This window comes from Nocardia sp. CNS-044, from assembly GCF_059570515.1.
The window spans coordinates 1,473,393-1,531,063 of record NZ_JCANSX010000005.1 but is presented as its reverse complement, the minus strand read 5'-3'; the positions used below and the strand labels follow the sequence as shown (position 1 = coordinate 1,531,063).

At 67.8% G+C, this 57,671-nt stretch carries 48 protein-coding genes (1 of these 48 only partly in view); 18 read left to right on the top strand and 30 right to left on the bottom strand.

The features are described from left to right. On the bottom strand, positions 1–1,445 hold the 5' portion of the coding sequence (gene guaB, locus T333_RS07625; RefSeq protein WP_355000059.1) for an IMP dehydrogenase. It extends 100 nt beyond the left edge of the window; 1,445 of the gene's 1,545 nt are visible here — the first part of the coding sequence; its start codon is at positions 1,443–1,445; the stop codon falls past the left edge of the window. A 280-nt stretch (positions 1,446–1,725) separates the two neighbouring features. Here guaB and T333_RS07620 point away from each other — a divergent pair, with 280 nt between their 5' ends. Further along, on the top strand, positions 1,726–2,139 hold the full coding sequence (locus tag T333_RS07620; protein ID WP_011207424.1) for a DUF5319 domain-containing protein: 414 nt from the start codon (positions 1,726–1,728) through the stop codon (positions 2,137–2,139). 217 nt (positions 2,140–2,356) lie between these two features. Here T333_RS07620 and T333_RS07615 read toward each other — a convergent pair whose 3' ends face one another. From T333_RS07615 to T333_RS07605, 3 genes are all read right to left on the bottom strand, one after another. Beyond that, the gene (locus T333_RS07615; RefSeq protein ID WP_355000060.1) at positions 2,357–3,358 is read right to left on the bottom strand and encodes an anti-sigma-D factor RsdA; all 1,002 of its coding nucleotides are present in this window, start codon (positions 3,356–3,358) and stop codon (positions 2,357–2,359) included. 91 nt (positions 3,359–3,449) lie between these two features. Next, positions 3,450–4,028 (bottom strand): sigma-70 family RNA polymerase sigma factor, encoded by a 579-nt coding sequence (locus T333_RS07610; RefSeq protein ID WP_067784912.1) that lies wholly within the window; start codon positions 4,026–4,028, stop codon positions 3,450–3,452. A 145-nt stretch (positions 4,029–4,173) separates the two neighbouring features. Continuing rightward, complete coding sequence (locus tag T333_RS07605) at positions 4,174–4,986, bottom strand: hypothetical protein (RefSeq protein WP_496423998.1); 813 nt, start codon at positions 4,984–4,986, stop codon at positions 4,174–4,176. A 668-nt stretch (positions 4,987–5,654) separates the two neighbouring features. On the opposite strand from T333_RS07605, the gene T333_RS07600 reads away from it, so the two are divergent. The 3 genes from T333_RS07600 (at position 5,655) to T333_RS07590 (ending at position 7,239) form a co-directional block, all read left to right on the top strand. Continuing rightward, positions 5,655–5,948: a WhiB family transcriptional regulator gene (locus T333_RS07600; RefSeq protein WP_067784918.1), complete on the top strand. Its 294-nt coding sequence runs from the start codon at positions 5,655–5,657 to the stop codon at positions 5,946–5,948. Positions 5,949–6,410: 462 nt separating this feature from the next. Further along, positions 6,411–6,986 (top strand): sigma-70 family RNA polymerase sigma factor, encoded by a 576-nt coding sequence (locus tag T333_RS07595; protein ID WP_253810709.1) that lies wholly within the window; start codon positions 6,411–6,413, stop codon positions 6,984–6,986. A 1-nt stretch (position 6,987) separates the two neighbouring features. Then, positions 6,988–7,239, top strand: a complete 252-nt coding sequence (locus T333_RS07590) for an RskA family anti-sigma factor (RefSeq protein WP_496423997.1) — start codon at positions 6,988–6,990, stop codon at positions 7,237–7,239. Between the two features lie 319 nt (positions 7,240–7,558). Here the strand turns inward: T333_RS07590 and groL are convergent, their stop codons facing one another. Continuing rightward, a complete protein-coding gene (gene groL / locus T333_RS07585; protein WP_355000063.1) occupies positions 7,559–9,169 on the bottom strand; it encodes a chaperonin GroEL in 1,611 nt (536 codons plus the stop codon). Between the two features lie 183 nt (positions 9,170–9,352). Beyond that, a complete protein-coding gene (groES, locus tag T333_RS07580) occupies positions 9,353–9,655 on the bottom strand; it encodes a co-chaperone GroES (protein WP_067784927.1) in 303 nt (100 codons plus the stop codon). Between the two features lie 711 nt (positions 9,656–10,366). Here groES and T333_RS07575 point away from each other — a divergent pair. Continuing rightward, on the top strand, positions 10,367–12,031 hold the full coding sequence (locus T333_RS07575; RefSeq protein WP_496423996.1) for a DUF7159 family protein: 1,665 nt from the start codon (positions 10,367–10,369) through the stop codon (positions 12,029–12,031). Between the two features lie 38 nt (positions 12,032–12,069). Here T333_RS07575 and tsaD read toward each other — a convergent pair whose 3' ends face one another. The 7 genes from tsaD to T333_RS07540 all read right to left on the bottom strand — a co-directional run bounded on the left by tsaD (position 12,070) and on the right by T333_RS07540 (position 19,150). After that, on the bottom strand, positions 12,070–13,113 hold the full coding sequence (tsaD, locus tag T333_RS07570) for a tRNA (adenosine(37)-N6)-threonylcarbamoyltransferase complex transferase subunit TsaD (RefSeq protein ID WP_355000065.1): 1,044 nt from the start codon (positions 13,111–13,113) through the stop codon (positions 12,070–12,072). Further along, positions 13,110–13,628 (bottom strand): ribosomal protein S18-alanine N-acetyltransferase, encoded by a 519-nt coding sequence (gene rimI, locus T333_RS07565; RefSeq protein ID WP_355000066.1) that lies wholly within the window; start codon positions 13,626–13,628, stop codon positions 13,110–13,112. Before rimI ends, tsaD begins: the two co-directional genes overlap by 4 nt. Beyond that, on the bottom strand, positions 13,628–14,329 hold the full coding sequence (tsaB, locus tag T333_RS07560) for a tRNA (adenosine(37)-N6)-threonylcarbamoyltransferase complex dimerization subunit type 1 TsaB (RefSeq protein WP_355000067.1): 702 nt from the start codon (positions 14,327–14,329) through the stop codon (positions 13,628–13,630). Before tsaB ends, rimI begins: the two co-directional genes overlap by 1 nt. 101 nt (positions 14,330–14,430) lie before the next feature. Next, positions 14,431–14,880, bottom strand: a complete 450-nt coding sequence (gene tsaE, locus T333_RS07555) for a tRNA (adenosine(37)-N6)-threonylcarbamoyltransferase complex ATPase subunit type 1 TsaE (protein WP_496423995.1) — start codon at positions 14,878–14,880, stop codon at positions 14,431–14,433. 199 nt (positions 14,881–15,079) lie between these two features. Next, on the bottom strand, positions 15,080–16,192 hold the full coding sequence (locus T333_RS07550; RefSeq protein WP_496423994.1) for an alpha/beta fold hydrolase: 1,113 nt from the start codon (positions 16,190–16,192) through the stop codon (positions 15,080–15,082). A gap of 54 nt (positions 16,193–16,246) precedes the next feature. Next, on the bottom strand, positions 16,247–17,395 hold the full coding sequence (alr, locus tag T333_RS07545) for an alanine racemase (protein WP_496423993.1): 1,149 nt from the start codon (positions 17,393–17,395) through the stop codon (positions 16,247–16,249). Positions 17,396–17,719: 324 nt separating this feature from the next. Beyond that, positions 17,720–19,150 (bottom strand): NAD(P)H-hydrate dehydratase, encoded by a 1,431-nt coding sequence (locus T333_RS07540; RefSeq protein ID WP_496424160.1) that lies wholly within the window; start codon positions 19,148–19,150, stop codon positions 17,720–17,722. Positions 19,151–19,319: 169 nt separating this feature from the next. Between T333_RS07540 and T333_RS07535 the strand changes: the two genes are divergently transcribed. Further along, the gene (locus T333_RS07535) at positions 19,320–19,739 is read left to right on the top strand and encodes a cupredoxin domain-containing protein (RefSeq protein ID WP_357245732.1); all 420 of its coding nucleotides are present in this window, start codon (positions 19,320–19,322) and stop codon (positions 19,737–19,739) included. Positions 19,740–19,745: 6 nt separating this feature from the next. Here T333_RS07535 and T333_RS07530 read toward each other — a convergent pair whose 3' ends face one another. Then, positions 19,746–19,904, bottom strand: a complete 159-nt coding sequence (locus T333_RS07530; protein WP_357245735.1) for a hypothetical protein — start codon at positions 19,902–19,904, stop codon at positions 19,746–19,748. Between the two features lie 9 nt (positions 19,905–19,913). Continuing rightward, positions 19,914–21,794, bottom strand: coding sequence for a glutamine--fructose-6-phosphate transaminase (isomerizing) (glmS, locus tag T333_RS07525; RefSeq protein ID WP_141807294.1), 1,881 nt, complete (start codon positions 21,792–21,794; stop codon positions 19,914–19,916). Positions 21,795–21,830: 36 nt separating this feature from the next. On the opposite strand from glmS, the gene T333_RS07520 reads away from it, so the two are divergent. Then, positions 21,831–22,688: an alpha/beta hydrolase gene (locus tag T333_RS07520; protein ID WP_496423992.1), complete on the top strand. Its 858-nt coding sequence runs from the start codon at positions 21,831–21,833 to the stop codon at positions 22,686–22,688. A gap of 5 nt (positions 22,689–22,693) precedes the next feature. Here the strand turns inward: T333_RS07520 and T333_RS07515 are convergent, their stop codons facing one another. The 6 genes from T333_RS07515 to T333_RS07490 all read right to left on the bottom strand — a co-directional run bounded on the left by T333_RS07515 (position 22,694) and on the right by T333_RS07490 (position 28,153). After that, entirely contained in the window at positions 22,694–24,352 is a 1,659-nt protein-coding gene (locus T333_RS07515; RefSeq protein ID WP_496423991.1) for a serine/threonine-protein kinase, read from the bottom strand. A 133-nt stretch (positions 24,353–24,485) separates the two neighbouring features. Further along, on the bottom strand, positions 24,486–24,824 hold the full coding sequence (locus T333_RS07510) for a hypothetical protein (protein WP_355000076.1): 339 nt from the start codon (positions 24,822–24,824) through the stop codon (positions 24,486–24,488). Further along, positions 24,821–26,398, bottom strand: coding sequence for a hypothetical protein (locus T333_RS07505; RefSeq protein WP_496423990.1), 1,578 nt, complete (start codon positions 26,396–26,398; stop codon positions 24,821–24,823). Before T333_RS07505 ends, T333_RS07510 begins: the two co-directional genes overlap by 4 nt. Positions 26,399–26,464: 66 nt before the next feature. Further along, positions 26,465–26,794 carry a hypothetical protein gene (locus T333_RS07500; RefSeq protein WP_355000078.1) on the bottom strand — a complete coding sequence of 110 codons (330 nt, stop codon included), beginning with the start codon at positions 26,792–26,794 and terminating at the stop codon, positions 26,465–26,467. A 747-nt stretch (positions 26,795–27,541) separates the two neighbouring features. Beyond that, positions 27,542–27,847 (bottom strand): DUF6802 family protein, encoded by a 306-nt coding sequence (locus T333_RS07495; RefSeq protein ID WP_355000079.1) that lies wholly within the window; start codon positions 27,845–27,847, stop codon positions 27,542–27,544. Between the two features lie 114 nt (positions 27,848–27,961). Then, positions 27,962–28,153: a PspC domain-containing protein gene (locus T333_RS07490; RefSeq protein WP_067784968.1), complete on the bottom strand. Its 192-nt coding sequence runs from the start codon at positions 28,151–28,153 to the stop codon at positions 27,962–27,964. 223 nt (positions 28,154–28,376) lie between these two features. Between T333_RS07490 and T333_RS07485 the strand changes: the two genes are divergently transcribed. Next, entirely contained in the window at positions 28,377–30,029 is a 1,653-nt protein-coding gene (locus T333_RS07485) for an ABC-F family ATP-binding cassette domain-containing protein (protein WP_496423989.1), read from the top strand. A 39-nt stretch (positions 30,030–30,068) separates the two neighbouring features. On the opposite strand, the gene T333_RS07480 is transcribed toward T333_RS07485, so the two are convergent. The 6 genes from T333_RS07480 to T333_RS07455 form a co-directional block, all read right to left on the bottom strand. Further along, the gene (locus tag T333_RS07480; protein WP_496423988.1) at positions 30,069–30,947 is read right to left on the bottom strand and encodes a type IV toxin-antitoxin system AbiEi family antitoxin; all 879 of its coding nucleotides are present in this window, start codon (positions 30,945–30,947) and stop codon (positions 30,069–30,071) included. Between the two features lie 454 nt (positions 30,948–31,401). Then, entirely contained in the window at positions 31,402–32,778 is a 1,377-nt protein-coding gene (glmM, locus tag T333_RS07475) for a phosphoglucosamine mutase (RefSeq protein ID WP_357245760.1), read from the bottom strand. A 210-nt stretch (positions 32,779–32,988) separates the two neighbouring features. Then, positions 32,989–33,489, bottom strand: coding sequence for a 30S ribosomal protein S9 (gene rpsI, locus T333_RS07470; protein ID WP_084482930.1), 501 nt, complete (start codon positions 33,487–33,489; stop codon positions 32,989–32,991). Then, complete coding sequence (gene rplM, locus T333_RS07465) at positions 33,486–33,929, bottom strand: 50S ribosomal protein L13 (protein WP_067833240.1); 444 nt, start codon at positions 33,927–33,929, stop codon at positions 33,486–33,488. Before rplM ends, rpsI begins: the two co-directional genes overlap by 4 nt. 177 nt (positions 33,930–34,106) lie before the next feature. Next, a complete protein-coding gene (locus T333_RS07460; RefSeq protein ID WP_357245764.1) occupies positions 34,107–35,819 on the bottom strand; it encodes a hypothetical protein in 1,713 nt (570 codons plus the stop codon). A 73-nt stretch (positions 35,820–35,892) separates the two neighbouring features. Beyond that, a complete protein-coding gene (locus T333_RS07455; RefSeq protein WP_496423987.1) occupies positions 35,893–38,439 on the bottom strand; it encodes an FHA domain-containing protein in 2,547 nt (848 codons plus the stop codon). Between the two features lie 155 nt (positions 38,440–38,594). On the opposite strand from T333_RS07455, the gene T333_RS07450 reads away from it, so the two are divergent. Further along, a complete protein-coding gene (locus T333_RS07450) occupies positions 38,595–39,986 on the top strand; it encodes a neutral zinc metallopeptidase (protein ID WP_496424159.1) in 1,392 nt (463 codons plus the stop codon). Between the two features lie 189 nt (positions 39,987–40,175). On the opposite strand, the gene T333_RS07445 is transcribed toward T333_RS07450, so the two are convergent. Further along, positions 40,176–41,486 carry an FHA domain-containing protein gene (locus tag T333_RS07445; protein ID WP_355000085.1) on the bottom strand — a complete coding sequence of 437 codons (1,311 nt, stop codon included), beginning with the start codon at positions 41,484–41,486 and terminating at the stop codon, positions 40,176–40,178. A 142-nt stretch (positions 41,487–41,628) separates the two neighbouring features. On the opposite strand from T333_RS07445, the gene T333_RS07440 reads away from it, so the two are divergent. The 9 genes from T333_RS07440 (at position 41,629) to T333_RS07400 (ending at position 51,953) form a co-directional block, all read left to right on the top strand. After that, on the top strand, positions 41,629–42,834 hold the full coding sequence (locus T333_RS07440) for a DUF7373 family lipoprotein (protein WP_496423986.1): 1,206 nt from the start codon (positions 41,629–41,631) through the stop codon (positions 42,832–42,834). Positions 42,835–43,004: 170 nt separating this feature from the next. Then, entirely contained in the window at positions 43,005–44,177 is a 1,173-nt protein-coding gene (locus tag T333_RS07435) for a DUF7373 family lipoprotein (protein ID WP_496423985.1), read from the top strand. 2 nt (positions 44,178–44,179) lie between these two features. Further along, positions 44,180–45,367 (top strand): DUF7373 family lipoprotein, encoded by a 1,188-nt coding sequence (locus tag T333_RS07430; protein WP_496423984.1) that lies wholly within the window; start codon positions 44,180–44,182, stop codon positions 45,365–45,367. A gap of 61 nt (positions 45,368–45,428) precedes the next feature. After that, entirely contained in the window at positions 45,429–46,634 is a 1,206-nt protein-coding gene (locus T333_RS07425; protein ID WP_355000089.1) for a DUF7373 family lipoprotein, read from the top strand. A gap of 44 nt (positions 46,635–46,678) precedes the next feature. Then, on the top strand, positions 46,679–47,827 hold the full coding sequence (locus T333_RS07420) for a DUF7373 family lipoprotein (RefSeq protein ID WP_496423983.1): 1,149 nt from the start codon (positions 46,679–46,681) through the stop codon (positions 47,825–47,827). After that, positions 47,719–49,080, top strand: coding sequence for a DUF7373 family lipoprotein (locus T333_RS07415; RefSeq protein WP_496423982.1), 1,362 nt, complete (start codon positions 47,719–47,721; stop codon positions 49,078–49,080). The genes T333_RS07420 and T333_RS07415 overlap by 109 nt, the downstream gene beginning before the upstream one ends. A gap of 208 nt (positions 49,081–49,288) precedes the next feature. After that, positions 49,289–50,875, top strand: a complete 1,587-nt coding sequence (locus tag T333_RS07410; RefSeq protein WP_496423981.1) for a serine/threonine-protein kinase — start codon at positions 49,289–49,291, stop codon at positions 50,873–50,875. A gap of 417 nt (positions 50,876–51,292) precedes the next feature. After that, complete coding sequence (locus tag T333_RS07405; protein WP_355000093.1) at positions 51,293–51,622, top strand: WXG100 family type VII secretion target; 330 nt, start codon at positions 51,293–51,295, stop codon at positions 51,620–51,622. Positions 51,623–51,662: 40 nt separating this feature from the next. Then, positions 51,663–51,953 carry a WXG100 family type VII secretion target gene (locus tag T333_RS07400; protein ID WP_355000094.1) on the top strand — a complete coding sequence of 97 codons (291 nt, stop codon included), beginning with the start codon at positions 51,663–51,665 and terminating at the stop codon, positions 51,951–51,953. Between the two features lie 84 nt (positions 51,954–52,037). On the opposite strand, the gene T333_RS07395 is transcribed toward T333_RS07400, so the two are convergent. Further along, a complete protein-coding gene (locus T333_RS07395) occupies positions 52,038–53,498 on the bottom strand; it encodes a type VII secretion-associated protein (protein WP_496423980.1) in 1,461 nt (486 codons plus the stop codon). Beyond that, complete coding sequence (gene eccCa / locus T333_RS07390) at positions 53,477–57,520, bottom strand: type VII secretion protein EccCa (RefSeq protein WP_355000096.1); 4,044 nt, start codon at positions 57,518–57,520, stop codon at positions 53,477–53,479. The genes T333_RS07395 and eccCa overlap by 22 nt, the downstream gene beginning before the upstream one ends. Between the last annotated feature and the right edge of the window lie 151 nt (positions 57,521–57,671).

Below are 57,671 nucleotides of genomic sequence, written 5' to 3'. Positions count from 1 at the left end.
TCCTGCAGCTCGGCGATGGACTGCGCGCCGGTGTATCCCATGCCCGCCCGCAGACCGCCGACGAGCTGGTGGATCACCTGGTTGACCGGACCGCGGAAGGGCACGCGGCCCTCGATGCCCTCGGGCACCAGCTTGTCCTCGGCGAGCACGTCGTCCTGGAAGTAGCGGTCCTTGGAGAAGGACTTGGCCTGGCCGCGGCCCTGCATGGCGCCCAGCGAGCCCATGCCTCGGTAGCTCTTGAACTGCTTGCCACCCACCAGGATCAGCTCACCGGGCGACTCGGCGGTGCCCGCGAGGAGCGAGCCGAGCATCACGGTGGACGCGCCCGCGGCGATGGCCTTGGCGATGTCGCCGGAGAACTGGATGCCGCCGTCGGCGATGACCGGAACGCCGTGCGGCTTGCACGCGGCCACGGCCTCCAGGATCGCGGTGATCTGCGGCGCGCCGACACCGGCGACCACGCGGGTGGTGCAGATCGAGCCGGGGCCCACGCCCACCTTGACCGCGTCCGCGCCCGCCTCGACCAGCGCGGCCGCGCCCGCACGGGTGGCGACGTTGCCGCCGACCACCTGGATGCGGTCGCCGACCTCGGCCTTGACCTTGGCGACCATCTGCAGCACCTGCACCTGGTGTCCGTGCGCGGTGTCGACGATCAGCACGTCGACGCCCGCGTCGGCCAGCGTCATGGCGCGCGACCAGGCGTCCTCGCCGACACCCACCGCGGCGCCCACGAGCAGGCGGCCGTCGCGGTCCTTGGTGGCGTTCGGGTACTGGTCGGTCTTGACGAAGTCCTTGACGGTGATGAGACCGCGCAGGCGGCCGTTGCCGTCCACGATCGGCAGCTTCTCCACCTTGTGGCGGCGCAGCAGGCCGAGCGCGGCCTCCGCGGTGACGCCCTCCTGAGCGGTGATCAGCGGGGCCTTGGTCATCACGTCGGCGACGCGGCGGTTCTGGTCGACCTCGAAACGCATGTCGCGGTTGGTGATGATGCCGACGAGCGAACCGGTCTCGTCCACCACCGGAAGACCGGAGATGCGGAAGCGGGCGCACATGGCGTCGACCTCGGCCAGCGTGTCGGACGGGCGACAGGTCACCGGATCGGTCACCATGCCCGCCTCGGAACGCTTGACCGTCTCCACTTGCGCGGCCTGATCGGCGGCCGAGAGATTGCGGTGCAGGACGCCCATGCCACCGGCGCGCGCCATCGCGATGGCCATCCGCGCCTCGGTGACGGTGTCCATGGCCGAGCTCACGAGCGGGGTGCGCAACCGGATCTCCCTTGTGAGCTGACTCGAGGTCTCCACCGAGCTGGGAATCAGATCCGATGCGGCGGGCAGCAGCAGCACGTCGTCGAACGTGAGGCCGAGCATGGCGATCTTGTTCGGGTCGTCGCCACCCGTAGGGGGGCGGACCGCGAGCCGTTCGCCCGGTACGGGATTACTCATTCGGATCGACCCCTCCTGGACGTCGAAAGCGAGAGACGCCGGACGGACCGGCGTCGCGCACAACTGATGGGATGGACGGTGGCGGCGAGGTCAGCGTGTCGAGAACTGTCCGGCGCCTGACACCCATGGTATCTGTCCCGCAAACTCGTCGATGAACTGCCCAATGGCGCCGCCGAAGCGAGTCCCTCGACGGACCGCACAGCCGGAGGTACGCCGCGATGGCGAAACTGGCACCCTACATAGCTGGCGAAGACCACCCTGTTCTGCGTACCGTGGGTGTGTGCGCGACCATCTACCACCTGGCTTGCCGCCGGATCCGTTCGCCGGAGACCCCTCCGACCCGTCCGCCGCGCTCGACGCCATCGAGCCCGGCGAACCGCTGGATCCCCACGAGCGCCTTGCGGTCGAGGAGGATCTCGCCGACCTCGCGGTCTACGAAGCGCTACTGGCCCACCGCGGAATCCGCGGGCTGGTCGTCAGCTGCGAGGACTGCCGACAGGACCATTACCACGACTGGGACATGTTGCGCGCCAACCTGCTTCAGTTGCTGGTCGACGGCACGGTGCGGCCGCACGAGCCGGCCTACGATCCGACGCCCGAGGCGTACGTCACCTGGGATTACTGCCGGGGCTACGCGGACGCGTCGATGAACGAAGCCTTCCACGGCGACGGGTTCGACGGCTTCGACAGCTGACCTCGGTTCCCACACACCCTGAAACGACGAAAGCCGACCCACCGGTCGGCAATCGTTCGACGCGCCAATATTCGCGTGGTTCATCGCGACACGCCCGAATGCGCGCGCGATCTTTTCAGGGTGTCGTTCGACACCTCGCCCACAAGTAATGACTACCGGCGATCCGTCCGACAACCGAGGGGTCGCCGTTCGATGGTGAATTCGCTTACGTTCGAGCTCAGTTGCTCGGGGTGATGCCCCCGGGCACGCTGGGAACGATGACCGTACCCGGCCCGTCTTCCAAGATCGGCGACCGCGTCGCAGGCTGAGTCGGTTCGCCGACATCCACGCTCGGCACGACAACCGTCGTCGGCACCTGCGTGGTGGGCGGCGCCTGCGTCGGCGGCTCCTCGACGGGCGTCGTGTTGTTCGGCACGGTGGTCACCGGCGGCTGCTGCGTCGTCGGCCTGGTGGGCTGTGTCGGCGGCAGGCTCGGCTCCACGGCCACGGTGGTCGGCGGAGTCGTCGCCGTGACCGGCGGCACCATCTGGTTGGTGATGGTGGTCTGCTGCTGCGCGGGCTGCGTCGTCGTGGGAGTGGAATCGGTGGTGCCGCTCGGCCGTGGCTGAGTCGACGTGACCGCCTCCTCGAGCGCGGCCGCCGCCTCCGGAGAGAGGCCGCGGAGCTGAGTGAGCAGCCGTTGCCACTCGGACTGCAGATCCTGCTTCTTGCCGGAATCGCTGACCTGGTCCACGTTCACCGACGCCCGCTCCAGCAGTGCCTTCGCCTGCGCCGGGTTGTTCTGGGCCAGTGCACGCTCGGCCTGGTCCAGCTCGTTGCCCGCGCGCTGCACCACGGTGGTCTGGGCCTGCTCGCTGAACACGACCTCCTTGACCCGCCAGAGCGGATCGCCGGGTTCGGCGCTGTAGGAGAACGCCGTCACACCGCCGAAGACCAGTGCCAATGCGGCCGCGGCACCCGTGATCGGACCGACAAGCCGAAGACGGCCACGGTTGACTGCGCCGACTCGAACCTTGCGCGCGCCGATCTCCTGGTTGACCGCGGCTACGACCGCGTCCAGATCCGGATCTCCCGGTAGCGGCGGCGAAACGAGTTCCGCGCGCCAATCCGCGAGCAGCGCGGCGAGCTGAAACTCCTCCGCACTATCGGTCTGTACCGGTCCATCGCTGGCGATGGCGTCGATCAGAGCATCGTCGCGGCGTACCGCTGCGATGTCCACCGGTCCGGTGTCACCAGTCCCCCCGGCGTAGGGACCGCTGTTTCGCGATCCACGTCGCGCCTTCCAGTCACCCCGACCGCGCTCGCCATCCCTAGCCATACATTTCACCTGCCCTCGCCACTTGTGACTTCAGTTTCGCGAGTGCCCTGTGCTGGGCCACCCGTATCGCGCCCGCCGTACTGCCCACGGCGACCGCGGTTTCTTCCGCTGACAAACCCATGACCAATCGCAGGATCAGGATCTCTCGATGCTTCTCCGGAAGCGTCGCGAGCAGACGGTTCATCTGCCTGCTGGTTTCCGATTCGAGAGCGCGCTGCTCCGGTCCTTGGTCGGTGGATATGACATCTGGTACTTCGGCCATCGCCTCCGCCTTGTTACGGGCGGCGTTGCGGTGTGCGTCGGCGACCTTGTGCGAAGCGATTCCGTATACGAAGGCCATGAAGGGCCTGCCCTGGTCTTGATATCTGGGCAAGGCTGTCATCACGGCCAGACATACCTCCTGCGCAACGTCGTCCGCGGAGAGCTGTCCACGCTCCGCCGCGCCGATACGCGCGCGGCAGTACCGGACAACCAGCGGGCGGATCAGCTCTAGTACCTGAGCTAAAGCGGATCTGTCGCCCTGCGCTGCGGCAGCGACGGCGAGGTCCAACTCTTCGCCCGTGTGCGTCATCGTCAGAGATATTCCTGGCGTTACAAGTGGCACCGGCCCGATGACCTGTGCTTCCGCTGAAGCGGCGGAACGGATCTAACAATAGCGATAGGCAGCGCGGAACCGAGCAACATGGTCACTTGTCTCGACAACGCCGCGCCGACAGCTACGCGGCGCCCGGTGGCCGAAAACGCCCGCCACGACGGACTATTCCGGCGGCACACCGTTCGGCCTCGCGCGTGGCATCCGGATCCGAGAGCCCGGAACGCAGCATCGCGCACGCCCAGCGCAACGGAAGCAGATCGTGCTCGCGGCACTCGGCCGCGACCGTGTCGGCCAGCGCGCGAGAGTGTTCCAAGTCACCCGAAGCGGCCGTCGCGGCGGCCACGAGGAGACGGGACTTGACGCGGTGCCGCACCGAGGGCGCGGCCTCGGCGAGAGCCAGAGCTTCGCGCGTGTGCGGCAGCGCCGCGCCGGCCGCGCCGGCCGCCAACGCCGTCTCGGCGCTGACCCAGTGCCAGCGGATCCAGGCCCGCCATCGCAGGCCGTCCGGATCGAGGGCGGCGCGGCTCCGGTCGAGCAGCCGCCGCGCCAGCGCGAGGCGGCCCGCCCCGAGCGCGTCGGCGGCCAAGCCGGTGAGCGCGTCGCAGACCGCGTCCGTTCGGTCCGGCGCGGAACCGATCGGCGGGGCGGGTTGGAGTGCGCCGCCGGGCAACGCCAGCGCGGCGGCTCTGCCATCCGGGCCCGAAGCCGCGACATGCCAGCCGAGTTGGCGCAGTAGCGAGCCCGCGGTGCTCGCGGCGAGTGAGAGCAAGACCGGATCGGTCGTCCGCCGCCGCACCGCGGCCAGTTCCGCGCGTGCCGCGGCATAGCGCCCCTGCCCCCCGAGAATCACCGCCCGGTGCCACGAACTCAGGGCATCCGGGGCATCCGGCAACTCGGCAGCGGCGAGGCCGGGACGAGGCCCGAAGGCTCCCATAGCGAGGACTTCATATCGGACATCCACCGTCGGAACTGGCGCGAACACGGGCGAACTCTATACCGGGCGCGACCGACGACGGCGCGTAGTAAAAGTGCGTCCGCACCCCTGGCAACTTGTCAGCATTTCTGGTACGTGGCCCATGTTTCCATCAGGTAAATCTCGCGTCGGCATTGCGCGATCATCCGCGACGCAAATTCACGCGCGTTTCGCGCAATTAACCTCTACGCCCCGTTTCCGCCATCTGAGCGACCCTCGGCAACCACCCGTACGGTGGCCACCATCACGGCAGTTATCTGTCCCCCATGGGACCAGTAACCTGTGAGTTTTCCCAAAAAAGACAGACTACCTGCGGAAACAGTCACATACCTCGGACAGCGGCGGGCCAGCCACGTACTGGCCAACCGAACAGTATCACCGGAACCCCCGTTAAAAGTAAACAGCGGGTAGGTTAAATCTCGCCATTGCGGATTTGGAAAACCGGTGCGTCGAACTATTGACGTAATTTCGCGGCTGCCCCTAACGTAGCTCATCGCCACGGACGGCGCCGCGCGAAATTGCAGCGACCGGCCGGGCGACCGCGGGACCCGCCGATCGCATGCGTTCCGCAACTGTTGCAGACAAACTGCTCGACAACGCCGACGAGCTCGCATTACGAGGAGTTCACCATGCCCATGCCGACCCACCTCCCCGGACCGAACGCCGACGTCTGGGACTGGCAGATGCGAGGTTCCTGCCGAGGCGTGGACTCCGCCGTGTTCTTCCATCCCGACGGCGAACGCGGGCGCGCCCGCACCGCACGCGAGATGCGAGCCAAGGAGATCTGCCGCGCCTGCCCGGTGCTCATGCAGTGCCGCAGCCACGCACTGAAAGTCAGCGAGCCGTATGGCATCTGGGGCGGCATGTCGGAGACCGAGCGCGAGATGCACGCGCGGCGCAACCGCCGCCGCATGGCCGTCTGAGCAGCGACCAGCCGTCGCCCGACAGCCACAACGCGAATCCGCGACCCATCCGCATCGCGCGGCGCGCCGAATGCCTAGCAAATAACCGGCCACTGAAACACCAGATGCACGATCACCGGCCGGACCGCGTCGGCACACCGTCGTCGCAGTTCGGGACCGACGCTGACGCGCGGCATCAGGCGGTCACCACCGCTGCACCCGCGGTCGCGGCGAGGCAGAAGCCGCACGGCTGTCGGCCCGGTGGCGAGCGGTAGCTGTTGGCGTGTCACATCTGAATTCGCCCGGCGTTTGGGAGTTCACCGCAAAGTAGCTGAGCTACTTGCGGTTTGCTGGCACCCCACTGGAAGGAGGCGATAGCGGCACGCTACGGTAGTGACCGATGACACAGAATGGAGCGTTGTGACAACGCGGCCGCCAGCCGCAGAGGGCGACTCGTTCCGAAGAGAAGCCTTCCCACCGAGTGTGGATTCTGCGGTGTCGGCACGCGCAGCCGAAAGCATCGAACTAGCCGCTCTCCTGCACCGTTGCGGTCAGTCCGATCAGGAAGCTTTCGCCGAACTGTACGACCGGACGTGCGCGCGCGTGTTCGGTCTGGTGCTCCGGGTGCTGCACGATCCGGGGTACGCGGAGGAGACCACGCAAGAGGTGTATCTCCAGCTCTGGCGTACCGCAGCCAGCTTCGACCCCGCGAAGGGGTCGGCGGTGACGTGGTTGATGACGCTCGCCCATCGGCGCGCGGTCGACCGGGTCCGCGCCGAGCAGGCCCATACCCAACGGGAAGTCGCCTACGGGATAAGGGTTCTCGGCAACGAGTTCGACGAGGTGATCGAAGAGGTCGAGCGCAGGCTCGAACAGCAGGCGGTCCTCGAAGGACTCACCGGCCTCACGGAAACTCAGCGAGAAGCCATCTCGCTGGCCTACTACGGCGGCCGGACGTACGCGGAGGTGGCCACCTATCTCGGCGTAGGGTTACCGACCGTTAAGTCCCGGATTCGGGATGGATTGACACGACTGAAGAAAAGTTTGGGGGTGACGTGAGATGAACGAAGCCCAGATCGATCTCGCGCACACCGTCGCGCTCGGATCGATCGACGACGAAGACCATCACGCGGTTCAGGAATTGCTCGACGGCGAGGACCCGGTGCTACGCGCCGAGTTCCTCGCAGAGGTGCAACAGGCCAAAGACGCTTTGACCGCGCTCGCGGCGGTAACGGTCACCGCGCCGCCCGCCGCGCTCCGGGGTCGGTTGCTCGCGGCCATCGCCGCTGAGCAACCCCCGGTCGCCTCCTGAGCGACGATTCACCACTGCGGCTCGCGCGTCCCACCGCGCGGCCGATTCTCGCTTCGGCGACCTCGCGCGCCGCACCGCAGGCTCGAGGTTGCGGTGCTATCGAGCCCTAGCCGATCACTCTCGGCGCGCCGCCCGGTACGGGCGTTGCCGCGCCCCCCTCGTCCTCGTTCGCCAGTCCCGGTTTCTCCGGGCGGTCCAACGCGAATCGTCCACTCGACTCCGGTCTCGCTATCACGCGTCCCGTCGAGCCGCATTATCCCCGAACGCCGAAAAGGCCCCCGGACGCTCGCATCCGGGGGCCTTTCGCACGCTCGTCGCGTCAGTGCGCGTGACCGTGGTGACCGTGGTCGTGCGCCTCTTCGGCGGGCTTGTCGACCACGGCGCTCTCGGTGGTGAGCACCATGCGCGCGACCGACGCCGCGTTGACGACCGCGGAACGGGTCACCTTCACCGGGTCGACGACACCGTCGGTGAGCAGATCACCGTAGGTGAGGGTGGCGGCGTTGAAGCCTTCCTTGCCCTCGGCGACCTTGCTGACCACCACGGCGCCGTCCAGGCCCGCGTTGGTGGCGATCCAGTACAGCGGCGCCTGCAGCGCCTTGCGCACCACCTCGACGCCGACAGCCTCGTCACCGGACAGCGAGTCGCGCAGCTCGACGAGCTTGGCGCCCGCCTGAACCAGCGCGGTGCCGCCGCCGGGGACGATGCCCTCCTCGACCGCGGCCTTGGCCGCGCTCACCGCGTCCTCGACGCGGTACTTGCGCTCCTTGAGCGCGGTCTCGGTGGCCGCGCCGACCTTGATCACCGCGACGCCGCCCGCCAGCTTGGCAAGGCGCTCCTCGAGCTTCTCGCGGTCCCAGTCGGAGTCGGTGGCCTCGATCTCGCGGCGCAGCTGCGCGCTGCGGGCCGCGATGTCCTCCGCGGTGCCCGCGCCGTCGATGATCGTGGTGTCGTCCTTGGTGACGACCACGCGCCGAGCCTTGCCGAGCAGTTCCAGACCCGCCTCGCGCAGGTTGACGCCCAGGTCCGGGTTGATGACCGTGCCCGCGGTGACCACGGCGAGGTCGTCCAGGAACGCCTTGCGACGGTCACCGAAGAACGGCGCCTTCACCGCGACGGCCTTGAGGGTCTTGCGGATGGAGTTGACCACCAGGGTGGACAGCGCCTCGCCCTCGACGTCCTCGGCGATGATCAGCACGGCCTTGCCGCTCTCGGCGATCTTCTCCAACAGCGGAAGGAAGTCCGGCAGCGAGCTGATCTTCTCGCGGTGCAGCAGCACCAGCGCGTCCTCCAGGACGGCCTGCTGGGTGTCGGCGTCGGTGACGAAGTAGGGCGAGAGGTAGCCCTTGTCGAACTGCACGCCCTCGGTGACGACGAGCTCGGTCTCCAGCGTCGAGGACTCCTCGACGGTGACGACGCCGTCCTTGCCGACGGTGGTGAGCGCCTTGCCGACCATCTCGCCGAGCTGCTCGTCGCGTGAGGACACGGTGGCGACCTGCGCGATGGCCTTCTCGCCGGAGACCGGGGTCGCCGCGGCGAGCAGCGCCTCGGAGACCGCGTCGGCGGCCTTGGCGATGCCCGCGCCGACGGCGATCGGGTTGGCGCCGGCGGCGACGTTCTTCAGGCCGGCGCGCACCAGCGCCTGGGCCAGCACGGTCGCGGTGGTGGTGCCGTCGCCCGCCACGTCGTTGGTCTTGGTCGCGACGCTCTTGACCAGCTGCGCGCCCAGGTTCTCGAACGGATCCTCGAGGTCGATGTCGCGCGCGATGGTGACGCCGTCGTTGGTGACGGTCGGGCCACCGAAGGCCTTCGCGAGCACCACGTGGCGACCGCGCGGACCGAGGGTGACCTTCACCGCGTCGGCGAGCTTGTCGACGCCGCGTTCCAGAGCCCGGCGAGCCTTCTCGTCGAACTCGATCTGCTTTGCCATAAGTCCTTTTCCTTGGATGCCTGGGCGACGGGCTCGGTCCGGTGGGGCCGTGCTGTCGCCGCCCGGTGGGCTGAAACGACGTTGCCCCGGCCCCGCTGGGAGGGGTACCGGGGCAACGTCGTTACGACTCGATCCCGGGCGTGGCCGGGAAGCGCGATCCGATCCGGATCACGCCGAGCGCGGTCACTTGCTGACGACAGCCAGCACGTCGCGCGCGGACAGGATCAGGTACTCCTCGCCCTGGTACTTGATCTCGGTGCCGCCGTACTTGCTGTAGATGACGACGTCACCCTCCTGGACATCCAGCGGGATGCGCTTCTCGCCCTCGTCGTCCCAGCGGCCGGGGCCGACGGCGACGACGGTGCCTTCCTGCGGCTTCTCCTTCGCCGTGTCCGGGATGACCAGGCCGGAGGCCGTCGTCGTCTCGGCCTCGTTGGCCTGGACGAGGATCTTGTCCTCGAGCGGCTTGATGTTCACGCTCGCCACGTTGAGCCCTCCACTTTCAGGGGATTTACGGTCGTCCGGAACTGTTGTCCCGGACCATCGGTTCGGTCACGGTGCTGACCCTGCGCATAGCCCCGTCGTCGCGGGTGCCGGGACCCCTGCTCAGTAGTCACAACTGCTGACATCCGGCGAACGCGTAGGGTGGACGCTTGCCCGGCCGACCGTGTTCACCAGTGCCACTAGCACTCTATACACGAGAGTGCCAGCGCTCAAGGCCGGGCGGTGCCAATGCGCGTCGGCGTTTCCGACACGCCCGGACGTTCGACTTTGCACTGACCAGGGTTCGCCACCCCACGGCCTCGGGACTTTCCATTGGTTCGCGAAATCTGTAACGTTCGGATAACGGATTGTGACAGTATTAGCGACGGTCGTTCCTCGGTCCGCCATGTTCATCACGAACCGGCGTCCGCGGGGGGCATCGAGCGTCACGAAAGAACCAGCACAGCGTCACAGGTAGTACTGCGTCACAGGTAGCACAGCTTCGCACGTAGCACAGCGTCACAGATTCCGTTGCGCCACAAAGCTTCACCAGAGGGCAAGTCCACACGTGATCCCAAGCCGGTTCCCGCGACCCACCCGGACGGCGGTCCGGCCGGATCCCGAGTCCGGATCGTTCGCCGACAAGGCGACGGTCCGGAAGTCCATTCGAGATGGTCGGCGACACGATGACCATCCGCTCGAAGGGAGGTGAACATGCGAACGTCCCTCGGCATCTCCGCCGGGAACGAGGTCGTGTGCTCGGCGCTGGTCGCCACGGCGTCGAACGGCGCCCAAAGTTTCGACTACCGAGTCGTTTCCGCCGACGCGGCCCATTCCGACATCGGCGATCTCGTCGCGTCCTCGATCGACCTGATGACAACCCAGCTGCCGACTCAGCAAGCGCCGCACGACATCGCGTGGCCCACGCAGCCGGTCGGCGTCCGCTTCGCGGGCACCGGCGCGACGGGTATGGAAGCGGCGGCGGGCAAGCCGCCGACCAGCGTCGCCGTCGCCTACCGCAGCAAGGAACAGGCGCAGGTGATCCGTTCGGCCACCGGCAAACAGCGCGAGCTGAAGCTGGTGCCGGAGGGCACCGCCGCGCTCACCTTCCTGCGCCACACCGGCCTGCTGGACCGCTACGAGACGGTCGCCATCGTCGATCTCGGCGCGACCGGTCTGAGCGTCACCGTCGCCGAGCAGGCCGACGGCAACGTCCTGAGCTCCGAACGCATTCACGCGATCAGCGGCAACGCGATCGACGACCTGATCTACCACCACCTGCTCGACGTGCACTACGCCCGGCGCGGCACCAGGCCGAACCGCGGCATGCTGACCAACCGGGGTCGTGCCGCGAAGGAACATCTCTCGGTGACGCCCGCGGTCACCATCGACCACGTCGCGGGCCGCCCGCTCAAGCTGACCAGGGCCGATTTCGAGGAACTCATCGGCGATCTGCTGCGCGACATCGCCCTGTTCACCGCGGCGGTGTTCGCGCGAGCGCCGAAGTCACCGCAGGCGGTGGCGGTCATCGGCGGCGGCGCGAACATCCCCGCGGTCCTGCAGACACTCGAACGCGAGCTGGACGTGCCGGTGCTCACCGTCGACGATCCGGAGGCGGTGATCGCCAAGGGCGCGGCGCTGGTGGCCGATGCCGCACAGCCGTCCGGCTTCCCGGTTGCCGCGCTCGGCGGCGACGCGCCGGCGGGCACCTTCACCAAGGTCATCGGCACGCTCGCCGGAGCCATCGTGGTGGTCGGCCTCGTAATCGGCTACGGCTTCAAGACCTTCGCGCCGACGTCGGACGAGGAGGTCTCCCCCGCGGGCACGACGAGCAGTGCCCTGTTGCCCACCGCGCCCGTCACGGTCGCGCCGCAGACCGGCGCGGGGACCGACACCTCCGGCGCCCGCGAGCCGGTCAGCCGGACCACCGGCGCGACGCCGCCGGTCACCGAGGACGCCGGTCTGTCGTCGACCCGCACCGGTGCCGTGTCCACGCCGTCGCCGACACCCACACCGACGGCGGCGCCGATCCCGTCGGTCCAGCCGACGCTGCGCCCGGACCCGAACCTGCCGCCCATCCCGTTCCCGGAACTGCTGGGCCCGCTGCTGAATCCGCCCGGCGGTTCCTCGGTGCCCACGCAGCAGAACCGCGAGGAATACGGGCCGTCGACCAGCCCACCGCCGCCCACGGGCGACCCGTCGCAGACGCCCGCGCAGACGCAAATCCCATTCCCCTCGCCGCCGGCGAGCGCCCCGCCCCAGGCGCCCGCACAGACCCGCATCCCGTACCCGATGCCCCGCTCCAATTCGGGCTCCGCCCGGCAGGGCACGGTGACCGCACTACCGCTGCTGGAACTCGAGTTCGCTCCGCGCAACTGAGACGGGGTAGGACAGCCGCCAGCGGAAGGCGATCGGCCTCAGGCGATCTGGCTGACCGAGACCGGCAGGCCCGGGTCGGTGGCGACCGTGAGCGACGAGGGTTTCGCTCCGCCCGCGATGACGTGCGCGCCGAGGGCGGCGATCATCACGCCGTTGTCGGTGCACAACCGCGGTTTCGGCACCCGCAGCGTCAAACCAGCCGCCGCGCAGCGCTCTTCGGCCAGCGAGCGGATTCGCGAGTTGGCGGTGGCCCCGCCGCCGAGCACCAGGGTGCCGACACCGACGTCCTCGGCCGCGCGGATGGCCTTCATGGTCAGCACGTCGGCGACCGCCTCCTGGAAGGACGCGGCGATATCCGGAATCGGCAGGTCCTCGGTCGCGACGCCGGCGCGCTGCGCGGACTCCACGTGGCGGGCGACGGCGGTCTTCAGACCGGAGAAGGAGAAGTCGTAGCGCGGGTCGCGCGGCCCGGTCATGCCGCGCGGGAACGCGATCGCCTTCGGATCGCCGCTCGCCGCGGCCGCGTCCAGCGCGGGTCCGCCGGGGAAGCCGAGACCGAGCAGCCTGGCCACCTTGTCGAAGGCCTCCCCCGCCGCGTCGTCGACCGTGCTGCCGAGTTCGACGATCGGCTCGGCCAGATCGGTGACGTGCAGCAGGTGGGTATGTCCGCCGGACACGAGCAGCGCGACGCACGGCGGCATCGGCCCGTGCTCCAGCGTGTCCACCGCGACGTGGCCGCCGAGGTGATTCAGCGCGTAGAACGGCACATCCCACGCCGCCGCATACGCTTTCGCGGCCGCGACGCCCACCAGCAGGGCACCCGCCAGGCCGGGGCCGATGGTGACCGCGATCGCGTCGGGCTTGGCGATGCCCGCCGCGGAAAGCGCCCGGCGCATGGCGGGCACGATCGCCTCCAGGTGCGCGCGCGAGGCGATCTCCGGTACCACGCCGCCGAAGCGCGCGTGCTGGTCGACGCTGGAGGCGACCTCGTCGGCGAGCAGCTCGCAGCTGCCGTCGGGAGCGCGGCGGACGATGCCGACTCCCGTTTCGTCGCAGGAGGACTCGATGCCCATGACGATCACGACAACACCTCGTCGGGAAGCGGGAGCGCGGTCAGTTCCGGCCTGCGCATGGTGTAGGCGTCGGCGCCGCTGGGGTGGTAGTAGTTCTTGCGCAGACCGATGATGTGAAAGCCGTGCTTGGCGTAGAGCGCGATGGCGGGCGCGTTGTCGGTGCGCACCTCGAGGAAGACCGGTCCGCCGCGCTTGCCCGCCTCCGCGAGCAGCGCCTCCAGCAGCAGCGTGCCGATGCCGGCCCGGTGATAGCTCGGGTCGACGCCGATGGTGTGCACCTCGGCCTCGGGGTGTTCGGCATCACCGAGCAGCGCCACGCCCGCGTAGCCCACCATCCGGCCGTCCTCGGCGCGGGCGGTGATGTAGCGGTTGTGCGACCCGGCCAGTTCCGAGCGGAAGGCGACCGCATGCCACGGATCGTCCTCCGGGAACAGCAGCTGCTCGAGCTCGACACAGCGCTCGATGTCGGCCGCGTTCATCGGCTCGATGTGGAAGGCGTGGGCGCGTACTTCGTCGTCCACCATCACGCTCCCGTCCGATCGAGGGTGCGATACGCGTTCTCGACCGCGTCCGGCCTGCGCAGGTAGAGCGGCACCAGCGGTTCCGGCACGGCGCGCGCGAGCAGCTCGGCGGCGGCGACGCGCACCAAGCCCGCGGGCGAGGGCGTCTCGACCGGAAGCACCGGCAGGTCGAACAGATCGACGTGCGAGGCGGAGCCCGCGATCACCGTGGCCGAGCCGTGGTCGAGCGCGGCGGGCTTGACCACATCCGGCCCCGCGACCCGGATGCCGGCGCGGTAGCGCGCCCAGTACACCTCGCGCCTGCGCGCGTCGGTCACCACGAGCAGCTCGCCGTCGGCGGCGAACTCGCCTTGGGCGAACGCGTCCGAGGCGATCGCGTCCAGACTGCACACGCCGTACACCGGGATGCCGAGCGCGTCACCGAAGGCGGCCGCGGTCGCCATGCCGACCCGCAAGCCGGTGAACGGACCGGGTCCGACGCCGGCGACGACCGCGGCGATATCTGTCCTGGAACGGCCTGCCTCGGAGAGGCATTCGAGGATCTGCGGGGTCAGCACCTCGGCGTGGGCGCGGGCATCGACCCGGACCCGCGAGGCGATGGTGCGCAGCTCGGTCGCGGTGACCGCATCGGGCGCGGCCTGCTCCAGTTCCACCAATCCCGCTGTAACGGCGGGTGTCGCGGTGTCGACAGCTAGTACAAGCATGATTGGCCCAACGATACCGGGTGGTACCTCGCCGCGGCGCGGAGCTACCGAGTAGCTAAATCCGCAGGCCGATCCGGTGGCAGCCCCACTGTGACCTGCGTCTACTCGACCCACTCCCAGACCGCGGTTCGCACATCGGATTCCGGTTCTCTGGTCAGCAGGACGCGCAGATGCCGCTCGGCGAGGTGCTCGACGACCCCGAGGCCCCACTCCACCACGACCACCGCCTCGTGCAGATCGGTGTCGAGGTCGAGCGCGTCGAGTTCGTCCAGATCGCCGCCGAGCCGGTAGGCGTCGACGTGCACCATCGGCACCGGCGCCGCACCTTCGCGCCGACCCGCCCGGTGCTGCCTGGCGATGATGAAGGTGGGCGAGCTCACTCGGCCCTGCACGCCGAGGCCCTCGGCGATGCCGCGCGTCAAGGCGGTCTTGCCCGCGCCGAGCGGACCGTCGAGCACCACGAGATCACCCGCGCCGAGTCCGGCGGCCAGTTCGCGGCCCAGCGCCTCGGTGTCCTCCACGGTCGGCAGCGTTCGCCGTTGCTGCGTCACCGCCGACCTCCTTCTCACCCTGCCGTTGATCGGGTCGAGCGTACCGGCGCGGTCGGGATCGGCCGCGAGCAGCTTCGCGATCGACGCTCACCCGCCGACGCTTCATCGCCCTCCTCGGCGAGCCAGGTTCGCGTCCGCCGATCGCCCCGCCGACGCCGCGACGGCCTCCCCCACACTGAAGAACCCGGCGCGGCAAGCTTCACCCAGCCGAAGCCTCGTCGCCCTCAGCGGCGCGGAAGAACCCGGCGCGCACCAGCAGCCGATGTAGCGCGTCGTTGACGGTGTCGGGGAATTGCATGTGCGGCATGTGGGCGGCCTCGGCGAGGCGGATCAGTTCGCTGTTCGGCAGTTCGCGGGCGAGGGCGCGCGAGTTGCGGAACGGGATCACCAGGTCGTGCACGCCGCCGAGCACCAGCGCGGGAAGCCCGGCCAGCGTCGGCAGGGCGGCCGACTCGTCGTGCAGTTCAATCGCTTTCAGGAACTTGACGATCGTCTCCACCGGGGTGTCGTCGATCATCAGCGTGGTGAATCTGGACAGCGTCGGGCTGACCGGACCGTGGAACGAGCTCACGTGCAGGATCGGCGTGATCAGATGCCGCACCGTCGAGCGACCGGCCTGCACCAGCGCGGGCGCGGTGTGTACGGCGAGCCGGAAGCCGTCGATCGCCGGATTGCGCAGCAGCTGGGTGATGCCCGCCGCGGTGACCTCGGCCGCCGCGGTGGAGAGCAGTGCGATCGCGACCACCCGTCGCGCGAACAGCTCGCGGAACTGCGCCGCCGCCGCGAGCACGGCCATGCCGCCGAGCGAATGCCCGACGAGCGCGACCGGTCCGGTGGGCGCGGTCGCCTCGATGACCGCGGCGACGTCGCGACCTAGCTGCGCGACGGTGCAGCTCTCGGTGGTCGGCGTGCCGGAGCGTCCGTGCCCGCGGAGGTCGAAGAAGACGAGTCGAACCTCTGCGCCCCAGCGCTTTTCCAGATCACGCCGCTGGAAGTGGAAGGACTCCATGCTGTTGCAGAAGCCGTGCACGAAGACGACTGTCAGTGGCGCGTCGACCGGACCGCACTCGCGGGTGGCGAGCCGGACGCCGTCTTCGGTGACGACCGCACCCGCCCGGTCTTCGGCAATGAGCGCGAAGTTCTCGTCGCGGTATTCGTCGCGCCGCGCGGGCCAGAGCACCCGTGCCCCCGCGCGGCGCAGCGCGTGCGCACCGGCGAGCGCGCCGACCATGCCGGCGGTCGCCATTCCGCCGCGCCAGATGTTCGTGTGATTGTTGTTGCCCCGCAGTGCTTTCGGTCGTCGCGCTCGCATCGAGAACCCCTCATCTGTCGGCGGAACGCACGCCGACGAGTCCAGCACACGGCATCAGCACGGGCAAGCTCCGATGTGCCGCCGCGCCACCCGTCCGCGCGGCGAGCAGACGATCTCGTAGTGGATCGTGCCGAGCACGTCGGCCCAGTCCTGGGCGACGGGCTGGTCCGGGTCTGCGCCGAACATGATCGCGGTGTCGCCCTCGGCCACGCCCGCGGCGTTGTCGCCCAGGTCGACGACGAACTGATCCATGCACACGCGCCCGACGTTGGGGCGCCGCGCGCCGCCGAGCCACACGTCGAAGCGGCCGCTCAGCGGACGGAATACGCCGTCGGCGTATCCGGCGGGGACGAGGGCGACGGTGGTGTCGCGCGGCGCGATCCACTGGTGCCCGTACGAGACGCCCTCGCCCGCCGCCACCCGTTTCACCAGAGCGACCCTGGCCTGGAACGTCATCGCGGGGCGCAGGCCGAAATCGCCCATCTCCGGGACCGGGCTCAGGCCGTACACCGCGATGCCGGGGCGCACCATGTCGAAGGCCAGGTCGGGGCGGGTGACCGCGGCGGCGGAGTTGGCCAGGTGCGTGATCTCGGGCGTCAGGCCGTGTCGCTCGGCGTCGGCGATGGCCTCGATGAACCGGTCGCGCTGCACGTCGAGGAACGGGTGGTCGGGCTCGTCGGCGTGCGCCAGGTGCGAGAAGATCGCGCGGAAGCGCACGACGCCTTCCGCGACCAGGTCCCGCAGTGCGGCGAGCACCTTCGGGTATTCGTCCGGGGCGATGCCGTTGCGGTTCAAGCCGGTGTCGACCTTGAGGGTGACCGTCGCGGTCTGGCCGATCCGCCGCGCCGCTGCCTCGACCGAACGCAGATGCGCGAGCGAGGAGACGCCGATCTCGATGTCGGCGGCGATCGCGGCGGCGTAGTCGGAGCCGGAGTTGTTCAGCCAGCAGAGAATCGGCGCGTCGATCCCGGCCGCGCGCAAGTCCAGCGCCTCCGGAATCGTGGTCGTCCCGAGCTCCCGAGCCCCCGCCGCCAACGCGGCCCGCGCGACCTCCACCGCGCCGTGGTTGTAGCCGTCGGCCTTCACCACCACCATCACCGCCGCGTCCCCCGCGTACTCCCGCAGGACCCGCACATTGTGGGCAATGGCATCGAGATCGACGACGGTCTCCACTTGCGCACTCACAACAGCCGATCCTGCCATTCCGGGTGTCGGCACTGTCAGGGAGTACCGACTCCGCAGGTCATCGCGGTTTGTCGGGGGGTGATCGGTGAGGACCGGACGTGGGATCGGGGGGCGTTGAGGTGGGGTGGAAGTGGTTGTCGAAGTGAAACGATGGCGTCCAAGGCGATGGGGTCGACCCTCGTCAACCCGGCTAACGCCGCCAGCCACTCCCCGGCAATCGGCGAGCGGTTCGGAGTTCCCGCGAGCTGGACGGATGAGCGAGATGCATGGCCGACGGGCGCCGGGTTCGGCGGCCGTTCGATTCGGCGCGAGCTGGATGACAGGACGCTGCCTCGAACAACTTCAGTCACTCAACGAACGCAACGTGCGAATCGCCGCGCGAAGGTGGCCGAGGAGTGGAGTCGCCGAGGTGGGGGCGGCGGTGGGGTGGTTCTCGTGGGCGGCGAGGTTGGCGGCCAAAGCGTGGGCGCGGGCGGCGGCAGCGGCGGACCAGGCGGGGTCGCGGCCCGCGGCGAGAAGGGCGCCGATGACACCGGAGAGGACGTCGCCCGCGCCCGCCGTGGCGGCCCAGGATCCGCCCGCCTCGTTGACGAGCACCGGGCGGCCCGGGGCGGCAACCAGGGTTGCTCGACCCTTGAGCAGCACGGTGACCTGCCATTTCTCGGCGAGCTCGCGCACCGCGCCGACCCGGTTCGGACCCACTTCCTGCCCGGTCAGCCGAGCGAATTCCCCCGCGTGCGGCGTCAGCACCGTCGGCGCGGTCCGGGCGCGCACCAGGTCGGGGGCGGCGGCGAGCAAGGTCAGCCCGTCGGCGTCCACCACCGTGGGCAGGTCGGTCGCGAGGATCTGCTCGAGCCGTTCGCGCGCGTCCGCGTCCGTGCCCGCACCCGGACCGAACACCCAGGACTGCACCCGGCCGGTGTCGGAAACGCTCTGCGCCGCAATCACTTCCGGGAAATGTGTAAGCACTTGCGATGCACCGGTACCCGCGTATCGCACCATGCCCGAGGTGGCCGCTACCGCACCGCCCGTGCACAAGACGGCCGCACCGGGATAGGTCGCGCTGCCCGCGCAGATACCGGTGACGCCCTGGGTGTACTTGTCGTCGGTCGACTCCGGCACTGGCCACCGCGCACCGATCTCCGCCGGTTCGAGCGCGGCGAGTTCAGGGACGTGAAGCTCTAAACCGATGGGCACCAATTCGATTCGTCCGCACCACGGCGCCGCCAGTGCGTGCACCGGCTTGTACGCACCGAACGCGACCGTCACCGCAGCACGCACCGCGGGCCCCGCCACCGCCCCGGTATCCGGATCGACGCCGCTCGGCAGATCCGCCGCCACGATGGGAACGCGCACCCCCGCGACGATTTCCGCGGCACGCGGCCGCAGCGGACCGCGCCCGGAGATACCGACGATGCCATCCACGACCAGATCGGGCACGCCGACTTCCTCGCGTACCCGCCCGCCCGACGCACGCAGCGCGGCAAGGCCTTTCGCGTGCGCGCGGGCCGGATCGAGCAGCACCGCCGTCACTTCCACGCCCCGTCGCCGCAATTTCGCACCCGCCCACAGGGCATCGCCGCCGTTGTCGCCGGAGCCAACCAGCAGCGTCACCGCCCGCCCCGCGATGCCCCCGGTCCGCGCGCGCAGCTCGCCCGCGACGATCGTCGCCAGGCCGTGCGCCGCACGCTGCATCGGGATCCCCTCGGGCACCCTGGTGAACAGTTCGGCCTCGGCCGCGCGCACTTCGTCGGCGGTGAAATAGCCGCGCAGAACGGACATCGGCGCCTCCACTGGTTGCTTCGGGCTGGCCACCCGCCCGGACACTACCTTCTCGCGCACCGAAATCCGCCGTGCCACAGTCCCGGCGGTTCTGCCCTGCCCGCCGGACAGGCGTTCCCGACCGCTCCGGCCTCCGGCTCTGCCACTAAGCTCGAACATCATGCCGATGGTTAGCCGCGCCAAGTCCGCTCCGATCGTCACCGCGTTCGCGGTGGCCGCGACGCTGTCGCTGGCCGGCTGCGGCTCCGACGAGTCCGCACCCGAGGGGAACGGCACCGCGCAGGCCACGTCGGCATCCGGGACACCGACCGGCGAGCGCAAGGCCGCCAGCGTCACCGTCGACGTGGACGACATGAAGTTCTCGCCCGAGAACGTCACGGTCGGCGTCGGCGACACCGTCAGGTGGAAGTTCTCCGACAAGGCGCCACACTCGGTGCAGGGCATCGGAGACAAGGCCATGGGCATCAACAGCCCGATCTTCGACAACGGCGAGTGGAGCTACACCTTCACCCAGCCCGGCACCTACCGCTACCTGTGCACCCTGCACCCGGAGATGCGCGGCACGGTCACCGTCCAGTAGGTCCGGTCACACCGGCCGGTACTCCCGCATCCGCGCACCGCGCGCGGACGTGTTCAACGCCTCGACTGCCGCGACGAGCGGCGCCAGTTCCGGTTCGGCCGCCGCCTGCCCGAGCGCGCTGGACAGCGCGGCGTCGTGGGTGGGTCGGGCCTGGCCGAGCAGCACTTTCGAGACCTACTCGACCGTCACCGATTTCGCCAGGTTCCGCGGCTTGTCGACGTCGTAACCGCGCTCCTGCGCCACCTCGGCGGCGAAGATCTGTAGCGGGACGGTCGAGAGCAGTGGCTGGAAAAGCGTTGGGGCCGAAGGGATTTCGATGAGATCGTCGGCGAACGGGCGCACCGTGTCGTCGCCCTCCTCCGCGATCACGATCGTCCGCGCGCCGCGCGCCTGGATCTCGCGGATATTGCTGAGCAGCTTGGAGTGCAGCACCGCGCGGCCCTTCGGCGAGGGCATCACCACGATCACCGGCAGTCCGTCCTCGATCAACGCGATCGGGCCGTGCTTGAGCTCACCCGCCGCGAAGCCCTCGGCGTGCATGTAGGCGAGCTCCTTGAGCTTGAGCGCACCCTCCAGCGCCACCGGGTATCCCACGTGGCGGCCGAGGAACAGCACGGTCGGAACGTGCGCCAGTTCCCTGGCGATCGCGCGCACCTGCGGCGCCGTCTCCAGCACCCGCTCGACCAGCTTCGGCATCGCCTCCAGCTCGCGGAATTCGCGCGCCACCTCGTCTGGGTACTTGGTGCCGCGGGCCTGCGCCAGCGCCAGACCCACCAGGTAGTTCGCGGCCACCTGCGCCAGGAACGCCTTGGTGGAGGCGACGCCGATCTCGGGTCCGGTGCGGGTGTAGAGCACCGCGTCGGACTCGCGCGGGATCTGCGCGCCGTTGGTGTTGCAGATCGCGAGCACGCGCGCCTTCTGCTCCTTGGCGTGCCGCACCGCCTCCAGCGTGTCGGCGGTCTCACCCGACTGCGAGATCGCCACGACCAACGTCGACCGGTCCAGGACGGGGTCGCGGTAGCGGAACTCGCTGGCCAGCTCCACCTCGACGGGCAGGCGCGTCCAATGCTCGATCGCGTACTTGGCCAGCAGACCCGCGTGATACGAGCTGCCGCACGCCACCACGAAGACCTTGTCGAACTCGCGCAGCTCCTGATCGGCGAGGCGCTGCTCGTCGAGCACGATCCGGCCGCCGGACTCGTCGGTGGTGAAGTGCCCGATCAAGGTGTCGGCGACCGCGGTCGGCTGCTCCTCGATTTCCTTGAGCATGAAGTAATCGTGGCCGCCTTTCTCGGCGGCCGCCAGATCCCAGTCGATGGTGAACGGGCGGGTGCGCACCCCGTCCTCGGCGCCGGAGAAGTCGGTGACCTTGTAGCTGTCCGAGGTGATCACCACGGCCTGGTCCTGACCGAGCTCTACCGCCTCGCGGGTGTGCTCGATGAACGCGGTGACGTCCGAGGCGATGAACATCTCGCCCTTGCCGACGCCGACGACCAGCGGGGTGCTACGGCGCGCCGCCACGATCACGTCCGGGTGGTCGGCGTGGGTGAAGACCAGCGTGAACGCGCCCTCCAGGCGGCGCAGCACGGCCAGCGCGCTGGCCGGGAAGTCACCGGCGGTCGGCCCGTCGGCGTAGGCGCGGGCCACCAGGTGCACCGCGACCTCGGTGTCGGTGTCGCTGAGCAGCTCGACGCCCGCGTTCTCCAGCTCGCGCCGCAACGGCGCGAAATTCTCGATGATGCCGTTGTGCACCACCGCGACCTTGCCGGAGATGTCGCGGTGCGGGTGCGCGTTGCGGTCGGTCGGCGCGCCGTGCGTCGCCCACCGGGTGTGTCCCATGCCGGTGGTGCCAGCGAAGCCGGCGACCCCGGTTTCGGCGAGCTCGGCCTCCAGATTGGCCAGCCTGCCCGCTTTGCGCTCGACAGCGAGAGCGCCCGCTCCGTCCAGGATTGCGACGCCCGCGGAGTCGTACCCGCGATATTCCATGCGGCGCAATGCGTCAACGACGACGCCGAGCGCGTCCCGGTACCCGACGTAGCCAACGATTCCGCACATGGCTCACCAGAGTACTTATCGGATAACGTTCACGTCGTGTCGGCGTCTGTGAAATCGCTACTGAGCACCCTGACCAGCCGCGGCCCGCACCGGGTGCTGCGGGGGAACCTGGCCATCGCGGGCCAGCCGGGGGTGGTCTATACGCCCGAAAGCGGGCTCGGCCTGCCCGCCGTCGCCTTCGGACACGGCTGGCTCACCGGCGTCGCCAACTACCGTGAACTGCTCCAACACCTCGCGTCCTGGGGTTACGTCGTCGCCGCCCCCGACACCGAGCGCGGGCCGATTCCGTCACATCTCGGCCTGGCGACCGACTTGCTCACCGCGCTCGACATCTGCACCGGCGTGCGCCTCGGCGACGGCGAGATCAGCGTGCACCCCGACAAGCTCGCCCTGGTCGGGCACGGCATGGGAGCGGGGGCCGCCGTCATCGCCGCCGCTCAGCGCCGGGTCGCCGCGCTCGCCGCCCTCTACCCCGCGCCGACCGCCCCCTCCGCGGAGACCCTCGCCCCCGACCTCGACATCCCCGCGCTCATCGTGGCCGGTGCCACCGACGTCTCCTCCGTCAGCTCCAACGCCTTCCCCCTCACCGCGGCCTGGGCTGGCGAAGCGCTCCTGCGCACCGTCGACGGCGCCTCCCACAACGGCATCATCGAGGGCCGGCGCGCCCTCGCCGCCCTCGGCGCGGGCAAGCACGAAGCCAAGACATCGCGCACCACCCGCGCCCTCCTCGTCGGCTACCTCAACTACCACGTCCTCGGCGACAAGACCTACAAGCCCTTCGCCGACCCGGAAGCCGCCATCCCCCACACCCAACTCGTCGACCCGAACGCCCCGCAGGAAGAGGAACGGCCGAAACTCTCTGTCGGCACCCTCGCCCAGCTGCTGCGCAAGTAGGCGCCTCACCCGCAGAGCGGCGCGTCCACCCACCAGTGGTCGAGGAGCTGCTGGGCGTTGTAGCCCGTCCGGTCGATACCGATCAAGTACCTGGACAGCCGCGGGTCGTCCGGGAAAGTAGTGAACACGTCGCCCTCGGTGATGGTCGACATGGACCCTGGCGGCGGCAGGAAAACCAGAGGATCCGATGCACACCCGGCATGCGGTTTCCGTGACCATTGAGCAGCCGCGGGCCCCTCACCGTCAGCGGCGAACGAGTCGAGCTTCTCGCGCACCGCGTCGGCAGTCTTGTAGTCGTAGAGAGTGAGGTCCGCGGCGTCGGCATCTCCGCCGAGGCACCGGAAACCCCTGCGATCGAGGCCATCCGAGAACGTGCACCACACGCCTCGCCACCCCGTCGCGGTAGTGCCTTTGCCGCCGGGGAGCAACTTCGGAAAATCGGCGACGATCTTTTGTTCTTTCTCCGGCCAGGCGACGGTCGTGAGGCCCGCCCACGATCGAGGCGATGAGTCGCTGGCCTTTGCGGCGAACGCGACGACACCAACAACCCCGACCAGCAGTACCGTGAGCCCGACGCCCAGCGCCGCGAGCAGTTTTCCGGATGGCCGACCAGTCCCGGCTGGACGACTCCCGGCGTTCGGACCGTACGGCGTCGGGATATGCGGAGGAGCGGGCGAGAATGGCGGCGCCGGATAAGGCGGGTTCGCCGGTGGCATCCCGCCCTGGCCCGCCGGGAATCCTTGTGCAATCGGCTGCAGGCGAGCCTGATTCGGCGGTTGCCACCCACCCCCGACTGGTGCGCTGACTTGATGTGGAGCGGTAACAGGCCGACCGGTCTGCAAAACACGCGCGACCGCTGCCGCGAACTCACCGCAGCTGGCGTATCGGGCTTCGGGCCGTTTCGCCAGCGCCTGCGCCAACACCGTGTCGAGCGCTGGTGGCAGCCCGTATCGCCGCGCGCTGATGGGTGGCGGCGGATCCGACAGATGCGACCGAATCACCGAGACGGGATTGGTCGAATCGTAGGGCGCCGTCCCCGTCAACAGTGCGAACAACGTGCAGGCCAATGAGTATTGGTCGCACCGGTGATCGAGCGGAGTTCCGGTCAGCTGCTCCGGCGAAGCGAAGGCAAGCGTTGCGGTGAAGGTCCCCGTTTGAGTCAACCCATGCTGCTCGTCGCGCAACCTCGCAATGCCGAAGTCCGCCAGGAAGACCCGCGGCGGTTGCCCAGGCTCGGGATCGCCGAGCAGGATGTTCGCCGGTTTGATGTCCCGATGCAGCACCCCTTGTCGATGCGCATAGTCCAGTGCCGCAGCGGCTTCGGTGATGACACGAACCGCAAGCGCCGGTTCGATCGCACCCAGCGTCGCCACATCGGTTCCGGCGATGAATTGCATCGAGATCCACAGATTGCGATCCTCGACGCCGCGGTCGTATACAGCGACGATGTTCGGATGCTCGAGCCGTGCGATCAGATCCGCCTCGCGCTCGAACCGTGCCCGAATCTCCTTGTCGCCGAACATTTCCGAGTTCAGCAGTTTCAACGCCGTCTTCCTCGGAAGACGCGGATGTTTGGCGAGATACACGGTGCCCATCCCGCCCTTGCCGAGCACCCGTTCGATCTCATACCCGGCGAACACCTCACCGGCCCGCAGGTCGGTCACGTGCCGCCCCCTTCGTCATTCTCACACCGCCGCGCCATGCTATCGGAACCACACGGCGATGTGGACCGCCCGGGACGGTTTCCGCCGCAGGAACTCGGCACGCGCGGAAACCCGTCCACCTCTACCTATTCGCTCAGATCAACCAGCTCTTGCGCCGGTAGTACTCGGACTCGGGGTCGTCATCCTCATCGATCGGCGTGACTACATCCTTGGCCTTGCGTGCCGCAATCGAGCGCGCGATCGCCTCCCGTTGCTCCCGCGCCTCGGCCGCGAGGCGTTCCTGCTCAGCCCTGGCTTCGGCGTCCGCCTCTTCCTTCTCTTCGACGTCGACGGCTTCACGCTCCCACCGTTCGACGAGTTCCCTACCGCGCTCCTCGATACTCCGGTTCCATTCGTCGAGTTCATCCTGCGTCGACTGCATTTCACGCCGGTACTGTTCGGCGATCTGCTCGATATCGTCGATCAGACTCACAGCGGACCTGCCTCTGCCAATTGCGCCCCGCTATCGAACGGCTCCTCTGGTGGATCAACCCGTGCGATCCCAGGATGATGCTCACCATCCTCTTCACGCTTGCCAGTTGGCGGTTTTCCTGGCGCAACCACCGGCTGGCCTGGTCCTTCTCCGGGTGCCGATCCGGGATCGGGGGCATGCGCTTGATCATCGACCGCACCTGTCGAAGGCTCAGCGTCGGGATCGCTTTCCTCGCCGCCCGACCGCTGGTCATCCTCTGGTCCGGACCCGTTCATCGAGATGACGGGGGCGCCGTTCTCATCAATTTTCACGGTGAACTCCTTCAGCGTCCCGTCGTCATCCGTCACGACAAGTTTGAGCTGACCGTCGGAGCCCATCTCGAACTTCAAATGCTTGCCAGCAAGATCGAATTCCGCTGCCTTGTCGCCGGGCTTTCCGTCGCCCTCCTCGGCGTCCTGCGGTTCCTCCTTGGCATCCTCCGCTTCCAGGATGTTTCCGAGCGCACCATCGATTCCCTCTTTGATCGGCTCGGCCAACGCACTGAGCCCTTCACTGATCGACTGCGCGGCGGTGCTCGCCAATGAAGTCAGTGTGCTGGCGAGTCCAGTAAGGCTCTCGAGCGACGTAGTGAATGGCGTTGTCGTAGTAGAGGGGTCAGTCGTCGTGGCGGGCGTAGTGGAAGGTCCTGGCGTGCTCGGCCCCGGTGTGCTCGGCCCCGGTGTGCTCGGCCCCGGCGTGCTAGGGCCAGGTGCCGGACCAGGGTTGTTTCCCGGACTCGTCGGAACGGCTGGGCGAGGATACGGGTCGTCATCCAATTTCGCGAGGGCGGTGGTTATCGCTCCGTACAGCGTCGCTATCGACTGGTGCGCCTTGTTGCACGCACCGTCGAAGAGATCGACCTTCTTCTTGACATCGGGGTAGAAGATCTCGCGTACCCATTCCCAGCATTTGCGAGGCATGTCGTCATCGGATACTCCGGGAAAGATTCGCCGGAGATGGTCGATCCGCTGATCGCTGTCGAATGGATTGGTCCCCCAGTCCTCACTAGCACCACTTCTCGCGGCTTGGACAATGTCGTATACGTCGCTCGGAGTCTTCCCGTCGATTCTCCCCTGGTTCGCATCATCCCAAAACGAGTCGACGGTCTTCGCCTTCGTCACGATGACCGACCTGATGCTGAGAACCGCCGCATCAATCGCACTGAGAGCGAAGCGAACCTGACCGCGGTCCTCGTCGGCCCGTTTCACCTGGTCGCTCATCATGGTTATCGCCGCATTAGCTGCGCCTCCCTGCCAGACGGAGGGAAGAATCTGCAACTGGGAATTCTGTAGTTCCCATTCCGAATCTGCGGCTTCGAGAGCATCCTTGAGTCCCGCCGATACACGGCGAAGCGCTTCGAGATCCATGCCGCGTTGCATGTCGTACTTCGCCGCCATTGCCTCATACGTCGGACCAGTCGTTTTCACGGCCTCCAGGCACAACTGAAGATATTTCTCGAAATACAGGAGCCCACTGGCACCATCATCGAGGATCTTGTTCACGTCGAAGCTGTCAACGCTGGTCGTGTAAACCACGAGTATCAGCCCCCTTCGCCACGATAATCACGCGAACCGATGTAAACGTTTCCAGATCAGAGGATATCATTTTGTAAACCTGGCCAACTCGGTGGCTCGCGCATCATCGGTAATCATATAGCTTACTGCACTCTGACCCATCGCATCCGCAGTGCCCTCGGCCGCTTGCTGCCAGTTGGCAAGCCATTTTGCAACTCGCACAAGGCCATCATGGATATCTGTGCCCTGCGTTCGGTATTCCCGACCAGCCTGATCGGGACCGAAGTCGTTCTTCGTTACTGCCTTGACGTTGTTACCTATCGTCGCTGCGGACAGTCGCAACTTACCCGCCATTGCTTGCAGTGCGCCTGGATCAACGACAACGCTGCCCGTTGCTGTCTGTGGAGTTGTAGTCAAAACGACTTCCCTTCGATCGTGCGTGAGCTAGCACGCCGCCCTATCACGGTTCGGCCGTGGCAGCGTCGGCAAGCTGGTGCATTCGATAGCGGACTGCACCGACAGAAACTCAGGTCCAGCAACGAAATCGCCCCGTTCACAAGGTATATCGAGTCGAGTCTCGTCGAGCCCCCTACCTGGCCATCGGTCGTCATCGAGACCCCCTTCCGTTGTCACCGGCCACCTAGGCGCGGATCGACACGGGCGACCGTACGCTGCCTCATCTCCTTGGACGCACGTACGTCCCACGTGGTTCCGTCAGGGCGGGTGTAGACGCAAAATCTAATGCCACTGGGCCTGACATCGCTACTGCACCGCGCTCCGCCTCGACCTCCCGGCTGCAGAGGAGATCAAGTCCCATGGTCGGATCCGCGACCGTGGGACGCAGGGCGGTCAGTCGGCTTTCGGCGCACGTCAGCAGGCTCGATGCCCTCGGCGCCGCCCGAGGGTGATCCGCTATCAACATCAGTTCGAAAGCAGCGTCGTTGAGCACTTGCTCCGCACCGCGTAGCGACTGCACTGTCTTGCCGAGGACCTCGACGTCCACCTGGAGAAACCCGCCACCGAACATCCTTCCGCGCAGGAATGCGCAACACCACCGACACCGCCGATCATCCGCGGGGGACTTGCGGATGACGGCAGGTCGATCGCCAAACTACTCGATCACGTAATTGGACGCGGCCGAGGCGGTTTCGGTTCCACCGGAAACTAACCGATCTTCCCCTGGTCGGTGCGGACCCATTCGGAGGAGCCGTCGGGGTGGCGGTGGAACTCCCAGGCGGCGTAGTCGCCGTCTTTTTCGACGACGGTGACGTGGTCGGCGAAGCCGTCGTGGTCGTAGTCGGTCCAGACCTGCATGGCGTCGTCGCCCTGTGTGGTGATCGAGTCCAGGATGCCGTCGGCGTTGATGTCCTGGGTGGGCTGGTTCAGTTCGACAGCCCCGAGGCCGTCCAAGGGGGTGGACGCGTCGATGTCGGGTAGATCCATGCCCGGGAACTCGCCGGACGTGATCATGGCTCCTCCTCGGACGGGACTCGTGCGATGGTGCGGAACTCCGGCAGGCGCGCGGAATCACTCCATCCTGTCATCCACGAGTCCCTGGCGCAGCCCCCGACCCGGTCGCGGTGGTCACTTTTTCGGAATCACCAGCCACAGAACGAGGTACAGGATGAACTGCGGGCCGGGCAGCAGGCAGGACAGGACGAACAGCAGCCGGACGATGCCGGCGTTCCAGCCGAAGTACTGTGCGATGCCGCCGCAGACTCCGGCGATCCACTTGTCGTGGGAGGTGCGGGTGAGGCGGCGGGCGGGTGCGGTCATCGGATTTCCCTCTCTGGTGTCGATCGCTGTGCCATCCACTCTCCGCGTGCGGGCGCTCGCGCACATCGGTCCGTCGACCCATCGGGACCCTGATTTCTTCGCGCGACGACTCAGGGTGAAACCCCGAGCGGGGGCGCGGATCCGGTTCGCCCGGTCTCCGGCGGCGCCCTTTCGAGTGCGCCCGCGTGCGGCGGGCCGACGGGAAGACGGCAGACTTCTCCCTGTGAGCACCACTTTGCATGCGCGCGGACTCTCCGCCGGACACGGCGAACGCACCCTGTTCGACGATCTCGACCTGACGCTCGCTCCGGGTGACGTGATCGGCTTGGTCGGAGTCAACGGCGCGGGCAAGTCGACGTTGCTGCGCATGCTCGCCGACCGGGCGACGCCCACCGGCTCGATCACGCTCAGCCCGCCGGACGCGACGGTCGGCTACCTCGCGCAGGAGCCGGAGCGGATCCCCGGCGAAACGGTCTTGGAGTTCCTCGGCCGCCGCACGGGGGTCACGGCGGCGCAGCATGCGATGGACTCCGCCGCGGAACGGCTGGCCGAGGGCGGTGCGGACGACTACACGCCCGCGCTGGAACGCTGGCTCGCGCTCGGCGGGGCGGATCTCGATCAGCGGGCGGAGGAGGTCGCCGCCGAGCTCGGCCTCACCGAGAGCCTCGCAACGGGGTTGGACACGCCGATGACGGGTCTTTCCGGTGGTCAGGCGGCCCGTGCCGGTCTGGCATCGGTCCTGTTGTCCCGCTTCGACATTCTGCTGCTCGACGAGCCGACCAACGATCTGGACCTGGACGGACTCGCTCGGCTCGAGCAGTTCGTCACGGGCGTGCGGGTGCCGCTGATGGTGATCAGCCACGATCGAGAGTTCCTGGCGCGCACGGTGAACCGGATCGTCGAACTCGATCTGGCGCAGCAGCAGGTGGGCGTCTACGACGGCAGCTACGAGTCGTACCTCGCCGAACGGGCGATCGCGCGGCAGCACGCCAGGGACGCGTACGAGGAGTACGCCGATACCAAAGCGGGACTGGAGGCGCGGGCGCAGATGCAGCGCAACTGGCTCGAGCACGGCGTGCGCAACGCCCGCCGCAAGGCCCGCGACCCGAAGAAGCTGGATTCCGACAAGGCAGGCCGCAAGATGCGTGCGGAATCGACCGAGAAGCAGGCGGCCAAAGCCCGCCAGACGCAGCGCCGCATCGAGCGGCTGGATGTCGTCGATGAGCCGCGCAAGGAGTGGGAGCTGCGAATGTCCATCGCCGCGGCGCCGCGCAGCGGGTCGGTGGTCGCCACGGTCTCCAACGCGACGGTCACCCGAGGCGATTTCACCCTCGGGCCGGTGACGACCCAGGTCGACTGGGCCGATCGGATCGTGCTGACCGGTGCGAACGGTTCCGGCAAGTCGACGCTGCTCGCGCTGCTGCTCGGCAAGATCCAGCCCGACTCCGGGACCGCGACGCTCGGCTCCGGTGTCGAGATCGGCGAGGTCGATCAAGCGCGCGGACTCTTCCGTGGGACCGCCTCCCTCGCGGACACTTTCGGCGAGCAGATGCCGGACTGGCCGGATGCCGAGGTGCGCACGCTGCTGGCGAAGTTCGGGCTGCGCGGGCCGCACGTGCTGCGTGCTTGTGACACGCTCTCGCCTGGCGAGCGCACGCGTGCGGCGCTGGCGCTTTTGCAGGCGCGCGGAGTGAATCTCCTGGTGCTGGACGAGCCGACGAACCACCTCGACCTGCCCGCGATCGAGCAGTTGGAGCAGGCCGTCGAATCCTTCACCGGCACAATGCTGCTGGTCACGCACGATCGACGGATGCTGGATTCGGTTCGTGCGACGCGGCGTTGGCATATGGACAACGGCAAACTCATCGAGGACTGACCGGCCTGTCCGCGCTGTGGGGAGTTGGATAGCCATCGCTCACCGCCCCCGCATCGCGCATCGGATGGGCTCGATGAAGTTCTCCGGTCGCAAGTACACGTCGGTCGCGGTCGCGTAGTAGACGGTCCAACCGTCCGCCGAGAGCCGGTTGTGCCGCAGGTCGTCGCGTGCTGCCGCGGCTTCGCCGGAATGCCGTGTGGCGCTGTCGTACTCCAGGCCGATGCGCCACTCGGGCCACCCGAGATCGAGTCGCCGTAGCCCATTCCTGGTAGACACCTGGACCTGCGGCTCGGGGCGCGGCAGTCCGGCGTCGATACAGCGCAGCCGTGTCCGCGACTCCATCGGCGACTCCGCGCGACCGTCCGCGATCTCGATCAGCTCCACTGCCTGCACGTAGCCGCGGCGGCCCCGGTGGCGTTCGCTCTCCGCGAGCAAGGCCGTACGGGAGAGTCCGAGGCGCAGTGCGGAGTCCAACGTCGCCAGTGTGTCGAGTCGGTCGGTGGTACGCGCGACGTCGACGGCGGTTCGGATCGCGTTCGTGGCCACGATGCCGTTGATCAGTTCCAAGTCCCCCGGCTCTGTCCGATCGCTGTGCACCACCAGGCGCGAGGTTCGGGATCGCTGGGCGCCGAGCACATGGGTTGCACTGCTCTCGGTCACGGCCAATCCATGCAGCTCCGCGGCTGTCTCGTACGCGGCGGCCAGCGACTGGGCTCCGATCGATAGTCGCGCGGCCTCTACTCGCAGTTGAGGGGTCGACGATGTCGCGGATTCGCGGTAGACGCCGTGGAACACGCGCACCCAGTCGCCGCGGTCGACGCGAGTGCGCATTTCGGCGCGGGTGTACTCGCACAAGGCCTGCCAGGCGGTGAAGGCGCCGAATTGCTTGTCTCGAACTTCCGTCAGTCCCGGTCGCATGGGACCACTTTGGGCTGACCGCGTGGGAGGCTGGATTTGGTGACCTGGGGAAATGGTTGGGCGGTGGACAACTCTGCGCCTGTGGACAACTCGCCGGTCAGTGCGTGCAGGGACTGCTACCGCGTCGAGGGTCGGTGGTATGACTCAGCTGTTCGTGGGGTCCGGGCTCGGGGTTGGTCGGGCATTCTCCCGACACCACGCGCCCAGCACCGCTCACGGTAACCATGGCAGACAGACCAATTCGAATCAACGAACCCCCGAGATCACGTCACCCAACGCAACCACGAAACCTAGCCCGCGCCACAGTCTTACCCGCCCTGGGGAGACCAGCTTGCGGCGGTCACTGCCAAGCCCCAAGCACGTGACCAGCCTGCGAAGCTCTCGGTACACCAGCCCGCAGCCGCCACGCCACTACTGGAAGGCCGAGCGATGCAAGCCAACCAACCAGCCGAACCTAAACCGAAGCAACCCGCTTCGCCAGATCATCCGCAAGCTGCTTCGCCTGCACCAAATCGGTCGCCTCCACCATCACCCGAACCAATTGCTCGGTACCGCTGGGACGCAACAGAACTCGCCCGGAATCCCCCAGCACACGCTCGGCTTCCGACACGGCATCGCGCACTTCCGGTGCGGCGGCGACCGCGGCCTTGTCGTTCACCGGCACGTTCACCAGCACCTGCGGCACCGTCTCGAGGACGCTGGCGAGGTCGGCGAGGGTGCGGCCGGTCTGGGCCATCCGCGCCATCAGGCGCAGGCCGGTGAGGATGCCGTCGCCGGTCGTGCCGAACTTCGGGAAGACCACGTGGCCGGACTGCTCGCCGCCGAGGCTGTAGCCGCCGCGGCGTAGTTCCTCCAGCACGTAGCGGTCGCCGACGGCGGTGGTACGCAAGGCGATTCCGGCCTCGCGCATGGCGATGTGCAGGCCGAGGTTGCTCATGACGGTGGCGACCAGCGTGTCCTTCGCGAGCTCGCCCGCGTCCTTCATGGCCAGGGCGAGGATCGCGAGGATCGCGTCACCGTCGACGATGTTGCCGTCGGCGTCCACGGCGAGGCAGCGGTCGGCGTCGCCGTCGTGGGCGAGTCCGAGGTCGGCGCCGTGCTCGCGCACCGCGCGCTGCACCTGCTCGAGGTGGGTCGAACCGCAGCCGTCGTTGATGTTGAGGCCGTCGGGTTCGGCGTTGATGGCGATCACCGTCGCGCCCGCCTCGCGGTACGCGGCAGGACCGACCTCGGCCGCGGCGCCGTGCGCGCAGTCGACCACCACGGTGAGTCCGCTCAGGTCCTGCCCGGTGCCCTCGACCAGATGCTCGACGTACCGCTCGTGGGTGCCTTCGAGGCTGTACTGATCCGGGATGACCAGGCCGTGGTCGCGCGCGCCGGAGGCGTTCAGCACTCGACCGATGTCCGCACCGGTCGGACGCTGCGTGGCGTCCTCGGCGAGCAGTGCCTCGATCCGGTCCTCGACGGCGTCGTCGAGCTTGTGACCGCCCGCGGCGAAGATCTTGATTCCATTGTCCGGCATGGGGTTGTGCGAGGCGGAGATCATCACGCCGAGGCACGCGTCGTAGAGACCGGTGAGGTAGGCGACGGCGGGCGTCGGCAGCACACCCACCGAGAGCACGTTCACGCCAGCCGCGGTCAGTCCGGCGGTCACGGCGGCCTCCAGCATCTCGCCGGATGCCCTCGGGTCGCGGCCTACCACCGCGAGCGCGCGCTTCTTGCCGCGGCCGAGCACCTGCGCCGCCGCTCCGGAAACTCGCAGTGCCAGTTCCGGACTCAGCGATCCGTTGGCAAGCCCGCGGACACCGTCGGTGCCGAACAAACGTCCCATACCTCGCCCCTCATCGGTGGTTTCGCGACATGCGCGTTGGCCCGCAGGCGTCGGCCTGAGCAACCGCAGGGCCCGCGAACGCCGCGACTCAATACAGCGAGAGCAGGCGACCAGCGGTGCTGGAAGCCTGCTCTCGTACAGCTGCCGCGCCGACCATACCGCCCCCGGCACCCCCAGGGTGCCGGATGGCGGTGATCGACGAAGCCAAAATCAGCGCTTCGAGTACTGAGGCGCCTTACGCGCCTTCTTCAGACCGTACTTCTTGCGCTCGGTGGCACGCGGGTCACGGGTCAGGAAGCCGGCACGCTTGAGGGCGGGACGGTCCTCGGGGGTGACCTCGATCAGCGCGCGGGCGATGGCGAGACGCAGGGCGCCTGCCTGACCCGACGGGCCGCCGCCGACCAGGCGGGCGTGCACGTCGAAGGACTCGGTGCGCTCGACGGTCACCAGCGGCGACTTGACCAGCTGCTGGTGCACCTTGTTCGGGAAGTAGTCCTCGATGGTGCGGCCGTTGAGCACGAAGTTGCCGGAGCCGGGCAGCAGACGGACGCGGACGACGGCTTCCTTGCGGCGGCCGACGGTCTGCACCGGGCGATCGATGACGACCGGGGCGTAGGCGGCGGGCTCGGCGTCGTAGCCGTAGTCCTCCTCCACGACCTCGACGGCGGCCTCTTCGGCGAAGTCCTCGTTGAATTCCTCGGGAGCGGTCACTGGGCCACCTGCTTGATCTCGAACGGAACGGGCTGCTGAGCGGCGTGCGGATGGGTCGGGCCCGCGTAGACCTTGAGCTTGCCCGCGATCGCGTTGCCCAGCTTGTTCTTCGGGATCATGCCCTTGACGGCCTTCTCCACGAGACGCTCCGGACGGGTCTCCAACACCTGACCGACAGTGCGCGACTTGAGGCCGCCCGGGTGCCCGGAGTGGTGGTGGATGAGCTTGTCGGTGCGCTTGTTGCCGGAGATGGCAATCTTGTCCGCGTTGATGATGATGACGAAATCGCCACCATCGAAGTTCGGCGCGTAGGTCGGCTTGTTCTTGCCACGCAGCAGATTCGCTGCCTGGACGGCAAGACGGCCGAGCACTACGTCAGTGGCGTCGATGACGTACCACTTACGGGTCACGTCACCCGCCTTGGGGCTGTACGTAGGCACAGTGCTTCCCTGTCTGTAGTCGGTGTTGCCAGCCAAAAGCGTGCGGTCGAGGTGACCCCGGCGGCCGGTTGAGACCCGGGCCTCGGTGCGCGAACCGGTGATCCACGAGGAATCTCCCGATCGCCCACACGCCAACGCAGAACGATACCAGGAAGGTATCGAGGTCCCCGAATCCGGTCAGATCTCGACCGGGGCCCCCGGGTCGATCGCGCCCGGCGGGCCGGGCACCACGTACCGCAGCGTGTCCATGCTCGGCGGCGCGCATTCCGAATCCACCGCGGCGGGCTCCCGGACAGAGGCGATTCCCTGCTTGCGCTCGCCCGGCGCGACGTGCGGCGTCAGACCGCAGGCCACGGGTACGACCTCGTCGACCACCGAACGGACCGGCTCGGCGGCGCCGGTGAGCTCGATCCGGTCACCCTCGGCGGGCATGGCGACCACGGCCAGCGCTACCGCGCCGGCGATGGCGTGCGCGCCGAACAGGTTGCCTTTCATCTTGCCCCAGATCTTGCCCTTGCGGCCCTTGCCGTCCTCGTCGTCGTCCTCGAGCTCGGACGAGGGCGCCTGCCAGGAACCCTGCTGGTTCGGCGGCGGATAAGGCGACCGCGGACCGGGCGGCAGCGAGTCGGGAGCCCGGTGACCAAGGGCGGCGTTCCGCTGATCGTCGCCGTGCTGGCCTGGCGGCCTGGTGAACCGGCTGCCCAACTCCGCGAGGTTCGGCGGAAGACCACGCGCCAGATCCTCGCGGGTTACGCGCGTGGTCGGCTCCTCGCTGGGCGCGGGTTCGGCGTTCGGCGGCACCGTCGGGTAACCGGGGCCGTAGGTGACCACGGGCGATCCCGACGGAGCCTGCGGACCGAGATCGGGCCGCTGAACCGTTTCCGGTGGACGTTGCGCCGATTCGACCGGCCGCTGAGCCGGTTGCACAGGTGGTTCGACAGGCCGCTGACCCGCATCGGCCTGCCACTGCCCAGGATGCTGAGCATGCGGCGGATACTCGCTCCGCGGCTCCGCATGCCGACCGCCCTGCTCCGGCTCCTCCTCCGCACTGTCCGTGACCAGCAGGTGAGTGGCACCCAGGACCAACGCGTGCATCGGATGATCGGCGACATGCAACCGGTGACCCAGGTGATTCTGGAATGCGAACCGCAACGCCTCGTTGAAGCAGACATTGCCGCTCAGCAGCACCGTCGACGTGTCCGCGCCGATGGATCGGGCCGCGGCCATGACCTCGATCACCACATTGTCGGCCGAGCGCGCGTCGCGCATGGCGTCGCTGGTGACCGGCACGTCGACCGATTCGGTGGGCTGCTCGTCGTCACCGTGCACCGCGACGACCAGCATCGTGCGGCCGTCGGAGTAGACGCCGGTCGCGCCGACACCACGCGGGTTGCGCTTGTCGGGCGCGCGCACCAAACCGAGCGCGCGCACGTACCCCGAGAGCGCGACACTCTCCGGCAGCGGTTCGACCACCACGTCGAGCGTCTCGACGAGCTCGGCGTAGACCTCGACCTTCTCGTCCGGCCAGCCGTCCGGAAAGGGCAGCGCCACCACGTCCGGCTTGCCGCGCAGGTACTTGCCGATGGCGGCGAGCGGGTTGTACATCCTGGCGCGGAAGACCATCTCCGCGGGCCAAGTCGCCCCGGCCACCACGATCTGCGGGTGACCGAGGATGTCGCGCACGTCGGCGATGGCCATCCCGAGGTCGGGACGCTGCCGGTCGACACCGGCGGTGTGCAACCGACCGGACGAATCGGCCAGCAGATACGCCGGCGGCGTGTACGTACCCTCCACCTGCACCGGCCGGATCGGAGTTCGCCCGCCGCCCGCTGCCACGGACACCACATCCCAACCGAGATGCACTGCCCCTACTCGCACCGTCACAGTCATAAGTGTGCCTGCTGCGCGAGCGAGATGCGCGCGATCCCAGCCGACCCCAGGTCGTGGCGGTTCGAGTAGGTGATCACGTCGCGGACTTCTTCAGTCGTAGCCGCTGCCAGGTGATGACCGCGAGAACACCGGTGATGACCAGCAACAGCGTCACGTCGAGGAACCAAATGCCTGCCGAATGCTTCCACAGGTTGTCTTGCTGGGCGTTGGCGAAGATCTCGAGGATGTCGACGGTCGACGCGCCCGCGGCGTAACCCCAACGCGAGGGGAACAACCATGAAACCTGCTCCAGCACCACACGGTCGGTGACCGGGATGAGTCCACCCGCCATCACGAGCTGCACCATGATCATCACGACCAGCATCGGCATGACCTGCTCGTTCGACTTCGCCAAGCTGGAGATCAGCAATCCGAAGACCACACAGCAGACCGCGGTCAGCGCGATATCGATGTACAGCTCGACGCTGCCCGAGGAGAACACCGAACCCTGGCCCGGCGGGTTCTTGCCCGCCAAGGTGATGCCGACGAGCACCGCCGCCTGCAAGAACGCGGTGACGCTGAACACCGCGATCTTCGCCATCAAATACGCCGAGGGCAGCAGGCCGACCGCCCGCTCGCGGTAGAAGATCGTCCGCTCGCCCACCAGATCACGCACGGTCAACGTGGCGCCCATGAAGCAGGCGCCGAGGATGAGCACGACAAGCAGCTGCTGGGTCTCGCCGCCGCCGACGCGCACGATCTCACCGGTGGGCAGGGTTGTCAGCCCGCCGGGCGCGAAACCGTTCTTGCCCGGCACCACGAGTGAAAGCACGCCGAGGATGACCGGCAGCAGCAGCAGGAAGATCAGGTAACCGCGATCCGCGAAGATCAACCGAATCTGCCTGCGCACCAACGTCGAGAACTGCTTGAACCCACTCGACTGCGGCGGGCTGCCCGCGGGTCCGTAGCGCGGCGGCGGTGGCGGCGGCGGAGCGAACGCCTGTCTGGATCGGTAGGCGGCGAAGGCCTGGTCCGGATTGGCCGCCACATTGGCGAAGATCTCCGCCCAGTCGCTGGTGCCCAAGGCCCCGCCCACCCCGGCCGGATGTCCGCAGAACGCGGTCTTGCCGCCCGGAGCCAGCAGCAGCACCTGATCGCACATGTCCAGGCAGGCCACCGAGTGGGTGACGACGATGACCACACGCCCGGCGTCGGCCAGCTCGCGCAGCATCACCATGACCTGCCGGTCCAGCGCCGGGTCCAGACCCGAGGTCGGCTCGTCCAAGATCAGCAGCGACGGGCCGGTGAGCAGTTCGAGCGCCACCGAGGCGCGCTTGCGCTGACCGCCGGAGAGCCGGTCGACCCTGGTGTCGGCGTGCTCGGTGAGCGAAAGTTCCTTCAGCACACCGTCGATCACCTGCTGGCGGTCGGCCTTGGTGGTGTCGGGCGGCAGCCGCAGTTCTGCGGCGTAGCCGAGCGCCTGGCGCACCGTGAGCTGACGGTGCAGCACGTCGTCCTGCGGGACCATGCCGATACGGGAACGCAGCGCCTCGTACTCGGCGTGCAGGTTGCGTCCCTCGAAAGTCACCACGCCGCCGGACGGTTGGGTGGTGCCCGCGATCAACTTCGACAGTGTCGACTTGCCCGCGCCCGACGGACCGATGAGCGCGGTCAGCGTGCCGCGGCCCGCCTGCATGTTCACGTCGACGAGCAGCTGCTTGTTGCCCTCGACGGTGAATCCGACGCCGTGCACGTGCAAACCCTGTTCGGCGACCGGCTTCTGCCGATGCACCAGAGTGCCCTGCTGGACGACGAAGTCGACGTTGCCGATGGTGACGATGTCGCGCTCGCGCAGCACGGTGCGCTGCTGACGAGTGCCGTTGACGAAGGTGCCGTTCGCCGAGCCGAGATCCTCGATGGTGAGGCCCTCGTTGGCCGCGATCAGGCGAGCGTGCTTGCGGGAGGCCAGCGGATCGTTGACGACGATCTGGTTGTCGGTGGTGCGGCCGATCGCGAGACCGGCGGACGGAATCCGGTCGGCCCTGGCGATCGGCGAGGTCGACGCTCTGGCGCGCAGCGGCGGCAGCGCGGAGGTGTCGGCCTTGGTCGTCATGCTGAAGTTGGGCTGCTGCGGCGTCGGCTGCGGAGGCGGGTGATGCGCCCCGACTGGTTGATGCGAAGGCGTCGGTTGATGTGACGGGGCGGGCTGATGCGCTTGCTGCCCGACCGGCGGACGGTTCGGATGCTGATAGCTAGGCCGTTGCCGAACAGCCTGCTGCGGTTGCGAAGACGGCGGCGGCGTCTGTGCCCGCGCGTGCCGGACCGGCGCCGCGGCGGGCAGCAGATGCAGCAGCGGACCGCTGATCGCGTCGCCGAGCCTGACCTGCGTCGGGCGGTCGATCGACACCGGCTGACTCAGCCGGCGCGCGTCGACGAAAACGCCATTGGTACTGCCGTTGTCGGTGAGAACCCAGCCGCTCCCCTGCCAGGTCAGCGTCGCGTGCACTCGCGACACCAGCGGGCTGTCGACGAACAGCGTCACCTCGGGCGCACGGCCCATGGTGATTTGCTGGTTCGAATCGAAGACCCGTTCAGTTCCATCATGGCGCACGGTGATGGTCTGCGCCCCCGGTAAAGACATGCAGCGGATACTATGCCATCAACCGGACATCGGCGGTGCCCCCGACGCGCCTATCGTCCCGATCCGGCGACCGATGAGAACGATATACCGGCCGACTAGGGGGAGCTTTGCCGAAACTCCAAGCGACCGCTGTCATTACGGCTGTGCTGTGCGCGATGGCCCTGCTCGCGGGCTGTACTCGCGAGGTGGACGGCCGTGCGGTCTCGGTCTACGACGACCCGTTCCGGGTCGCCGGACTCCCTACCACGAGCGGCCCGAGCGGACCACGTCCCGGCGTCCCCGACACCGACCTCACCGCGTCCGGCGGCGACGGCGGCGAGATCGACACCCTGGCGCTCAACGCCATCGATGACATCCAGACCTACTGGGGCGCCGAGTACGGCAAGGAGTTCGACGGCGAGTTCGCGCCCGTCGATCGGCTCATCTCCTGGAGCGCCAAGGCGCCGCGCAACAACGCGCCCGAGTTCTGCAAGGAGACGACCTACCGTCTGGTGAACGCCGCCTTCTGCCGACTGGACAACTCCATCGGCTGGGACCGCTCGGTGCTGTTGCCCACCATGGCGGAAACTTTCGGCAAGATGGCCGTTGTGATGGTGCTCGCGCACGAGTACGGGCACGCCGTGCAGTCGCAGGCCAAGATCGTCGATCCGAAGGATCCGGTGATCGTCAAGGAGCAGCAGGCCGACTGCTTCGCGGGCGCGTTCATCCGTCACGTGGCGGAGGGCAAGTCGAAGCACTTCACCATCAATACCTCCGACGGTCTCAACACGGTGCTCGCCGCGACCGTCGCGATCCGCGACTCCGACCCCGACGATCCGGAGAGCGTGCACGGCTCGGCCTTCGAGCGGGTCACCGCGGTGCAGATCGGATTCACCGACGGCCCGAAGGCGTGCAAGGGCATCGACATCGACGAGATCAACCAGCGCCGCGGCGGCCTGCCGCAGACGCTGGGCGGCAGCACCGGCGAATACCCGATCGACAAGGAAAGCCTGATCGAGCTCACCAAGGCGCTCGCCGCGATCCTGCCCATCCAGGACAGCCCGACCTACAACTACAACGGCGCGCGGATCGACTGCCGCGACGGCACCACCACCGCGCCCGTCTCCTACTGTCCCGCCGAGAATCTCATCGCCACCGACATACCCGAGCTGGCCAAACGCGGCACGGCCGATATCGATGAGGACGACCCGCTGCCGCTGAAAGTCACCGGCGACTACAACGGCTACGTCGTCTTCATCGCGCGCTATACCCTCGCGGTCCAGCAGAGTCACGGCCAATCGCTGGTCGGCGCCAAGACCGGGCTGCGCGCCGCGTGTCTGGCGGGCGTGGTCACCGGCAAGCTCGCCGACCCGAATCGCCAACGCACTCAGGGCGATATCTCCCTCGCCGCGGGTGACCTGGACGAGGCGGTGTCGGGCCTGCTCACCGACGGTCTCGCGGCCAGCGACGCGCAAGGCAAGACGGTGCCGAGCGGGTTCGCCAGGGTCGACGCCTTCCGCGCTGGTGTGCTCAACGGCGAGAACACCTGCATGTCGCGGTACTCGTAGTGCCGCGTCCAGAATGGTCGGCGCCAATCGACCGAAGGCCACCTTCACCCCGCCAGACCGACTGACCTTCGTTCACCCGACCTGGGTGCCCAGGGTGGGCCGATCGAGGGTGACCTTGATCGCGGTGGGGCGACTGACGGTGACCTTTGGCCGGATTGGGTGTCCAACATGGTGGACCGGCACTGGGCGTCAGCCTCCGAACGGCGGCGGCGCGGCCGGTTCGAAACGCAGCACGCGGTTGCCGATCATCACCTCGGTGCCGGGCACCAGGATCATCGGCTGGTTGGGATTGAGGCGGACCCAGTCGCGGTAACCGGGCAACCGGGTGCGGGTGCCGTTGGTCGAGCCGCGGTCCACCACGGTCACGTCCCAGTTGATCAGCCGAATCTCCGCGTGCGCGCGGGACATTCCGCCGGAGTTGTCCTCGACCTTCAGCGGGATGAGACCGCGCTGCGCGGCCTCGGAGTGTTCGGGGTCGCGGCCGAGCACCGCGTCGGCGGCCAGCATGTAGGTCATGCCGTCGTCGAGGATCAGCATGCCCAGCGGCGGACGGACCACCTCGATCAGCGCCTGGGTCTGGTCCACCGGCATGCCGCAAACGGTGCAGAACGCCGCGCGCGGATCGCTGGGATGGGCTCGCGCGCACTTGAATCCCATCACCTTCACGGTCAGCGCGGTCGCCTTCGCGGTGGCCTCGAGGCGGCGTTGCAGATCGGGATCGGGCTGCGGGGCCGGGTTGGTGCCGCCGACCTGGGTGTCGGCCTCGTGCGGGTCGGAAACCGAGTCCAGCATCGAGGTCGACGCCTGCGTCGCCGTGAGTTGCGGCTCCCGATGCGGTTCGGGCCGGGGTTGCTGACGTGGCTCCGGATCGATCCGTGCCGTCGGCAGCGGCGCGACGGGCGTGCGGTGCTGCGGCGCTCGGTGTTCGGCTGGCTCGGGTCGGGCGACCGCGCGCGAACGAGCGCCGTCCGACCAGACGACCGCTCCTCCGGCCTGCGCGATTCCCTCTACCAGCCAGCCGATTCCGCGCTCGTGCGGCATTTCCGGAATCCGGCCGTTGGCGTCATCGATGAACAACGCGACACCGCGCGCCGGAACAGGCGCGACCCGGTCGACGGTGAACGCCGCGTCGCTGCCCCGGTACCGCTCGTCCCTGCCGTCCCCGGCGAGCACCGCGGTCACCGCGCCGTGCAAAAAGATCGCGACCCCGCCGTTCTCCGCCGCGGAAAGGATGCCGAAATCGATCGGCACGCCCGGGCTGATCTGCTCGGCGTGCTTCATGAGCCAGCGCGTCGCTTGCCGCGCGACCAGCGCGCCCGGGCCGTCCGGCTGTTGTTCGATGGCTGCCCTGACCAGTTCCGCGAGCGATTCGAGCGCGATGACGGCGGGCGAGTCCTCGGTCGGTTTGTCCCGTCCCCGATGCGCGACCACCAGCACCGCGCCCGCGACCCGGGCGACAGCGTGGTTTCCCGCGACGACCTCGACCTGCCGATCCTTCACCGGTATCGGCCTCCACCGGTGCTCTGGTCCAAGGGCGTCGCCATGGCACCCAGCGTATTGCAATCGGTGTCTGATCGGTCGCTCTGCCCGGCGTTCGTCGGTTATCTTCAAGGGCACGTACGGGAGGAACGAGGGGCCTGTCATGGTTCGGACTTCGCGCATCGCGATCTTGGCGGCGTGTGTGGCGGTAGCCGGTGCGTTGACCGGTTGCAGCAGCGTGGCGGGCACCGCGCTACCCGGTGAACTCGACGTCCGGAACCTGGAGGTCGGCACCTATCCGGTGGACAAGCATGCGTACGACCAGGATTCGAACGGCGACGGCGCGCTGCTGGAGGGTATGCGCATGTCCGAAGCCGTGGTGCCGACCGTGCGGATCGATCCGTCGCTCGTCTTCGGCCGCGGCAGCACCGTGCTCACCGACACCGAGGCGGCCCTCGACTTCGTCGCCAACGTCTCCAAGCCGGTGCTGGACAACCGGAAGATGGTGACCGGCTTCGCCGCAAGCGGTTCCGACAAGGCCGATCCGCCCGGCCAGACCCGACCCGCCGCCGACGCCACCGCGATCACCAACGTCGTGTTCCGCTTTCCGGACGAGGCCAGCGCCAAGCTCGCCGCCCGCGAACTCGAGGACGCCGACATCGGCGTCTCCGATCAGAACCGCAGGCTCGGCTCCACCAAATATCCCGACGCCTACCTCCATTGGCGCCCAGGCGTTCCCAGCATCGGCGCCTTCCTCGCCCACCGCGAATTCGTCATCTCGCTGTACGTGCAGCGGCCCCGCGCCGACAGCACCGACCTGGTGAACTGGGCGGACAAGACGTTCGCCGCCCAGGTGCCCGCGCTGGACAAGTTCCAGCCGACCCCGGTCGCCCAGCTCGACACCCTGAAGGTCGACCCGGACGGTCTACTCGCCCGCGTCGCCGTCGCCGACCGCGGCGGGCACTCCCCCGATCCGGTCTCCTTCGCCATCTACAGCGGCAACCACGGCATCCACTCCTCCGACGACCAGGCTGTCACCGAGCGCCTCATCCAGGACACCGGCGTCGACAAGATCGCCATCGTGGACGCCAGTTCGGTGACCCGCACCCGTGACGGCGACGCCGCCCAAAAACTCGTCACCGGCCTGATCGAGACCGCGGGCGATCAGTTCGACCCGGCCAACGCCCCCAACGACGTCCCCGGCGCGAAATGCCTGCAGCTCAACAGCAAAGGCGACCCGGAGCGGGAGTACAAGTACCGCTGCTACGTGCCGTACAAGCGCTACGTCGGCGTGGTGACCAGCGACAAGGAGCCCGACGTGCGTCAGAAGGTCGCTGCGCAGTACGCGTTGCTGGCCAACAGTTTGTGATCGCGGCTGCGGACCGCATCCGACGTGGACGACGCCACGCCGACTCGACATTTCCGTGTGAAACCGACTGCCGCCGCAGGTATTCGATCGAAGGCAGAACTGTGCCGCGCCCCGCTTCGGGATTCCGGACACTGCCTTGCGCGGCCGCGGCTCTCGTCGTCCTCGCCAGCATGACCTCCGGCTGCGGCGCGCAGACGGTCGAAGGGCGCGGCGTGCCAGGCATGACTCCGGTCGACGTGGCAAGCCTCGCCGTCGGCCCGTTCCCTTCCGCGCCCGTCGACTACGAGCCGAAGTTGGAGACCAAGAGCGACGTCTTCGCGATCGAGTCGCGGCGGTTGTTCGGCTATCTGATCGCGCCCTACGAAGTCGACCGCGAGATGGCCGCACTCGACACCACGCGTATCGTCGCCGCTCCCGGTTCGGCGTTCAGCGATTCTCTCGGCGTGCTGCCCGCCCAGTTCGAGCCGATCGCCGAACGCCACCGGCTGATCGCGGGCGTCGTCACCGTCCGCTCGAATCAGCAGCTGCGGGCCATGCGCAACCTGTCGATCGCGCTGCTGCGGTTTCCCTCCGACGAAGCGGCCCGCACCGCCGCAACCGAATTCGACCGCACGCTCGGTGAACTCATACCGAATCGGCATGCCCTCGCGATTCCGGGTCACCCGGATGCCGTGGCGTCGACCGCGAACGACCAGAAGGGCTACCTGTTCGCCACACGCGGGCCGATGGTGGTCATGGCCATGACCACGGTCCCCCAGCCCGACCCGAATGCCCTTGTGACACAGCTGCGAACGATGCTCGATCTACAGCTCGAACGATTGACCCGGTTCGTTCCGACACCGGTCGATCAGATCCTCGACTTACCCGCCAACCCGGATGGCATCATGCGACTCGCGCTACCGCCGCTACCGGTGAGCGGCGACGACACCGCCCGGCGCGTCCAGCCCGCTGGAATCTACGACGTCGCTGGACAACTGCATTTCGAGCCGCGCGCCGCCGAGTTGCAGGCCGTACTGGCGAGTGCGGGCGTCGATGTCGTCGCGCGCAACGACGCGACCGTCTACCGCACGCGCGATCTCGACTCGGCGTTCCGCCTCCAGCGCGCCCTCACCGAGCCGCGCGAAGACGAGCAACCCGTCGACAGTCCGCCCGGCATCGCCGATGCCCAGTGCTTGCAGCGCGACACGGACACCTTCGACCAGTACTACGAATACGTCTGCGTCCTCGTCCACGGCCGCTACGTCGCTGTCGTCGGCGCCGACGGCCTGCCCGGCGGACTGTTCGATCCGAGCCTGTATCAGCGTGCGGCCGCTCAGTATTCGATCCTGGCGCGGGGTGCGTGATCGTGGCACGTTCCCGCATCGCACTCGCCTGTCTCACCGTCCTGCTCGCCCTTTCCACAGGATGCGGGTCCGAGCCCGCCGCGAGCGTAGACACGGCCGCCTTGAATCCGGGCAACTATCCGACGACGCCCAGGGACCTGTCCGCGCTGCGCACCGCCGACGACGGAGCCGTCCGAGAATCCATCCGACTCGGCGGCATCGTCCCGCTGCCCATGGACCTCGACAGTCGACTCGTCCACGGCCGCACCAACTTCGCGGGACATCACTACACCTCCCGCAACCCACCGTTCCGAGGCAGCGGGATCAGCTATCTGGAGAACTTCTCCGAGCAGGTGCCCGGACTTGTCGCCGGATGGCACACCGGCGGTTCCCGCCGCGAGAATCGCAACTTCGGACTCGACATCAGCATCGCGCTACTGCGCTTCACCACGCCCGAACAGGCAACGCACGCCATGCACGTGCTGGCGGACAAGGGAATCGAGAAATACCCGCCCAAGCAGACACTCGAAATCCCCGGATACCCCACCGGCCGCACCTACCTCAGCACCCACGATTCGGTGCAGTCCTGGACCGCTCGCGGCGACTACCTGCTGTGGGCCTTCGTCTCCGACGGTCTCGCCACCCCGCCCGACCCGGCGCCGCTGCTCGAGATCACCAAGAAACTCTTCGACCGCCAGTTCGAGCTGTTGGACGGCTTCACCCCGACCCCGGTCGAAAAGCTCGCCGACACACCCGTCGACGACCTGCTCGCCCGCACCCTCGCGGCGGAACGCCCCGGCACCCTCGAGGACGTGACCGGCGTATACACGGTGCCCGCCGCTCTACACCTGGAAAACCGCCCCGACCTCACCCGCCGCGCCTTCGAGGACGCGGGCGTCGACCTGATCGCCTACGCGGACACCCGCGTCTACCGCACGAGCGACTCCGCCGCCGCGGCCCGTCTCACCGCAGCCATCGCCGCACAGGTCCCGCCCGGCTACGACCCCGTCGACAGCCCACCCGGCCTACCCAACGCCCGCTGCTTCCGCGAAGACCCTGGCCCACCGCAGAGCGCCCGCATCATCCTGGAACACCGCTGCTACTTCTCCCACGACCGCTACGTCGCCGAAGTCACCGCGAACCAACCGCAAGACCTCGCGCAGCGGGCGAGCGCCCAATACCTGCTGCTGGCACACGGTTCGGTGAGTTGACGTAGGATCCGGCGGGAAGTAACGCGGTGGCATCGGTATCGATGCCCGGATTGGGGGAGGCATGAAAGTCCGTCGTGGCCTATTGGGGCTGCTCGCCGTGACAGCGACGGCGGCCATCGGCTGTTCATCGAGCATTACGGGCACACCGCAACCGGGTTTGGCCCCGGTGGACGTCGGCTCACTCAACACCGGCTCGTATGCGAAAGAACCGACCGCGTACGAGCCGAGAGTGAGCGGCCCTGGGGATGTGAAGGCCATCGAAGCCAGGCGGATGCTCAACTATCTGGTCCTCCCGACCGATATCGACAGTGCGCTGACGGTGATCGGCGATGTCGAACTGTTCTCGTATCCCGAGGATCCGTTCGTCACCAAGATCCTCCCCGAGAAGTATCAGCCGGTCACGATCGACAACAAACTGATCGCCGGAGCTTATGTCTCACGGATCAATCCCGATCTGCGCCAACGCAAGAAACTCATTGTCTCGATTCTCCGCTTTCCGACCGAACAGGACAGTAGGAAGGCCGCGGACGATTTCGATCGGATCACCAACGCCGATTCGGTCCGTCATCCCATTGCTGTCGAGGGGCATCCCGATGCGAGGGCCACGTCGGCGGACGACGTGACCGCGGTATCATTCCTCGCCAAGGGGCCCTTCGTAATCCTGACGAATGTCGGTGTGCCGCAACCTGACCAAGCCGCGCTAGCGGGTGTCTTCAAGAAGACCATCGACAAGCAGATCGAACTACTCGGCCAGCTGCGCCTGACGCCGCTCGACGACATCCTCGACGCTCCGCTGGATCCTGAGGGCATCATGCGGCGTGCGCTCCCCAAGGCGACGGACGGCACCGACCCGTTCTTCGTCGAGTACGACTTCGGTGCGCTGGAGCCTGCGGGTGAGCTGCATTACGAGCGCAATGTGGTGGAGATGCAGGCGGCCTTCAGGGAAAACGGCGTCGATCTCGTCGGGCGACGAGGCGGAATAACTTATCGTGCAAGAGATCTGCCCGCTGCTATCCGACTGCAATCGGCACTGGTCCGCCTGGGTAGGAACGACGAAGAACTGGCTCCGCCACCGGGCTTGCCCGACGCGCGTTGCGTGAAGCTCGATACCACCGACACGATCAGGGACTACGACCTGTTCTGCGCGGTGGTGTACGGCCGCTACGTCGCGATCGTGGTCTCGAAGGCGCGTTTGTCGGGCGCCATCGATCCGGCCCTGTACCAACGCGCGGCCGCCCAGTACGCGATTCTGGCGAAGAGCGAGTGATATCTATGCGATACCGACACACTTTGTGCCTCGTCATTGCCGCCGTGGTCATTGCCGCTACCGGCTGCGGGCAAGACGATGGGTCAGCCTCGCCCGCCATCGATGTCTCGGCACTGGATTCCGGGAACTACCTGTCGGTCCCCCGAGATGCGGAAGCGATACGGTCGGATCAGACGGGCGCGGCATTGGAGGCCGTGCGAATCGGCGAGCACGTTCCGTTGCCGGTCGAGATCGACGGCAAGTACGCCTTCCAACGTCTCGTGAACACCGATCGGAGACTGACTCCGGACACCAACTCGACGCCCTATTCGATCGACCGCGAGGAGCTTCCTGCGCTCTTGCAGGGTTATGTCACCGGGTGGGAGGCGTCCGCCGAACGTCGCGCCGTACCGGCGCCCGGTCGGTCCGTCGAGATGCGAGTGCTTCGTTTTACCGACGCGAGCCACGCGGAGGAGTCGGCGCAGAGACTCGCCGAACGCCAAGCGACGAACCTCCCTGGTGAGGCGGTCACCATCCCGGGGTTCCCCAAGGCCAGGGCCAAGTGGTCGCCCAGCAAGAAGTTTCTCGATGCTTGGCTGACGCAAGACGCACTGCTGATGTATGTACACATGGACGATCCGCTGACGGAGCCTCCGGAGGCTGCGCCGCTCGTGTCCTTCGCGCAGAAGGCTTTCACGGACATCCTCGACGCTCTGAAGTCATACAGCCCCTCGCCGCTCGACCGCCTCGGCACTCTGCCGCTGGACCCGGAAGGGCTGCTCGGGCGCACCCTCCCGCTCGAGGACAACCAGAAGCGGAAGTACGACCAATCCGTTGCGATGCCTGCGCAGGCGGCGCTGCATTTCGAACGTCATCCTGGATCGCTCAGGCCCGCGTTCGCGGACGCGGAAGTGGATCTCGTCACGTACTCCGGCGGCCGGGTGTATCGCACCGCGAACGCCGATGCCGCCGAGCGTCTGCTCGCGGCATTCGCGGGACTCGACGAGAGCGGATATACACCGATGGACAGTCCGCCGAAGCTGCCCACCGCGAAATGCTTCGACACCAAGGACAAGAAGAGCAACCCGCCGCAGTATCCGCCGGTTTGCTTCGTGATCTACGACCGCTACGTGGCGCGGGTAACTGGAACGAACGCCCAGCAGCTGCACCAAAAGGCAGCGGCACAGTACAAGTTGCTGGCTTATCAGCAGTAGCCAAGAGGCAGAAGATGAAGCTCGCAAAGAATTCGGTATTGCCGCGCACCGGCGGTGCACTGTTGATGGCCGTCGCTGTGGCGATAGGGCTCGGCGCATGTGGCTCGGTGATATCGGGAACAGCCCAGCAGGTTCAGCCAGACGTCTCCGAACTCGACGTCGGCAATTACTCGACCCAGCCACGCATCGTCGGAAATGCCAAGAACGACAAGCAGGCTCGCTCACGCGAATCGCAGCGGCTGGCCGATTTCGTGGCACTGCCCTACGAGGCGGACCCCTCTTATGTCGAGGACGTGTGGTTTCTCCGACCGCACATCGTGCTGAATCGCAAGACGCTGGGCAACCTGGTTATCAACGACACCTTCGACGATGTCGCCAAGGACCTGGTCGCGGGCTGGGTGAACGCGTGGGCCACCGGTGGACCACGCGACGCGCCGCGGCGCACGATGAACGTCGCGGTCTTGATGTTCCCCGACGCGAACAGCGCGAAGACGGTCGGGCCGACGCTGGAACACGACGACTTCACCTACAACCGCGACAACGAGCCGGTCGCGATCACCAAACATCCCAACACGACCGCACATTGGCGCCCCGGCATCTCCTCGATCGGATCGTGGACGGTACACGACCGCTACGTCATCTTCATCAAGGTCGTCGACGACACCTCGGGGCCCGATCTTCCCGCGTTGGTCTCGCAAGTCGAGCGGATGCTCGACGTGCAGATTCCGCTTCTGGACAAGTTCCAGCCGACACCGAGCGCCGAACTCGCCCGGATACCGCTCGATCCCAGCGGCCTGCTCGGGCGCACACTGCCAAGCAACCCCACCGCACCGTTCCGACCGGAGCCCGACAGTGTCTACACGGGTCGCGGCGCGCTCTCGCTGTTCCAACAGCCCACGCCGGAGATGCTGCCGTTGTTGCAACGAAGCGAAGTCGACCTCGTCAGCTACGGCGACGCGGTGGTGTTCCGAAGCAAGTCCGCGAAGGGTGCCGAAGCACTGTGGCGCGAGTGGCAACCGTCGAAAGACATGCCCGCCAACCAAAAACTGATCGGACCGCCGTCCGGCCTGGACGCGAACGTCGAGTGCTTCACCGAGTATTTCGAGAACACCGTCGACCAGCAGGAGCCGAAGGTCTCGGCGAACCTCTGCATCCTTCAGGTCGGCCGCTACGTCGTGCAGGCGCGAAGCATGCAGCCCCAGGACCTTTTCCAACGGATTTCCGCGCAGTACGCCCTGTTGAAGACCGGATGATGGAGTACGCGCCGCGGGCGGCGGGCATCCCTGGTACGGAAGCGATCACTCGCGACGCGAGTCGATCGGACGAGCGGTGCTTGCTAGATTCTTCCGGAAAGCTCGTGGATCCGGGCGTTCGAGATCTTTGAGGGAGGACCGAATGGCCTTGCGGCCCGGTGCAGTGGTGGGAGGATACCGGGTTCTTCAGGTTCTCGGCAGCGGCGGGATGGGGACTGTCTACCTGGCGCAGAACCCGATCTTGCCCCGCCGCGACGCGTTGAAGGTACTCAGCGCCGATCTGTCGACCGACGCGGAGTTCCGCGCGCGTTTCGAACGCGAGGCCAATCTCGCCGCTGGACTGGACCATCCGAACATCGTCGCGGTCTACAACCGTGGCGAGGAGAGCGGCCAACTGTGGATCGCCATGCAGTACGTCGATGGCACCGACGCGGCCGAGGAGGCGAAGAAGGGGCCGTCGGTCATGACGCCGCAGCGCGCGCTGCGCATCATTTCCGAAGTCGGCAAGGGTCTCGACTACGCGCATCGGCGCGACCTTCTGCACCGCGACGTCAAGCCTGCCAACTTCCTGCTCTCCGCCGCCGATGAGGGGGACGAGGAGCGCGTGCTGCTGACCGACTTCGGCGTGGCGAAATCCGCCGAGGACGGGCAGGATCTGACGGCGACCGGAAATTTCATGGCGACCGTCGCCTACGCCTCGCCGGAACAGCTGATCGGCGATCGACTCGACCATCGCTCCGACATCTACAGCCTCGGCTGCGCCTTCTACCGCCTGCTGACAGGTCAGAACCCGTACCCGTCGACCATGCCCGCGGTGGTCATGATGGGGCACATGCACGAGCCGCCGCCGAAACTGAGCGCGGCGCGAGCGGGCCTTCCTCCCGCGCTCGACGCCGTTATCGAGAAGGTCCTCGCGAAGAGCCCTGACAATCGGTACAACTCGTGCCGAGAGTTCGTGCAGGACGCCGAGGCCGCGCTGTACGGCGCCCAAATGTTCCGCGCGCCCGGACCGGCCTATGTCACCGATTCCCGCGCGCAGGTGCGGACTCCTTTCACCGACCCGCACGCCGAGGTGTCGACGCCTTTCACCGACCCGCACGCCGAGGTACGGACGCATTTCACCGATCCGAGACACTCGGTGACCGCACCCGGCGACAGCCCGTACCCGCAGCAGGGCGGTTATTCCTCGTCGCACGAGGCGACGGATCAGCAGCTCGTCTCGACGCTGCGTAACGGTAGCGGCGCGAAAAACTCTCGTGCGCGCAAGATCTTGCTGCCCGCCATCGTCTCCGTGGTGATCGCGATCGCCGTCGCCGCGGGCACTTACTTCTTCACCAGCGGATCCGACTCGAGCGGGGGCGGCGGAACCCAGCTCGCCGACGTCCGCAACAACAATCCGCAGTTCGACGGAAAGACGATCACCGCGCTCAACTTCGGAAATTCCACGTTGTCCGCGGTGCTGAATCCGAGTACGCAGTCGAAGTTCCTGCAAGATATCGGTTTCCGCTACAGCACGAAATACAAGGCCGTCGGCGACGAGAAATCACCACGCCAGCTCTCCCTCGGGATGTCCTCGAACGAGATCGATTCCGAAGTGCTCATCGTCGTGCGAACGGACAGCGAGGCCGGTAACGGCGGTTTCCGCGGCCTGCCAAGCAGTATCACGAGCAGTTCCGCCAAGATCGTGATCGTCGACGATCCAGCGACGATCCAGGCATTCCAGGTCTGGACCGACCAGTCGACCGGCGTACTTGTGGACAAACTAGTGCCTATGATCGCGAAAGTGGTGAAGTAGCCGCCCGCGGGTCCTGGCGCGCTGGATTCATCTGCCCGACACCGCACAGATCCGGCGCCGACGCGCGCCCGCGGACATTAAACGCTGGTAGCGCAAGGGGAACCCATTCGGTAGGGTGATGCCCAGCCAGCCCACTCGCCGATCAGGTGTAGCGAGCAGGGGGAAGGAGGGGAGCAGAGCGCTGGCAGCGACCGATGCGACGGCACCGCGGTCGAGATGTGGGGGGAGAAAGATCATCCAGACCCTCCGTCCTCGGTGTAGCTGGTCGACCACGCGCAGGGGCGTCGAGACGCGATCGAATCCGCCGGAAATCAATCGAAATCAGTGGAACCGATCGAGCCCAGAGCGCGTCCAATCATATGAACAGGGTCAGCTCACACTCCGGGCGTTGACCACGAGCAGGAGGAGGAAGCCGCTATGGCGGACAACTTGAAGGCTGATAGCGCACTCATCGCACAGAAGGCGAAGGAGTTCCAGGAGCAGCACAGCAACCTGATGGCGGCCATCCGGACGCTGAAGGCCGACGAGGACGCCGTCACCAACGGCGCGAACTGGCAGGGCCAGGCGCGCGACGCGTTCAACGCCTTCATGGAGCGCTACTACTTCCAGGCCGACAAGATGAACGACAAGCTGATGGAGACGTCGGAAAAGCTTGTCAAGATGAGCGGACAGTTCCAGGACCAGGACACCGACTTCGCCTCGAAGGTGCAGCAGCAGGTGTCGAGCCTCGACCTGCCGGCGCTCTGATCCCGTTCTTTCCCCAATCGCCGACAAAGGAGCCTGAAACATGAGCAAGCCCATCTCCGCCAATTTCTCGGGCGTCGAGTCCGGTGCCCAGCAAATCATCAAGCGCGCCGAAGGCATTCGCGACGAGCTCGAGTCCTTCCACAAGAAGGTCGAGCAGTACGTGGCCGACCACGGCGCCGGTGCCGCGAACGAGGCCTTCAGCGAGCTGCAGCGGAACTGGCAGAACCACGTTCTGCAGCTGCAGCAGACCCTGAACGGTGCCGCGCAGCTGGTCAGCACCGGTAACTCCGAGCTGCAGGGCACCGACTCCGCGCTCGCGAACCTTTTCTGAGTTCGACTCGATCGGTTCGAAACTTTCGGGCCCCCAGCATTCTCGCTGGGGGCCCGAATTAGTTTGTGTCGAGCGAATTCCCGCTCAGGGAATCACATGCACCGACGACGCGAAATCCTCACACGTCGGCTCGAAGCCAGTCCACGTGTTCCCCACGTACTGGCATCCGATGCTGACCTGAATCCCGTGTTCCACCAACACATGCCACTGCACCGTGGAACCCTCCGGACGCTCCACGTAGGAAAGTCCGGAGCGGCCGCCGAAGACGACGTCGCGGCGGAGGTCGCCGATGGATGGCTTCGTCTTCATCTGGGCTTCGAGGTTGGCGGCGATCTGTTCGTAGCCGGCGTTGGGGGCGACCGGGGTTTGGACGAGGGTCATTCGGAAGCGGGCGCCGTCTTGGGGGGACAGGTCGACCCGGCCGCCGTTCTGGGCGGAGGGCGGGGTGAGCCGCCAGCCGTCCGGCACCTTGAAACGGATGCGGCCCACGGTTTCCTGCGGTCCCGGCGAGTTCGTCGGTGGCAGCGAGGGAATGGGTGGGACGGACAGTGTGATCGGTGCGGTGCTGAATGGCGCCGCGGCCGGGGCTTCGTCCGAGCCGCCGGATACGACGATGCCACCTACGACAACCGCGGCCACCACCGCGACCACGGCGACGCCCGCGAGGACGTACTTGGCGATCGGGCGGTCGGGGGCCTGGGCTGCGGCGCGTTCGCGCAGCGGCTGGAGCCATTCGTTGGTGGGCAGGGCCGGAGCCGCTTCGGGGCGGTACTCCGGTTCCTGGTGCGCGCCGCGGACGAGTTCGCCGCCGGAGATGGGGCGTAGTTCGGCGTCGGGGCCGCAGGACTGTTGCACCGCCGCGGCGATGAGGTCCAGCTTGGCCGGATCGGAAACGCCGAAGGCCTGAACGACATCCGCAGGGCGGCCGTCGAGGAGACGGGTGATCAGGCTGGTCAACGTGTCGAACGCGCGCTGATCGTGGCCGAGGTCGGCGAGCGCGAGATTCGGTTCGTGCTCGCACGCTTCGATCTGGACGCCGAGGTGGCTGCGGGTCACCGCGGTGGCGGTGGTGGTGATGGCGCCGAACTCCAGGACGACGGTGCGGCGGCTGCGCGCGGTGCCGTCGTCGACGGTGACCGCGCGCGAGGCGATCTCCTCGAACACGACGTCGTGCGCGAACCGGCGCGCGGCGGCGTCCAGCACGGCGCGGCGACTGCCGCCCCATTCCGTCGGGCAGACGAGGGTGATGCGCTCGCACGGGACGCCGACGCCGAGGTTCTCCAGCGCCGTGCCGAAGACCGCGGTCAAGGCTTCCGGCACCGTGGGTACCCGCGGCAGCAGCGCGATTCGCTCGGCGGGCACGAACTGCACGGCGGAGCTGACCTGGGTCGGCGGGTTCAACGACTCGCCGACGACCAGGTTTCCGTTGCTGCCCAAGACGACCGAGGGCGGTGCGTCCCAGTGCGTGGCGGGGCCGCGCGCCCAGATGCGGGTGTCTGTCAGGACTAGGTCGACCGACGACATCACTCGGCCGCCGGCATCCATGCCAGCTGGATCAGTTCCTGGGCGTTACGGGTGATGTACGTACCGCGGCCCGGCGGCAGCGGACTCGGGCGCACCGTACCCATCAGCACGCCCTCGTCCTTCGGGCAGCTCATGATCAGACCCGCCGAACCGAGATCCTTCATCCGCGCCATGGTGGCCTCGTACATGGCCCGGCTGGCGCCACCCGCGCGACGGGCGACGATCAGGTGGAAGCCGAGATCGCGGGCGTGCGGCAGGTGTTCGACGAGGGCCGAGACCGGGTTGCCCATGGAGGTGGCGACCAGGTCGTAGTCGTCGACGATGACGAACAGCTCCGGCCCGTTCCACCAGGACCTTTCGCGCAGCTGCTGCGGGGTGACGTCCGGGCCGGGCGTGCGCTGGGCGACGTAGGCGGCCAGGTCGTTCATGTTCTGCGTGAACTGCGGTGCGGTGGAACCGTATCCGGCGAGGTAGCCGTCGGGCACCAGGCCGAGCATGGTGCGCCGGTAGTCGCCGAGGATGAAGCGGGCCTCGTTCGGCGAGTTGGCGGCGGCGATGCCCTCGATGATCGAGCGCAGCAGCGTCGTCTTGCCCGACTCGCTGTCACCGATGACGATGAAGTGCGGGCTCTCGTTGAAGTCGAGGTAGACCGGCGCGAGCTCGGACTCGTTGATGCCGAGCGGGATGCGCACGTTCTTGACGCCCGAGTTGAGCTGCGACGGCCAGTTCCCGGCGAGCTGCAACAGCTGTTCGCGCGGCAGCACTTCGGGCAGCATGCGCGCGGCGGGCGCGTGCCGACCGGGAGTCAGGCGCGCGATCGTCGCCACGGCGTCGGCGACGGCCTGGCCGAGGTTGGTCGGGTCGGAGCTGCCGTCGATGCGCGGCAGACCCGTCAGCATGTGCAGGCAGTCCGGAGTCATACCGCGACCGGGGCGGCCCATCGGGACCAGCGCGGCGAACTTGCGGCCGAGGTCGGAGTCCATCGGGTCACCGAGCCGCAGCTCGATGCGGGTGCCGATCTGGTCCTTGAGCGCCGGACGCGCCTCGGCCCAGCGGGCCAGCGCGATGACGACGTGCACGCCGTACGAAAGTCCCTGCACCGCAAGGTTCATGATCGGCTGCTCGAGCGGATCGAAGTCCTGCCGGATCGAGCCGAAGCCGTCGATCACCAGGAAGACGTCGCCGAACGGGTCCTCGTGCGCGCCGGCGGCGGCGGGGCTGCTGGACGGGTCCATCGAACGCAGGCGGCGGAACTCCGCCATCGACTCGATGCCGAGCTGACGGAACCGGGCCTCGCGCTGGCGGACGATGGTGGTCATCTCGGCGATGGTGCGCCGGACCTTGTCCTCGTCCAAACGGCTTGCCACCGAACCGACGTGCGGCAGGCCCTCCAGGCTGGCCAAGGTACCGCCACCGAAATCGAGGCAGTAGAACTGCACCTGCTCGGCGGTGTGCGTCATCGACATCGCCATGATCATGGTGCGCAGCGCGGTGGACTTGCCGGACTGCGGACCGCCGACCACCGCGACATTGCCTCGGGAACCGGACAGGTCCACGACCAAGGGATCGCGGCGCTGGTCGTACGGGCGGTCGACAATGCCGATCGGCGCGCGCAACGTCGCGACGGCCGAGTACTCGCCGGTGAGGATCGAGCGCGGGATGAGCTGGTCCAGCGTCGGCGCCTCGTCCAGCGGCGGCAGCCAGATCTCGTGCGCCGGTCGGCCGTGCCCGCGGATACGCGAGACGAGCATGTTGACGTTCGAGATCTGCTCGCCGTCCTCGGTGTGGTGCTCCTCCGGCTCGCTGCTGCCCTGGGTGGGCAGCGGCACCCGGTCGATGGCGCGGAAATCCACGTGGTGGGCGGTGAAAGGCCGTGCCTTCACGTCGATCTCGCCGCCCGCGACACCGGCCTGGGTCACCTCGCGCTGCGAGCCGCCGCCGACGTATGGGCCGGAGACGTAGGAGGCCTGGAAGCGCTGGATCTCACCGGAGTCGGACTTCAGGTAACCGCCACCGGGGCTGTTGGGCAGGTTGTAAGCGTCGGGCACGCCGAGCACCTGACGGGATTCGTTGGCGGAGAACGTCTTCAGACCGATCCGGTAGGACAGGTGGCTCTCCAGGCCCTTCAGCTTGCCCTCTTCCAGGCGCTGCGAGGCGAGCAACAGGTGCACGTGCAGCGAGCGGCCGAGTCGACCGATCATCACGAACAACTCGGCGAAATCGGGGTGCTGGGTGAGCAATTCGGAGAACTCGTCGAGCACCACGAAAAGCGCGGGTAGCGGGTCCAGGTCGGCGCCCGCCGCGCGGGCCTTCTCGTACTCCGAGACGTTGGCGAAGTTGCCCGCTTGGCGCAGCACTTCCTGGCGACGGTTCATCTCACCGGCCAGCGCGTCCTTCATACGGTCGACGAGGTCGGCTTCGTCCTCGAGGTTCGTGATGACGGCCGCGACGTGCGGCACGCCGTCCAGACCGAGGAAGGTCGCACCACCCTTGAAGTCGACGAGCACCAGGTTGAGCTGGTCGGGCGAGTGAGTGGCCAGCAGGCTGAGCACCAGGGTGCGCAGGAACTCGGATTTACCGGAGCCGGTCGCGCCGATGCACAGGCCGTGCGGTCCCATGCCGTTCTCGGCGGCTTCCTTGATGTCGAGTTCGATCGGCAGTCCCGCGGCGTCGAGGCCGAACGCGACGCGCAGGCGTTCCCGGCCGTAGCGGGGCCGCCACGCGCTCTCCGGGTTGAACGAGCCGATGTCGCCGAGGTTCATCAGCTGCGCCCAGCTCGAGATGATCTCGGTGTCCTCGGTCTCCACGTCGCTGCTGCGCTGGGTAGCCGCGCGATAGGGCGCAAGCCTGCGCGCGGCCTGCTGGGCCTGGTGCGCGCTGATCCGGTCGATGAGCGCGAACCGCTCCTGATTGCCGGTGGCGCCGCGGCCGACGCACTCGCCGTTCTCGACGACCATCTTGATGCCGCGCGAAACCGCGAGGCGCGGAGCGTATCCGCACAGATCGATGATGGTGACGCCCTCGTAGCCGGATTCGCGCAGCTGATCGTCCTCGGCCTCCAGCAGGCCGCCGTCGACCACGATGACGAGCTGCACCAGACCGGCGTTCGCGGGCTGGTTACGCGAGTAGCGAACGCGATTGGCCAGCAGCGGGTGCAGGCTCGCGGTGGCCTCCCGGATCGAGCCGTAGAACATGCGCTGGGTGCCGATGCCGTCCTGGGCGTCGGGATGCTGGGTGTGCGGCAGCCACTTGGTCCACTCCCACTCGCGCGCGGTGTCCGGCCCGCACACCACGGCGACGAGCACCTGGTCCGGGCCCTGGAACATGCACAGCTGCAACAACATCGCCCGCACCATGTCGCGGGCCTCGTTCCGGTCGCCGTCCAACGCGATGGTGGCGAAGCCCTTCACCGCGATCGCGGTCGGCAGATCCGGCACCGTCGAGTGCGCGCGCACGAAGCGGCGCAGCGACACCGCGGCAATCGGTTCCAGCTCCTCGACCGGGCCGGTCTCCGGCGCGACCAGCCGGGTGGCCAGGCGCTGCCCGCCGATGCCGATGCGGGCGTGGCAGAAGTCCTTGTCCCCCGCGCGGCGCTCCCACATGCGGCTGGTGCCGGCGAGCATCCAGATCAGGCCGGGCTCCGGGTGGCTCCATTCCACCGACGCGCGTTGCTGTTTGGCGGTCTCGTCGACGTCCTTGCGCACCTGGTCGAGGTAGCGCAGGTAGTCCTTGCGGTCCTCGTTCGCCTCGGCCGCCTTCTGGCCCTTGCCGCCGCCCTGGCCCGCGAACATGCCGACCATCGAGAACAGCATCATGATCGGGAACATCATGCTCATCGGGTTCGACGCGATGCCGCCGCCCTGGGTGAACAACAGCGCCATCATGCCGACCATGCCGATGATCATCACGACGGGCATCAGCTTCATCAGCAGATTGCCCGGTGTGACCCTTGGGATCTCGGGCGGCGGCTGGAGAGTGACCTCGCCACCGGGCGTACGCGGCATCTCTCGACGAGCACGGCGCTGGAACCGGACTGTGCTCATGCGTGCGCCTCGCTCGGCTCGGCCATACCCGAGGCCCGCAGGCGCATGTTTCGATCACCGCGTTCGCTCATGCCCGCGCCTCGCTGGCGCTCGGCTTCGGCATGCGCGAGGCGCGCTGGCACAGGATTCGCTCACTGCGTTCGCTCATGCC

Excerpts from the sequence above, each read along its gene's own strand:
- T333_RS07435 (WP_496423985.1), top strand. The coding sequence starts at position 43,005 with ATGACCTCCGGCTGCGGCGCGCAGACGGTCGAAGGGCGCGGCGTGCCA.
- rimI (WP_355000066.1), bottom strand. The coding sequence starts at position 13,628 with ATGGTGGACGACGAAGTACGCGCCCACGCCTTCCACATCGAGCCGATG.
- glmS (WP_141807294.1), bottom strand. The coding sequence starts at position 21,794 with ATGTGCGGAATCGTTGGCTACGTCGGGTACCGGGACGCGCTCGGCGTC.
- groL (WP_355000063.1), bottom strand. The coding sequence starts at position 9,169 with ATGGCAAAGCAGATCGAGTTCGACGAGAAGGCTCGCCGGGCTCTGGAA.
- T333_RS07400 (WP_355000094.1), top strand. The coding sequence starts at position 51,663 with ATGAGCAAGCCCATCTCCGCCAATTTCTCGGGCGTCGAGTCCGGTGCC.
- T333_RS07410 (WP_496423981.1), top strand. The coding sequence starts at position 49,289 with ATGGGGACTGTCTACCTGGCGCAGAACCCGATCTTGCCCCGCCGCGAC.
- T333_RS07440 (WP_496423986.1), top strand. The coding sequence starts at position 41,629 with ATGGTTCGGACTTCGCGCATCGCGATCTTGGCGGCGTGTGTGGCGGTA.
- glmM (WP_357245760.1), bottom strand. The coding sequence starts at position 32,778 with ATGGGACGTTTGTTCGGCACCGACGGTGTCCGCGGGCTTGCCAACGGA.
- T333_RS07460 (WP_357245764.1), bottom strand. The coding sequence starts at position 35,819 with ATGACTGTGACGGTGCGAGTAGGGGCAGTGCATCTCGGTTGGGATGTG.
- T333_RS07480 (WP_496423988.1), bottom strand. The coding sequence starts at position 30,947 with ATGCGACCGGGACTGACGGAAGTTCGAGACAAGCAATTCGGCGCCTTC.
- T333_RS07425 (WP_355000089.1), top strand. The coding sequence starts at position 45,429 with ATGAAAGTCCGTCGTGGCCTATTGGGGCTGCTCGCCGTGACAGCGACG.
- T333_RS07610 (WP_067784912.1), bottom strand. The coding sequence starts at position 4,028 with ATGACGCACACGGGCGAAGAGTTGGACCTCGCCGTCGCTGCCGCAGCG.
- T333_RS07395 (WP_496423980.1), bottom strand. The coding sequence starts at position 53,498 with ATGGATGCCGGCGGCCGAGTGATGTCGTCGGTCGACCTAGTCCTGACA.
- T333_RS07535 (WP_357245732.1), top strand. The coding sequence starts at position 19,320 with ATGCCGATGGTTAGCCGCGCCAAGTCCGCTCCGATCGTCACCGCGTTC.
- T333_RS07605 (WP_496423998.1), bottom strand. The coding sequence starts at position 4,986 with ATGGGAGCCTTCGGGCCTCGTCCCGGCCTCGCCGCTGCCGAGTTGCCG.
- T333_RS07490 (WP_067784968.1), bottom strand. The coding sequence starts at position 28,153 with ATGACCGCACCCGCCCGCCGCCTCACCCGCACCTCCCACGACAAGTGG.
- tsaB (WP_355000067.1), bottom strand. The coding sequence starts at position 14,329 with ATGCTTGTACTAGCTGTCGACACCGCGACACCCGCCGTTACAGCGGGA.
- T333_RS07575 (WP_496423996.1), top strand. The coding sequence starts at position 10,367 with ATGCGAACGTCCCTCGGCATCTCCGCCGGGAACGAGGTCGTGTGCTCG.
- eccCa (WP_355000096.1), bottom strand. The coding sequence starts at position 57,520 with ATGAGCACAGTCCGGTTCCAGCGCCGTGCTCGTCGAGAGATGCCGCGT.
- T333_RS07455 (WP_496423987.1), bottom strand. The coding sequence starts at position 38,439 with ATGTCTTTACCGGGGGCGCAGACCATCACCGTGCGCCATGATGGAACT.
- T333_RS07450 (WP_496424159.1), top strand. The coding sequence starts at position 38,595 with ATGGCCCTGCTCGCGGGCTGTACTCGCGAGGTGGACGGCCGTGCGGTC.
- T333_RS07495 (WP_355000079.1), bottom strand. The coding sequence starts at position 27,847 with ATGATCACGTCCGGCGAGTTCCCGGGCATGGATCTACCCGACATCGAC.
- T333_RS07590 (WP_496423997.1), top strand. The coding sequence starts at position 6,988 with ATGAACGAAGCCCAGATCGATCTCGCGCACACCGTCGCGCTCGGATCG.
- T333_RS07600 (WP_067784918.1), top strand. The coding sequence starts at position 5,655 with ATGCCCATGCCGACCCACCTCCCCGGACCGAACGCCGACGTCTGGGAC.
- T333_RS07405 (WP_355000093.1), top strand. The coding sequence starts at position 51,293 with ATGGCGGACAACTTGAAGGCTGATAGCGCACTCATCGCACAGAAGGCG.
- T333_RS07550 (WP_496423994.1), bottom strand. The coding sequence starts at position 16,192 with ATGCGAGCGCGACGACCGAAAGCACTGCGGGGCAACAACAATCACACG.
- alr (WP_496423993.1), bottom strand. The coding sequence starts at position 17,395 with ATGGCAGGATCGGCTGTTGTGAGTGCGCAAGTGGAGACCGTCGTCGAT.